The sequence below is a fragment of the Sphingobacterium sp. SGR-19 genome, from assembly GCF_011043555.1.
Taxonomy (GTDB): Bacteria; Bacteroidota; Bacteroidia; order Sphingobacteriales; family Sphingobacteriaceae; genus Sphingobacterium.
The window spans coordinates 288,358-346,028 of sequence record NZ_JAAKGS010000004.1 but is presented as its reverse complement, the minus strand read 5'-3'; the positions used below and the strand labels follow the sequence as shown (position 1 = coordinate 346,028).

Genomic DNA, 57,671 nt, shown 5'->3' with positions numbered 1-57,671 from the left:
GTCAATTTTTATCTGACATTTTTCCTTATTTTTGCAACCATAAATAATTTTTAAAACATTAAACGCCGTTTGCAGCGGTATCAATGAATATGGCAAAATATCAAACATTACTGTACTATTGTTACAGTCCAATCGAACATGCAGAACAATTTGCTGCGGAACATCTCGAATTTTGTAAATCACTTGGTCTCGTAGGACGCATTATTGTCGCCGATGAGGGTTTGAATGGTACCGTTTCCGGAACACCGCAAGCATGTCAAGCCTATATGGATGCAGTACATGCCGATGAACGGTTCCGTAAAACAGACTTTAAGATTGACGATGTAGATGAGCCATCTTTTATCAAGATGCACTGTCGATACAAACCCGAAATCGTGCACTCCGGTTTACGTAATCCAGCGATAATTAACCCCAATAAAGAAACGGGAAAACACTTGGAGCCAAAAGATTTTATGGAAATGAAGGATCAGGATGATGTCGTCATCTTGGACGTACGCTCCAATTACGAGCATGCTGTAGGTCGGTTCAAAAATGCCGTGACGTTGGATATAGAGAATTTCCGTGAATTTCCGGAAAAAATAAAAGAACTGGAACAATATAAAGACAAAAGGATACTGACCTACTGTACGGGCGGGATCAAATGTGAAAAAGCTTCTGCCCTATTACTAAAAGAAGGGTTTAGTGACGTTTACCAACTCCACGGAGGTATCATTAAATACGGCAAGGAAGTCGACGGCAAAGATTTCGAAGGCCAATGCTACGTATTTGATAACCGCGTTACCGTAGATGTCAATAAAGTAAACCCAACAGTTGTTTCCACCTGTAGAAATTGTGGAAAAATCACATCTAAGATGATAAACTGCGCTAATCCAGAATGTAACGAGCACTTCACACAATGCGATGAATGCGGTTGGAAGATGGACGGCTGTTGCACTCCAGCTTGTATGGAACATCCTCGCAAACGACCTTATGATGGTACCGGTTATTATGTAAAAGTACCACAGCCGGTCAACGAAGAAAAAATCAGCAAAAGAAAGCACAAGCGTTTTCCATCAAAGGAGAAAGAACCTCTTTTAGATAATCAGCAATAGCATTTTAAAATGTAACAATGGCAAACAATAGATAATAAAATACGAATAAATATTTATTGTTTGCCATTTTAATTATCTTTGAATCATATTAACTGACTGTTTCCAAGAATTTTAACGGTTAAATTTCAAACTAAATCCAGTAGCCGTGCCAAAAAGTAAGAAAACATTTTTACTACGAAAAGTACTCATCGGTGCGATTATCGCCATTTTTGCATATATAAGTATTGTCTTTATTTACCAGTATATAGCTTACCAAAAAGTAAAAGAGCGATTAGATGCTGTATACGCCTTGGGCTTACAACAGTCGTCTGCATTCTATCGCTTATTCTCCGTCTACGGAGAAGCAGACAATCTTTTTCGGCAATATACGGTAGACTTCGACCAAAACACCTACGAGGAATATCGGATTAAGCTCGACACCATTAAATATTACATAGATTCGCTGTCCACGCTTCCCAACACCAATAGTTTATTACAACAAAGTAATACAGACATGCAAAAAAGGGACTTGTTGGCCGGCGAATTTGCCTCGCTTAAAAAGACGATCGAAGACTTGGTTTTCATGGCGCAGGATTCCCTTCCGATATTGGCATCTTCACAGACCCAGCGAACGGCTACACCGCGCTATATAACTGCCGACTCGGCTATTAGTAACATCTTAAATGACACCGCACTTAACGAAGTCGATACGGTAGTAAGAAAAAAACAGAACCTATTTAACCGTATTTTTAATGCTAAGAATGATACCGTGCTCGCCAATACTACACAACATTTTAACGTGCAGCAGATTGATGTATTACAACGAAACGTCGAGAATCTTATCGTACAGAACGAGACGATATATAATCGGAGCCTAGGCAATTTACGACGAAATTTTACATCATTGAGGCAAAAGGAGCGGGCGCTCATCCAAGCAAACTATTTTCTGCTGAACAATTTAAAAATCGGTGTAGATAATATTAGGGAACTGGAACGGGCAGCGGTCCGTGAAGCGGAGGCAAGAGATTTGAGCATATACAAAGAAAACACCAAACGGCTGGGCAATCAGCTTATCTTTTCCCTATCTGTCATGTTGCTCATGATTCTGTTTATCCTCTACTACCAATCCAGGGCTACCACGTATGAAAAGAGATTACAGGAAGAAAAAGACTACGCAGCAAAAGTTGCAGAAGAAAAAACAAGCGTGTTAGCCAATATAAGCCATGAAGTGCGCTCGCCCATTAACTCACTCATGGGCGTTATCGACATTTTACGTAAGAACGGTAGCAAGAATACGATTCAGCCGGAATACTTGGATTCGGCAGCACATGAGATATCCGTTATCAACAGTACCGTGAACGATATCCTGAATCTTAGTAAGCTCGAAGTAGGAGCATTGGAGGTAAAAAACGAATACTTTTCTCCTTATCGGTTATTATTAGATATCATAAACCTCCACACCTATCAGGCACGAAAAAAAGCTTTATCCTTCACACAACAAATTGACCTTGACCCCAACGTGGAAATTTATAGCAGTTCTTTCCGGGTAAGACAAATCGTCTCCAACTTGATTAGCAATGCTATAAAATATACGCCTAAAGGTACGGTGAGCATAAAAGCTTACGCAAGAAAAGTAAATAGTCAAGATACACTTTTTGTAGAAGTGAAAGATACGGGTTTAGGCATTGCGCCCGAACACCAGTCTCAAATTTTCCGCCAATATTACATGACGGACAACAAAAGCAAAACTAAAGGTTTTGGCCTTGGGCTTTATATTTCCAAATTACTATCGGAACAAATTCAAGGCGATATTACGTTGGATAGTATCGTTGGAAAAGGTTCTACTTTTACGCTGTCGGTACCGATTAAACAAAAACGTTTGGACCCCAACGCCTCCAAGGCTCGTACCTTGGCAGACCTTCCAAAGGATATACAGCTCGTGCTGATAGATGACAACCGTATCAATATTCTCTATTTAAAACATTATTTTAACGATTTCCCAAATGTGTATACGTTTGAGAACGCAGGGGATGCCTTGACGTTTATACAACATAACCCAGTAGATGCTGTTATCACAGACATCTCCATGCCTGAGGTTGATGGTTGGGATGTACTTCGGGAAGTTCGGGAGAATCATGAGAAACAGAGCACTAAAATCTTCGCATTTACGGCAGATACCATGCATCTGGAAGATGAAATAAAGAAAAACCAAACCCATACGTTTGATTGTATTTTAAGCAAACCATTGGATGAGCATCAGTTGGTCGCTTGTATACTATCTCATGATTAGTCACGAAGCTCCAACAATACCGGACAATGGTCGGAATGCATCGCTGAAGGAATAATCTCTGCACTAGCGATTCTATCTTCCAATGGTCTAGATACCATATTATAGTCAATCCGCCAGCCAAGGTTTCTGGCGCGAGCTCCTGCGCGATAGCTCCACCAAGTATAATGATGCGGCTCAGAATTTAAATGCCGGAAAGAGTCTACGTACCCAGAATTGATAAAATTCTCCATCCATTCGCGTTCCGCAGGCAAAAAGCCAGAACTATTGGCATTAGATTTTGGATTATGAATATCAATAGCACGATGACATATATTGTAATCGCCGGAAATCACTAAGTTAGGACGCTCCTGTAAAAGTTTATCACTGTACATTTGAAAATCATCCAGGAAACGGTATTTAAAGTCTTGTCTTATATCACCTGTTGTGCCGGAAGGAAAATATACACTCATAACAGAAACATCGTCGAAATCAGCACGAATAGTACGTCCCTCAAAATCATAATCTTCATGCCCACAGCCGTATTCCACATGATTTGGTGTGATTTTGGTAAAAATAGCCGTGCCACTATATCCTTTCTTTTGTGCCGGATACCAGTAATGCTCGTAACCTAACTGTTCCAGTAAAAGAATTTCTGGGATTTGGTCTTGCGTAGCTTTAATTTCTTGCAAACACACAACATCCGCATTCACTGCCTTCATCCAGCCCAACCAATCTTTTTTGAGTGCAGCCCTTAATCCGTTTACGTTATAAGTGATAATCTTCATTTAGTAATCCCTCGAATAAAAAATATCCAGAATTTTCGTGAAAAAGCCCGTCTTAGGAGGTAACCCTTCCATTTCTCGTTCGAGGTTCAAGGCCTCTCTTCGAGTCAATACCTTCATAGACATCCGTACATCTTCCAAAGGGCGATCCCGTTCATCTGTTTCGACAACCGCAATTTTATCAATGGTTTCTATTCCGTTCAGTAACTCTCCAAAAACCGTATAGTTCCCATCCAGATGCGGAGATCCTCCAATAGTGGTATACACCTCCCTTTGTTGGGCAGTCAGCTTCTTGCCTTTCAATCTAAACTGCTCCAAAGAATCCAATGCCGCCGGTGTGAATACGCGTCCCTGTACGAGATAAAACTGAGAAGCCGAAGATTGCTTGGCAGGATTATCATCGCGTGCCGCGCCGATGGCCCCTTTCTTGTGAACAAGACCTTCTTGAATCTCCGCCGGAATTTTATAATCTGGTCCACCTTCGCCAAGCGCTTGTTTCTGCGCAGCATAACGTGAATTGGGATCACCGCCCTGCACCATGAAATTATGGATAACGCGATGGAACATCAATCCCTCATAATATTCTTCTCTGACCAACTTAACAAAGTTGTCCCGATGCCTGGGTGTTTCGTTATAAAGCTTTAATAGGCAGTCGCCTTTATCCGTTCTTATCGATACGTAGTGATATTTCGGCGTTTTCGCCCAAACCGCGGCAAATAAAAGCGTGCTTAATACAAGCAGACTTAATTTCCTAAAATTTATCCTCATATGTCTATATTACGATAAGGTGTAGGTGTCTTCAAAATAATCAATAATCAATGATTTGAGGATCATCTCTTGCTCTAAAAGTGTATAGTTGGGAATAGCCTTCACTAAATCCCAATGAGGCCACCCTTCCTCATCCAGCCCCTTCAGTTCATAGAAACCCATGGCGCTAAATAAACGGCAAGTAGCAATATGCATAAGTTCTTCTTTTTGTCGTTTAGAAAACTGTTGCGGCCCTTTTCCAAGTTCCTGAACACCAATGAGAAAAAGCATTACCTTAATATCTGGAAGTTCCATATCAAAATGACCTGCAACAATGCGTTGCAGCTCTCCCCATTTCTTATTAATCTCCGACGCTTTCATACTTTTAGAGCCCGTTTAAAATTTACCTAATTATTTTTTATGTCTCTTTTTGGCTGTGACTTCGTTAAATTTTATCGAGATAGTTTCCGACTATCCCAAGAAAATTTGCCTTGTCTCGCTCAAAAATAGCCTATAAAAATTCTGATAATCCAAATTTAAACAGGCTCTGAACAAAAGTAGGGAATTATTTACGCAGTTCAAGAATAAGTTCGCGGCAGCGCTTCTCAATCATATGGTATACCGGCTCAAACTGATCTTCATCGAAATAGGGATCTGGTACAATATCATGTGATAGAAACATACATACTTTCGCTTTATCTTCGTCACGTTTCGCCAGCGCAGTAACGTCTCGGAAGTTGTTGTTATCCATCACATAAATACGGTCGTAACGTTCAAAAAAATCAGCTTGGAAGCATTGAGCCCGCTGATATGTTATATCTACTCCATATTTCTTTGCCACTGCTATCGAACGTCTGTCCGGTTGTTGTCCGACATGCCAATCTCCTGTGCCCGCGGAATCTACTTCCCAATCCAAACCTTCTTGTTCCACTAGATGTTGCATCACCCCATGTGCCAACGGTGACCGGCAGATATTACCTAAACAAACCATTAAAATCTTCATGTTTCTAAAATAACGCTATAATTTTTTATAAAAAACGCGTCATCTGCTAAAATGCAGATGACGCGTTTGAATAATCTATTCATTCAATCAGTATTGGATCGGGAAGTTGAATTCGACCGTTCCACTCTCTGATACGCCGGTAATACGGACGATATTTCTTTTTGTGCTACCTAAAGCAGCTTCCACGTCATCCACATTGTTCACTGGTTTTCCGTTTACATGCGTAACGACCAGACCTTTTTCAACACCGAAGTATTCGAACATACCACCACGGTGTACCTGTGTAATGACAACACCCGAATTTATACCAAATTTTTTCTTCTGTGCATCGGAAGCAGGTGTAAAGCTTGCGCCCAGTTTGTTAAAGATTTCCGTAGCACTGGCACTAACTTCTTCATCGCTCGATGATTTTTTCAGATCTTGAGCTTTCAACGTAATGGCTACATCTCGTTCCTTACCATCACGTTTATAGGTTAACTTCACCTTATCGCCTGGGCTCAACCTTGCCACAAGCTCCTGTAGATCAGAAGAAGAATAGATTGTTCTCCCCTCCACTTTAGTGATAATATCGCCTTTTTGAATACCTGCCGCTGCCGCCGCGCCGTCTTTAACGACATCAAACACATAGAGGCCATGAATATCGTCGATTTTATACTCTTCCCTAATAGCAGCATCAACCTCACGGAAGTTGATACCCACGTAACCGCGCTGTACTGTACCAAACTCTTTAAAGTCATTTACGATTTTCTTTACCAGATTGACTGGGATAGCGAACCCATAACCGGCATAGACACCAGTTGGTGATGCTATAGCCGCATTGATCCCAATCAATTCGCCACGTGTATTCACCAACGCCCCACCGCTGTTACCCTTGTTAATAACAGCATCCGTTTGGATAAACGATTCTACTGCTGTACGCACGATAGGTTCTTGTGGTTGTCCATAACCATAAGGTGACCCCTGCCCTTGCTCGCCTAGGATGCCAATTTGGCGTCCCTTGGCACTTACGATACCGGCCGTTACGGTAGACTGCAAACTTAATGGATAACCGACAGCCAACACCCATTCACCAATTCGAACATGATCCGAATCACCAAATTTAACGAAAGGTAGTTTAGATGCATTCACCTTAAGCAACGCCAAATCGAAGTCGGCATCTCTACCGATAACTTTCGCTTCAAATGTTCGTTGATCGGTCAATTTTACTTCGATTTTATCCGCATCTTCCACCACGTGGTTATTGGTTACAATATATCCATCAGGCGAAATCAATACACCCGATCCAGATGCTCTAGCCTGACGAGGTTGTTGTTGACGGCGTTGTGGCATACCAAAAAATTCCTCGAACATATCAAAAGGAGAACCACCTCCGCCTCTAGAGCCTCGTGCGGTCATGGTCACGTTAATATGTACAACACCAGGCGAGACTGCCGCCGCAGCTTCTGTAAAATCCGGATTACCTGTTGAAGACATTATTGCACTTTCAGGATTATTTGCAAAATAAACCTTTTGCTTTTCTTCAAAGGTCATGTGCTCGTTCTGTTTATTTTCAAAGAGTTTGTACCCCCCTATAGCTACCGCACCTCCAACAGCAGCTATCAATAAACTCATTCCTATTTTCTTCATTGCTGTAATTATCTATTATTTTAAAAATATTTTCTTTTACTTTTGTTTTTCGCTTTGTTCAAATGTAATACCATTAGGAATTGCTTGGGAAGTTTTGACAGTTAAAAAATGTTAATGAAAAGGCTTGGTTGTAGTTTTTAACAAGATTTAACAATAAAACTTAGCTTTGTAACAAGGTTATTAATTTTTCACTAGATAATCAAATAATGGACGAAAAAATAAAATTCTCAAAATACCAAGGCGCGGGCAACGATTTTGTACTGATTGATAATAGAAGTGGTTTTTTTGATCGAGATAATCATGATTTAATCCAGTCATTATGTGACAGGAGGTTCGGGATCGGTGCAGACGGTTTAATGCTTCTTCAAAATAATAAAAATTTTGATTTTGAGATGGTATATTATAATGCGAATGGTGGGGAGGCGAGCATGTGCGGAAATGGCGGAAGGTGTATTGTAGCGTTTGCAAGAGACTTAGGCATCATTACAGACAAGACTGCCTTTTTGGCAGTGGACGGCAAACATGACGCTTATATCCATGATAATCAAGTAGATTTGGGAATGATAGATGTATCCTCCGTGGAACGAGATGAAGAAGCGTATGTATTGAACACGGGCTCTCCCCATTATGTAACTTGGGCAAATGATCTCAAAAATATGGATGTATACCATATTGGATCCGCTATTCGCAATAACGATACATACCAAAAAGAAGGCATTAATGTTAATTTTGTTGAAAGAGAGGGTAACGGATATTTTGTCCGGACGTTTGAACGCGGCGTAGAAGATGAAACATTTGCTTGTGGCACCGGAGCTACTGCCACTGCTATGGCTATCGCTCTGCACGAGAGCTTAGACGGGGAACTCGAAATTCCAATCCGCGTGCTCGGCGGGCAACTGTATATCAGTTTTCACAAACAAGGGCAACATTTTACAAACGTGCGTCTTAAAGGACCAGCTCAATTTGTTTTCAAAGGGACATTTCCTTCCCCTTTTTCTAGATAAAAAGGGGACTAAAAATCACGACTTGTATAGTTCCTCTACCTTTTCTTGCCTATTTCTAAACAAAATAAAACTCACTTCGTTCAAACATTATTTTGTTTTTAACGAAATAGCCTGCGAAAAGTTGGCCGCGGAACAATACGATGTCGATTTAGCCCGCATCACCAGGAAGCCATATTGATCGCTTTCATTTACGCCATGCACCATCCCCTCCTTAACATTCAAGGTGGCATCCGGATATTTGAGGTATGTAGAAATTCATCCTTAGTACTATCCCTTATCTCAAATATCCGAAGCCACGAGTTTTTTGCTTCTTTTTTACGGAAAAAAAGAAGAGAAAAAACCTTATATTAGAGGCTTTTTTGAAAGACTTTAGGATTTTTAATGCAGCAGGTTGATCGTAAATTACCATTCAAGTTAATCTATTCCTTAGGACAACATCCTTATTTAGGATATCTGATTGAACCCCATATTGTCCAACTGAATTCCAACGGTTCTTATTCGCTGAGCTACAAACGTATTTTTACGAATACTATTGGTGATTTCGCACCCGCGTTAGACGAAACCGATTATCATCTTATTAAGTTATTAGATGAAATCGAACAAACACATATTATTAAGGCATTCAACAAAAAGGCCATCCGTCCCGTTGATTTTTTCGGGAAAGTCTTCGATGATAAAATTTACGATAGGATACGTCCCAAAATCGAACAGAAGATGCTCATTGCTTTAAAGCAATTACGGGGCAAGCCTCTATTTTTAATGAGCAAAGACGGTTATCCTGCCGATCAGGAAATACATATTGCTGAGGAACCTACTTCCATCTTATTCCATTTTCGTCGTAACGAAACAGAGACTCGCTATTTCCCAACGTTAAAACACAACGGTCATCGACTGGATTTTATGTATAAAAACGCACAAGTTGTGGTAAACAAGGAGGCTTGGTTATTATTGGAGAATACGCTTTATTATTTTGAACAGGATATAGATGGTAAAAAACTCAGTCCGTTTCTAAACAAACGTTATATCAGCGTAGCGCGTAGTACAGAAAGACGATACTTTGAAACATTTGTAAGCGGGTTAATAGAAAAATATCATGTTTATGCTGAAGGTTTTGACATTAAAACGCATAAAGAAAATGCGACCCCGATTCTTAAGCTATTCTACGCTCCCACTGGGCAATCTTTTTTACAATTGTCTTTTGCTTACAGCTCTTATGAATTTTCGGCGAGTGCGGATCATCCCGTAACCGTACGTTTAGAACATAACGAAGAAAAGGATAACTATGTATTTCATCGAATAAAGCGTTCTCTGACTTGGGAGAAAAATCAGGGTGCTTACCTTGAAGAGTTAGGACTTCGAAAGAAAGATCTGCTATTTGCAAATTATATAGTCAAAACAGAACACGAATCTATTATCGATTGGTTAAATAAAAACCAGTCCGCTCTTTTGCAGAAAGGGTTTTCGATTACCCAGGCAAAAGGCGACCGTCGCATCTTTATCGGGCAAACTTCACTGGAAATGACCATCGAAGAAGGTAACGATTGGTTTGACATACAAGCTGTGGCTCATTTCGGACCCTATGAAATTCCATTTATCGCATTACGGGAGCATATCTTAAATAAGAATAAGGAATTTACATTGCCCAATGGAGAAATCGCCATTATTCCCGAGGAATGGTTCTCTCAATATGAACATTTATTCCTTTTTACAACAAACAAGCAGAGCTTAAAGCTAAACAAAACCCATATCGGATTATTATACGAAATATCGGAACACACCGAACTTTCCTTTCACCGCAAGCTGGAACGATTGCTAGACTTCGAAAGTATCACGGAAGCACCAGTTCCAACAGGGTTTCAAGGTGATCTCAGATCTTATCAACATGCTGGGTATAATTGGTTTCATTTTCTTCAAGAATATAAATTTGGTGGATGCCTCGCTGACGATATGGGGTTGGGAAAAACCGTACAGACGCTCGCGTTGCTACAACAGCAGCGGGAGAATTTAAAGGGAACGGACCAAACCAAAACTTCCCTTCTGATACTGCCTACATCACTCATTTACAACTGGCAGAAAGAAGCAGAGAAATTTACACCTAAGCTTCGTATACACCACCATACGGGTTCGAATCGTCTAAAAGATACATTTGGCTTTTCACACTTCGATTTGATCATAACCACATATGGGATCGTACGTAGCGACGCAGATATGTTGAGTAAGTTTTTCTTCAATTATATCATCTTAGATGAAAGTCAACATATCAAAAATCCTACCTCCAAATCTTTTAAAGCCATTAAAGGTTTAAAAAGTAAGCATAAATTAGCTTTGAGCGGTACCCCAGTTGAGAATTCCGTGGCAGATATATGGTCGCAGATGCATTTTGCGAATCCGGGGTTGCTCGGCTCCTACAGCTATTTCCAAAAGGAATTTGTAATGCCTATCGAGAAAAAGAAAGACGAAGAAAAAGCTGCTCGTTTGCAAGCCATCATCAAGCCCTTCATTCTCCGTCGCACCAAAGATCAAGTAGCCAAAGAACTCCCGCCAAAAACGGAACAAACGATTTACTGTGAAATGGCAGAAGACCAAGCGAGGTTATACGAACGTATAAAGTCGGAATATCGAAATGCCCTCCTTGACAACCAGTTGCAACAAAACGGCCAAGGCAACCAGATTATGCTGTTAAAGGGACTGACAAAGCTTAGACAGGTAGCAAACCACCCTGAAATGACGGAGGAGAACGAGTCTTTTTCATCGGGCAAATTCGACAGGGTTATGGAGATGCTGCAATCCATCATTGCAGAGGGACATAAAGTCCTCATCTTCTCCCAGTTTGTTAAACATTTACAGCTGTTTCGCGATACGTTCGAGCGTGAAAAAACAGCATATGCCTACCTAGACGGAAGCACCAAAAACAGAGCTGAGGCGGTAAATACGTTTAAAGAAAAGGAAAATACACAAATCTTCTTAATCTCCATAAAAGCAGGAGGCGTAGGGCTTAATCTCACCGAAGCCGACTACGTATTCATTTTAGATCCATGGTGGAATCCAGCGGTAGAGCAACAGGCTATCGACCGCTCGCACCGTATCGGTCAAAGAAAGAATGTCTTTATCTATAAGTTCATCAGTAAGGATACGGTAGAGGAAAAGATACTTGCGCTCCAAAGTCAAAAGAAAGCGTTATCCTCTGCACTTATTACCACCGAAGAAAGTTTCATCAAGTCATTATCGACGGACGATATACAGGAATTGTTACGGTAGACTTATCTTTTTTATAGTTTTTGTTTACCCGCCATATTCTTTCTCCCAGTGTTGCATATTTCCGGTATCCATTGCCATATTGGCCATATGCACAGCAATAGCTCCATATTTACCGGTTTTGACGTCAGCGAAGGGCTTTTTATTTTCTCTGATACATGTAGCAAAATCTAATAAAGCATAAGAGGAGGGATCTCTTTTTTCTTCATCCTGATGGATAAATTCCAATTTCATGGCCTCTCCCTGTGTGGCATTTAACAAAGTAGCACCGGTAACACCATCGACTACACCAGTTTGTTTTTTACGGGCTTCTGTATAAATAAATGCTTCGTCTCTTTCTATTTGCAATGTTGCTTTAGATCCTAAAATTCTGATCTCATAGCCATGATAAGCATTAGACAAAATCGAGGACACATTAGCTTTCACACCACCCGGATACTCAAAAATTGCCCTGACGTGGTCATATGTTTCCCTTCCGTCTTTCCAGTAATTAATTCCGCCCATACCCGTCACTCTTTCGGGGTGTGCATTTGTCATCCAATTAACAATATCCAACTGGTGTCCACATAATTCTGCCATTAAACCTCCCGAATATTCTTTATACATTCTCCAGTTCACAATACGTTCCGTTCCTTTCTCCACCACCGGAAATCTCCAGTCAGAATTGCGATGATACTGGCACTCGAAATGGGTCACCTCCCCTAACCAACCTTCATCTATGGTTTGCTTCACACGACGGTATAAACCAAAATACCGGTATTGATGCCCCACTTGAAAAACAAGTTTAGCATTATTTACTCTCCTCTCCAGATCTAACGCTTGTGGGATATCATAAGTCATCGACTTTTCTACATATACATGCTTTCCTGCAGCCACGGCGTCCTTAGCCATTATATAATGCAAATACAAGGGCGTGGCTATAATGACAGCGTCCACCTCTTTATCTTCTAGTAGTTTCCTGTAATCGTTATATTTTTTTGCTTTCGCTGATACATGTTCCGCGATCTTAGCCGCTTGAACAGCTAAAATATCACAATAAGCTGTAACGGTTAAACCTGGTAAATTTTTAATTAAACGGGCCAAACCTGTACCACGTGTACCGGTGCCAATAATTCCAAGCCGGATTACCTCATTTTTCTTGGGAATAAAAGAAGTAAGGCCTGCATAAGATAGAGCTGTTCCGGAAAGTGCTAAAGTCCCAGCGGAAAGAAATTTCCTTCTTGTAAATAACATATTCGACATAGTCATTTCATTTAATTGGGGAAACTCCCCATCATTTTATCAAATATTCAACTAAAGGGCTCTTGATATCCCTTAGGCCCTTTACCGCCAATTCAGCCACTTTTATGGCCCCCGCCTCACAAAGGTGAGTATCATCTTTCTTGCCGTTAGGTAATTTAGCCGTTACCCCAGGGTCTACGTAGATGTATAGTTTTTTAGCTTCTTCAGGCCCTAAATTTTCAACCACCTCAGTCGTCATCTTGTTAAGGTCAATCAGTGGGACGTCCATTTTAGCGGCCAGCTTCCTTACTACGGTAACATACTCGCCATGGGTATCCACAAGTTTCCCATTTTTATCAAATTTCCTCCTGACGATGGAGGTGAACAATATAGGGTTCGCATTTTTCGCTCGCACCTCGTTTACATAATTCTGCATATTTTCCTTAAATGTCGTTTGTGGGTCCGTATGACGAAGAGAATCCTCCTTGGCATCATTGTGTCCAAATTGTATGAAAACATAATCCCCCGCTTTAACCCGGGTAATCACTTTATTCCAATGGCCTTCGTCGCGATAGGATTTAGAACTGCGGCCACTTGCGCCCCGGTTCACCACCTTAACGAACTCATCAAAAAAAGGATCTATCATTTGCATCCATCCCCTACCCGGATAATTATCGGCAGTGTTGGCTTTACTCATGGTGGAATCGCCTATTGAATACACCGTGACATTTTCCTTCGGCCATTTAAACGCACAGCAGACCAGAAAAACAATAAGAAACAAATTTTTAATAGCTTTCGTCATTATTTAACGTATATATTTGGTTATTTTGTTAATTAATCGATTTAAAGATCGGAAACTACCGCCAAAAAAGCGTAAAAACAACGTGTTACATTTCAAAAAAAATGCGATAACGTTACCGAAACCGTTAACGAGAACGCTTCCGCTAATTTTCTAACTCATTTAGATTATTTCTTCATCATAAAGTTGTAATCTTGTTTTGCGCGGAGGGTAAATCACTTCTACAGCTTGCCTTTCGAAGATAGCAAACAAGGAACTACAGTCTCCTTTATAAGGTAAATAAAGGACGACGATCACTATAAACACTAAATATTGCATTATGATAAAACTGCTTAAACTAACAGTTCTAACCTTCGTAAGCAGCATCAGCATTCTCCACGCCCAAACCGTCATTCGGGGAAAAGTACTCGATGAGGAAACGAAGGAACCGCTGATTGGTGCCAGCGTAGGCATTAAAGGCAGCGCCGAAGGAACGTTGACCGATAAGAATGGAAACTATACCTTAAATGTGACGACGTCCCAAAAAACAAATGTCGTACTCAACGCCAAATACATTGGATTTTTGCTTCAAGAAGTAGCGCTAAACAATCAAACGGAAATCAACTTTCTTCTGGCGAAAGATTCGTATCAACTAGAAGAAGTAGTTGCCATTGGCTACGCCACCGTAGAACGTAAAGACCTCACCGGTTCCGTATCCTCCGTCAACGAAAAACAGCTGAAAGACATCCCCGTAAATTCGGCCGCCGAAGCGCTTACAGGTCGCCTCGCGGGCGTACAGGTCACGACCTCAGAAGGAGCACCTGGAGCAGAAGTGCAGATAAAAGTACGGGGTGGCGGGTCAATCACACAAAGTAACGATCCCCTATACATTATCGATGGTGTTCAAGTAGAGGACGGATTATCCAGCTTATCTCCACAGGATATTGCCTCTGTAGATGTGCTGAAGGATGCCTCAGCAACCTCTATTTATGGCGCTAGAGGTGCTAATGGTGTGGTCATCATTACGACCAAGGGTGGTAAAGAGATGAAAACACAAGTGAATTACAACAATATCTTGGGCATGAAAAGCCTCGCGAATAAGTTGGATGTGATGAATCCCTATGATTTTGTGCTCTATCAGTACGAACGGTCCCGGGGACTAACGACCACAGAGACCGCCTTCGAGACTAGATACGGCACATGGGATGATATAACGCAATACCAACAAACACCATTTATCGATTGGCAGGAAAGAACCTTTGGCAACGACGCCTTCATGCAGACGCATAATGCGAGTATAGTGGGCGGTACCAAGGCGACGCAATACAACCTCAGCGTCACCAGTAATAACGAAGACGGGATTATGCTCAACTCTGGTTTCGACAGAAAGTTGGTCAACTTTAGATTCGACAACAGGGTAAGTGATAAATTAAGGGTTGGCTTCAACGTAAGGTACACCAACCAAAGTATTTTAGGTGCAGGTACTTCGGATGCGGGCTCCACCACTTACAATATGCTCCGGCACACGATTAAGTATATGCCTTTGGACATCGGCGGCTTAACAGAAGACGAGATAGATGAAGCCTACTACGAAGACACCAATACCGGCAACGCCATCGGCATTATCAATCCGGTAGCGTTGAGCAATGCGCAGTATAGAGACAGGAAGATGCAGATCGTTAATCTCAATGGCTATTTTAATTACAGCTTTAATAGGATGATTTCGTTTAGGAGCACATTGGGTGTCAACTATAACAGACAATCTACCAAAAGTTTCGAAGACGGTATCACCTCCCGGTCGAGGGTATTGGGAGCCCGCTTGCCAATGGCAGGCGTACTGGATGCTGATCGAAATAACCTCAATTTCTCCAATGTACTGACCATCAACCCGAAAACGACCAACGGCCACAAATTGAATGTATTATTGGGCAACGAGTTTTACAACATCGCGTACAATACTTCCGAGATACAATTAAAAAACTTCCCCGAAGGAATTACGGCGGAAAAAGCATTAGGACAGCTCCATCTCGGGACGATGCTCACAACACCTGAATTATACCCCCTAACTTACCAATCCGAAACAAGAACCCTTTCTTTCTTCAATCGTACGAACTATAGCTATAAAGACAAGTATCTGGCGACCTTCAGCTTCCGAACCGATGGTTCTTCCAGATTTGCCGAGGGAAATCGATGGGGGTACTTCCCTTCCGGATCCGTAGCATGGCGAATCTCGCAAGAGGATTTTCTGAAAGACGTTACGGTGATTTCTGATTTGAAAGTACGTGCGAGTTATGGTTCTTCCGGTAACGACCGTATCCCTGATTACCTATTCATGAATGTATACAATGCCAGTGCAAAATACGCACTCAACGAAGAACTCATTCCAGGATATGCCACGCCAGAATTGGCTAATAAGAATCTTGTTTGGGAGACGACAGTTTCCAAAAATCTCGGCCTGGATCTTTCCTTGCTCGACAACCGCATTCAATTTACTGTGGATGCTTATCAAAATAAGGTACATGATCTACTCATACGCGTTCCTATTCCTTCTACATCCGGCTATACCACACAGCTCCAGAATATCGGCAGAACGGCCAACAAAGGCCTGGAATTCCAACTCACCGCTACCCCGATAAACAACAAGAACTTTAGCTGGAACACCAATTTCAACATCGCTTTCAACAGAAACACCATAGAAAAAATATCCAACAGACAAGATCATTACTTTGCAAACTCGGGCTTTGGAATTTCTGGACAACCCGCAGATTACATCGTACAGGAAGGACAACCTGTTGGCGCTATGTACGGATTTGTTTCGGATGGATTTTATACCACGGACGATTTTAACTACGACCCTGCCACCTCAAGATATACCCTCAAAGAAGGCGTGACAGATGTTTCAGACGTAATAGGCATAGCCCAACCCGGATGGATGCGGTTAAAAGATCTTGATGGGAACCATATTATCGATGAAAACGATAAAACGGTTATCGGAAACGCAAACCCCAAATTTACGGGTGGACTAAACCAGCAGTTTGCCTACAAGAATTTCGACATGAGTGTTTTTGTCAATTTTGTGGTCGGCAACGACATTTACAATGCCAACAAGATAGAATTCACCAACGCCTACAGCGCTTATGCCAATTCGTTGGACATGGTTGCCGGTCGCTGGAAAACCATCGACCAGCATGGCAATAAGATACAGCAGGTAGAGACCATTAGCGGACAACAGTACGTAACAGGTGCAGCCCCCGAAATACTATCCGAGGTTAATAAAGATGCCTCCATGTGGATGCCGATCAGCGGCACAGGCGCGTGGTACCCTACCTCTTGGGCTATGGAAGACGGTTCCTTTTTACGGATAAATAATATCACATTAGGTTATACACTCCCATCCGCTATTACCCGTCGCATAAAAGCAAATAGGTTGAGAGTCTACGCAACGGTAAATAACCTCGCCGTATTTACCAACTATTCCGGATACGATCCCGAAGCCAATACCAGAAGATCGGTCCCGGTTACCCCAGGTGTCGACTATGCAGCCTATCCGAGGAGCAAGACATTCATTTTTGGACTCAATCTATCATTATAAAGCCTCTACATGATGAAAAAAAACACATTAACCCGTTTGACAGTAGTAAGTTTATTACTGCTGAGCACCCTATCCTGTAATAACTACTTAAATCTCGATCCCCCGTCGGCCTTCGATGAAAATTATGTATTCAGTACCGTACCCAATGCCACTAGTGCGGTATTAGGTGCATACGACAGGCTGGCCGGATTACAAGCTTATGGCAGCCGTCTCAGCATGATGTATCCTTATGACAACGATGAGATGGTAGGGGTTTTGAATACCACCGCGCCCGACAACAGTTCGAGGGATCTATCCAGATATAATCTGAATCCTACCAACGCCCAGCTGCGTTTGCCCTTTGAACAATTATATGCAGGTGTGGAAAGGGCCAACATCTGTATAAAAAATATCCCCGCAATGGACCTTTACCAAAATGGTTCAGGGGAAGAAAAAATTCAGCTCCAAAGGCTTCATGGAGAAGCCCTTACCTTAAGAGCACAGTTTTATTTCGAGCTGGTCCGAAACTGGGGTGATATCCCCGCCCCCTTCGAGCCATCCATAGATCAGACCGAGCTGTTTATGGATAAGACAGACCGCGACACAATATACGACAGGCTCATCAGCGATCTAGCACTCGCTTCCGATCTCGTGCCGTGGAGAACAGAAGTCGCATCTGACGAACGGATTACCAAAGGCGCCGTGAAAGCGTTAAGGGCGAGGCTAGCGCTTTACCGTGGTGGATATTCCTTGAGAAGAGTTTCTGGAATCATGGAACGTCGACCAGATTATTTGAAATACTACCAGATCGCAAGAGATGAGTGCTTCGATATCATGCAACACCGCGACCAACACACACTCAACCCAAGTTTTCAAGCAGTGTTTAAAGACGGGATAGACTCTTATAAAATTGACCCTTTTGGTGAAGTTTTATTTGAAGTGGCTATGGGCCGCGAAACCGATAGCAATATCGGCTATTACGATGGACCAAGATTTTATGTTCCGGGAAATACGTCCATGCTGGGCAACGGACAGATAAGAGTTATACCGACTTATTTCTACAGTTTTGACTCCCTGGATATACGAAGAGACGTCACCACGGCCCCTTATTATAATAGCCCCGACTATTTTAAGACCGTCCAGCCATTGCTTAATATGACCAGTGGCAAATTCCGTTCGGACTGGATTAGTCCGAGATTAAGTTCGGCCATACAGGCCACAGGGTTAAACTGGCCTTTGATCCGATTTTCTGACGTTCTATTGATGTTTTCCGAAGCAGAAAACGAACTCCATGACGGACCTACGACAGAAGCCATAGCTGCCTTTGAGGAGGTAAGGACAAGAGGGTTTGGCGGTGACATAGACTTAATCGGGTCAACCCCCACGACGAAAGAAGATTTTTTTGAGGCTATCGTAAAGGAGCGGTCTTTCGAATTTGGCGGAGAAGGTATCCGAAAATACGACCTCATCCGATGGAACCTCCTAGGCACAAAAATCACACAAACGAGGGAAGAACTCACCAAGATGAGAAACAGACAAGCGCCCTATGAAAACCTACCTCAGCATATGTACTATAAACCATCATCGACAGAAGTTATCTGGAGCCATTCGCTATATCAGCCAACACCAAGCCGAGCCCCTTCAGGATTTACGAGGGTAAACTGGATAGTCGCATTAACAGATGTTTGGATAAACAACGTGGCACAACTGTTTCAGCCCAACCATAGCGAATTGATGCCTTTACCGCAATCTGTCACAGATGCTAATCCCAATTTGAAACAGGATTATGGGTATTAAAAAACTCTTGATTGCGTTCATCTACGCCTTCCCCTCCGAGCGTGTCCAACTTCCGGCGGGGTGGTTAAATTTGCACTACCTCATCCTTAACCCTAAAGGTCGCATCCAAATGTTTTACAACTGCACAAACTTATTCTTAGTACTATCCCCAATGTAAAACATTTGAAGCGACGATTTTTTTTGTTTCTTTTTTTGAGGTAAAAAAAGAAAATGCATTACCTCTTATCAATAAACGTAATCGGTTTACGGCTCAGCGGATTAAAGATAATCCGCTGTAGCTCTTCCGATGGTCGCTTTTCTACATGTGGTGCCACACGCAATTTCGCGCGAAAGTGGTCTTTTATCTGTACCATGAATTCTTCGGTTGTCTCCTTTGTACTGATATAAATGACAATTTCATCCGTCCCTATATCATTGTGCGATATTTCGATGACATGATGTTCAATTTCGGGGAAGCCAGCCAGTAGATCATGCATGGCGGGTGGATACAGGGTTGTCCCTTTATATTTCACCATCTGCTGTTTTCTTCCCTCTACCGGGCCAATCCGGTAGGTATTACGCCCACAACTACACGGAGCGATATGTCTGCGGACAATATCGCCGGTTTTAAATCGTAACAACGGAACACCCTGCACGCCTAAGGTCGTGATAACGAGTTCACCTGGCTCACCATCAGGCACGGGCTGCTCTTCCTCATCCAGTACTTCGGTAATAATCAGATCTTCATGAACATGTCCGCCTTGAAAAGCTTCACATTCCGTAAACGCGGCTCCCATTTCTGTAGATGCGTAGGTAGAATACAATTTTAACGGCCACTTTTCGCATATACGCTTTGTCAGCAAAGAATCGTGGAGCGAAGCATCCCGCAGAGACTCTCCGATACACAAAACAGCCTCTATACTGGTCTTCCGGTAATCAATATTCTGCTGTTCGGCGTATTCAATCATCTTTAATAAAAACGAAGGTACGGCAATCAAAAATCGGGGTTTATGCTGTAAAATAACGTCCCACTGCAACTGCGGAATCCCAGAGCCAACGCGCAAAATACCAGCACCGAGCTTCCGCAGGCCAAGAAAATAGGCCAATCCCGCCATAAATCGCCTGTCCATCGTGGTCATCAATTGTACCACGTCACCTGGCTCCACACCGATCGTTTGAAATGACCGCATTTCGTTATAAGCTAAACGCTCCAGATCTTCATCCGTAAGCCCAAAAGTTACAGGCTTCCCCAATGTTCCTGACGTGGAACAATAATCTATAATCTTGTCGCGTTCGACACAAAAGAAATCATCGTTATGCGCTTGGATATCATCTTTACTTGTTGTCGGAATACGCCCTAAATCGGCTATGGTGCGAATCGTATCGATATCCATATGATGTCTTTCAAACAGTTGCTTATAATACGGCGAATGCTCCCGCAGATAAACCAATTGCCTTCGTAAGAGTTCCTCCTGATAAGCCTTAATTTCCTGTGGCGATTGCCTCTCCATAATGATCTGTTGTTTCATGATTTAGTATTCGCTATATCCTGCAAAAGGGGGACTATCTCCTATTTCTCTTTAGCAGTAATCTTCCCCAATAAATACGATCTTCCCAATATTTCGGAACAGGTCGCTATAGCTCCCACTGTCACGCCCAAAATACCGTGCATATATACTCCATGCCCTGTCAAATACAGGTTTTCTATTTTCGTTTTCAGCGCGATAAACGTCTTCAAGGGGTCACGGGCATCTTTTATATGACCATACAGATTCCCTTTATACGTTCCGATATAATCCCGATACGATAAAGGAGTCGATACATACGTCTTGTTGACAGCGTCGAGCAATTCCGGAAAACGATGCTTCAGTTTCTTCAATAACTGTTCCGTTTTATTCCTTTTAAAAATTTCATACGTCTCCCCTCGATCCGTTGGATGAACCACCGTGTTTATCGTATCCGCCCAAGCCTTCACTTCATCAAAATGCATATAGGTCAACGCCGTAAAGGTGTCTGCATAGCCCGGATGTCGAGGATCTTCTGTCATCGATAACATAAACATATTTGCCCACTCATCTTCTTTATAAGTCGTTTCATGCCAAACAGCATGAGCGTTTTGATGGTAATAAACATTATGGGCTTTATATCGAACCTGTCCGGGTAGTAAAACCGCATGTAAACTAAACGAAGACGTCGTAACAGGTAACGCCTGGATACGGTCATAAAAAGCCTTTCGAAAATATTCTTTTCCGACCAGTTGCAACGCCCTTTTCGGATCAACATTCATGATAAACAGATCCCCGTGAACATGGTTTCCGCTGTGTGTTATTGCACGGCAGACCCGTCCATTCTCGATCTCCAGTTTTACAACTTCTTCGCGTTTATAAGCCTCTCCATTTAATTTCCGCAGTTCACGAATCAGTAATTTACTGATTTGACTACCACCAAGTACACATTTATAAGCACTTTGGAGATAAGAATTGACAGCGAGTGCATGCACATAAAAGGGCGTTTTATCGTCCTCGCCCGCATATAGGAAATTATTTCCGACCAATACCGCACGCAAACGTTCATTATCCGTTAATCCTCTAAAATAATCCTTAACACTTAGGCTTATAACTTCCGATGCATAACCCGCTCCATCTTCCGCATCATATAATGGGAACGCTTTGCACGTATATTGTAAATCGGCAACATATCTTAGCAATGCTGACCGCTCGGCCGGAAAGGACGCCGATAAACAATCCACAAATGCATCGTAGCCCTGCGCTATGGGGTAACACTCCTCTTCGTCGCCAAAACAAATCTGGTCAAAAACTTTCGGCATACGCTCCAGTCGAAGATGAGGCATAATCCCCAGATAGGAAAAATAACGATGTAAGTTCTGTCCTTCTGCCAAGCCTCCGATATAGTGCACACCCGTATCGAATACTTTCTTATCGCGGGAAAACGTTTGCAAATTCCCTCCAAATTGGTTATTTTTTTCCAATACACAGACCCGTAACCCTTCCTTTGCCAGTATAACTGCTGACACCAAGCCTCCGAGCCCGCTACCTACGATAACGGCGTCATATTGTTTATGTGTTCCTTCGGTCATGTATAGTAGCGAAACAATGAATCAGACAGCTCATCTTCCTTCCATCTTAAAGCTAGCAATGGATGCGCTGTCCTAAAGGTATAGATTTCTTCAAAGGTCTCCAAAAGCGAAACGGGTAAACTAGCTATCTCGATCAACGGATGGATAACAAGTACGGTATACCCCTCTGCTATATACGGTGCAAAACGAACTTGGCGCTGTTTTATCCAATAAATACTCTCCGCCACTGCACGTTTCTCTTGATCTGCAATGATACCCAGCATTTTCCGATTTCCGCTCTGCAAGGACAACAGATAATCGAATTCGCCATGCGTATCCGAAAGATGGGCTACTCGTACAGTGTCACCCAAGTACCGATGAAGTTCATGATAATGAGCAGCAAATTGTGCTATGTTCTGCGTTACCAACCGTAAAATATCTTCGTCCTTGTAATAATAAGCAAGTTGTATTTTCTTTCGGAAATAGAACACATCTTCTTCTTTTCGGCGCCACGCACTATATTGCTGTCGGAAGTGCCGCATAATACGTTTGGTTCGTTCCAGATAGCCGTTACCGAAGGACCCATCATCCGGGCGTATACGCTCTCCGATCACCGGAGTCATGGTTCCTCCGAAAATAAGCACATCACCTTTAGGCAATACGTCGCCATTCCCCAAAAGATAGATAGGCAGGATATCCAGCTGCAGCTGCTCCGCAAGATAAAAAGCACCTTTGTGAAAACGCTTTACGACATTCTCATAAGAACGGGTGCCTTCCGGAAACACAATCAACGAATAACCTTGTGCTACTTTCTCCCGAAGGACATCCACCCCCTTTTCCAATCCTTGACTCACGGGATAAAACCCTAACGCTTTTACTGCCTTGCCAAAAACAGGAGAATTCCAGACCCAATCGTTTACCAGAAAAATACTCTTCGGAACAAGCATACCAAGGGATAGGGTATCGAGAAATGAACTATGATTGGAAATAATAACAGCGGGTTTATCAAATGTTTCGCCGTACACATTCATCGTCTTATGCTTTGTCTGCGGATGGAGGTATAGCACGGACTTCATAAATGCCGACATCGTTTTTCTAAAAAATGCGTCTTTCTTTTCCTTTGATAATGGTAAAATAAACACGATCACCCGACCAAAAAAGGAAACGACCAAACATCCTATGCCGTAATAAGCAAAAAACAACAAAGACAATAAAAGGATCGTGATCGTAAAGGGAGACTTACCCTGTTTCGCGCGGTTGGAAATAAAGAAATGAAACAAGATAGGGTAGAATACGAAGGTAATCATGACAGCGGCAAACACCCCTATCAAGGAAACAGATGCAATGGACAACAGTGCCGGGTGTTTAGCGAATACCAAGGCGCCAATCGCCAGTACCGTTGTTAATACGGCCAGTAAGATCGAGGTGCGATAGGTTTGCAACGTATCCTTTCCTGTACTGTATTGTTTCTGCAAAGCGGCCGTCATAAATATGCTAAAATCTACGCCATGTCCAAAAACCAACGTACACACGATCGCACTAAATATATTAAATTCCAACCCGAACAACCCCATGAGCCCTGCGGTGACCAATCCGGTGAGACCGATAGGAATTGCGCTCAGCAAAACCAGCTCTAGCCGACGAAAAAACACCCAAAGTATAAAAAGTACCGCAAAGAAAGAATAGCTTACCAAACGGTTGAAATCATCGCGCAATTGCCCTAAAAACGTTTCGTTCATGTTTTGGCGATCAACAACCAAAACATCTGCATTTTTCTCCATAGCGCGAAGAAACGGTTCCCGTTTAGCATCATCCAGCTTCACTAGGGTGGAAATAGTAAAGAAACCATTCCGCTCGGCGACAAAATCCGATAATCCCAACGCGCGTTGCAATTGAAAATCATGCCATCCTAACGCTTTCGGCTGTTCCTTCAATAACGCATAAAAATCGGCGTGCGTTTCCGCTTCAAAACCATATTTTTCGCCTTCTTTTTGTAAACGGGAGATGAGATTACCCGTATGCTGCCTTTCCCAAAACTGATTCCATTTGTTAATCTTCTCCTGCTGTAAAGCAGCGGATAGCGGTGTAATCAAGCCATTATAATCCACAATTTCTTTTCTGGTTTTTGCCGCGTTCAGATTTGACATCAACCGATCGGTCTTTTGCGCCGCATCTTCAAAGGTCTCTCCTGTAGAAACTAAGTATACAGATTTAGAGGACGTATTGGTAAGCTTATCCAATTTATGCTCCATTTGCTGCAACGCTTTTGGCACAAAATTTAAATCAGCCAGATTATTATTATAACCTACCCGGCCGCTGGTGAAGCAACTCAACACGATCAACACCAAACAAACAGCAATCAGCACCTTACTTCGCTCAAAAGGGAATGCCGCCAATTTGTCCAATACCGAATTATGCCGAAGTTCTTGTTTTGGACGATAAAGGTGCGGGACGATGAGCAATGTAAAAACAGCCGACGAAAAAATACATATCGATGCAAAGATGCCCAAATCCACCAACGCTTCCGAATGTACAAATAACAAGCATAGAAATACGACGGCATTCGTCGCTCCGCTCATCAATAGTGGACGCGTCAGTTCACGGTAAAGCGCACGGATATTACCTGATTTTTTATAGTGGGTTAGGATATGTAAAGCATAGTCAATGGTAATTCCAATCAACACGGCAGCTACACTGAGTGATATGGCTGAAATAACAGGCTTGTAAAGATAAAGGCAGGCCATGCCAAATAAGGCTGCAAAAACAGTTGGTATAAAAACAAGTAGCGGAATATAAATTTTTCGATAGAAAAGGATAAGTAGAAGCATTAATACCGACATCGAAATCAGCACTGTCGTTGAAATATCCGTTTTGATCTGTTTGGCGTTCGCTACTGCAATAAAAGCCGTTCCATAATAGGAAATCGTGACTTTTTGCTCCGCTTGCTGCTGCAATACCTCCCGTAAACGATTAAGATGCTCTACGAGAGCTGTATTATGCTCCGTATCTGCACCTTGAAAGGTCGGATCCAGAAAAAGTAACAACTGGCTCGTGTCTTTGGTGGCCACAAAACCATCATACAGCATAAAATTCTCGCCCACCGTATGCTGTTGCATTTTTTTCAACCCCAATAAAGCCAATCCTAATGGATCCTTCTGAATAAAGTTCCGCATGACAAGACCCGTGGGCGAAATCAACGTACGGTAATTTTCCGATATACGTTCTGCGATAGAATCGGGTTGTAATCGCTCTGCTATCGTGCGATAATCCCTTTCATCTAAAAACAGCGGTAGGTTTTGGTACACAAAATCATACGTACCCTCCATCTCTTCTTGCTCAATTCTACCCGTGATCCCACGGATATAGGTACTGTCTGTCTCCATGGAATCTATAAATGCGCCAGCGATTGCCGTCAACACAGTGGGCTCGGACGCTTCGTCCTTTTCCATTAAAACCGTTATTTTATCCGCAAAATTAATTTGCTTTAGTGCCTTCGAGAATTCATCTGTTCGCTCATTTTTCGGGATAATCTGGGTGATATCCTCTTCAAAACGAAGCTTGGAAGCCAGCAGACCGCAGCCCGCTAAAAACAATAACGCAACGAAAGCAGCAAGGAGTTTATTACGTTGTACCCAAGTATAGATATGGTAGAATATATCCTCCATTATGGTGTTGAAACAGCTTTCTGCCGATATAGTTTTATAAAAAAGTAACTGAAAGAGCCAATGAGTATCGCCATTCCGCTAGCGAGAATAAAGCTGCCTATAATATATTGCCAAAGGTGGGATTTAATAGTATCTAAGGATACGCCATCGAGCTTAAACGTGGTGGAAGATGGATAGACCATTCCGCCTACCAGCAAAGAAGCATAAATAACCAATGGGATGAATGGAGCAAAACTGATATTGGAAAAAACGAAAGCAAGTACCTTGTTCAAGCGTAGGAAAACCGCCAATGTGATCGTTATTGCCGTCTGAAATCCCCAAAAGGGCGCTATCCCCATGAAAACGCCTAAACCGATAGACAGCGCTTTCTTTATTGGGGAATCGGTACTGCCCAATATATTTTCTTTAACGAAGTCAGACCATCTTTTTTTTTTGAAACTCCGAAAAAAGTTACGTGGTAGGATATAAAAAAAAGTTAAAAACACCAATACGGTATTCAAGATACTAATACGCGTAAAGTCTTTAAAGGGGCGAAAATGGGAAACACGTTCGCTCGGATCGTACAGCACTTGAACGGGCACATTCTGCACATCAACACCTCGCCAAGCTGCCCGAACGATGATTTCAATCTCAAATTCAAATTTGCGGGTATAGAATTGCTGGGATATAGCTGCTAAAGGATACGCCCGAAACCCCGATTGGGTATCGGTCAGCTTAATGCCGGTTTCAAACCAAAACCAAAAATTGGAGAATTTGTTTCCAAAACTGCTCTTTCGCGGCACCGCATCTTGGTTCATATTCCGACTTCCGATCAATAACACGGGTTGGGTTGCTTTAGCAATAGCGTCAACAAACACCAGCATATCAGATGGGTAATGCTGTCCGTCGGAATCAATGGTTATCGCGTACTGAAAATGTCGGTCTCTGGCCCGCTTTATTCCCTTTCGCAAGGCCATACCTTTCCCTTGATTACGCGTCGACGTGATAACTTCGATTTGTGGATATTGATTCAGGATCGTTGATGTTGTGTCGGTAGATCCATCGTTGATGACAATGACATGAGGGGTGTATAGAAGCACACCATCCAATACGCGTTTTAAGGTTTTTTCATTATTATACGTCGGTATAATAACGACAATGCCCAAACGTTCTATTTCTCTTGTTATCGTCTCGCGTTCAATCATTTTTCCAACATGCGCATTACAATATTCACAAAAATAATCAAATTTTTCCGCCTACACGATCCTATACGTATTCGTCAATTTTAGTGCAATTGTCTCTCCAAAAGTCGTTGTATTCTTTACTTTTATCTGCCCTTCTTCATCATGCGAGATTTCAAAATCAAATTGCAGAACAGCGTTTTCATTAGGATTTATCAAGGCCGTAAATTTCACATTTGATGCATGTGCTAAAAAGAGTGATTTTTGTTCAACTTCTTCTACCAACTCTTTTAATATCTGCATCATACATACCCCCGGAGCGACCGGATTATCTGGAAAATGACCTACAAATATGGGATGGGCGGGGTTCAAGTGCACCGCTGCAACATATGCATTCTTGGATGAAGATAGGATATTCTCCACTCGGTAAAAATCCGGTAATAGGGTCATATCACTTGTTTTATAAAGCAGACTGATCTACATCCAACATAAGATCTATTGTCAATGGGAATTTTTTATGTTCTACCGCTATTTTCGTAGGAACATCTTCCTCATTCCATTCACGATAAACAATCGTTAAGTGCTCTTTAGTGCCTTTGGCCTGCTGGATACGCTCAACCTTACGTTCTTTCAGCACATAATAGCAGTTATCTATTACATATACAGGATAATAATGCTGCTGGTTTGCAAACATTACGGCCGATGTAGCATGGCGTTGTTCTGTCATCGTCCGGAAGATATTGACGATTTCCCTCACCACTATACGTTTATTTAAATCATGCATGGCATAATGCAGTTCATGTCCATCAGGAGAAATACTGACATCAAATAACGTTTGGCCGAAGTCGCTCACCAGGGCAACGCGATGTTCATTTCGTCCCAACGTTTGCACCACTAAATTCCCATTAATATCCTTCTTGAAAGCATGCAGTTTCGCACGATACACAAAAGTGCGAGTGGTATCAAGATAATAATTATTCAACTCCTTTGGCTCTGATTCGCGAATTCCCGAGGCATTTGGATAACGGTAGGTGCCACAGGAAACGAAAAAGAACAACAGGAAAAAACTATAGGTTAAAAATCGATTCATCAATCGTCGTATTTACTTTTCTATTCTTTATAACAAAACGTGTATAGTCATTAGAAGGTTCAACAAGTTTTACCTCCTCTATTTGTTTATCCGACGAAAATAGCAACACGATCTCCTTAATATATTTTTTCGCGCCAGCTAATTTTGGTGTCAAACGCACCATGTCTGCATTACCCTGCTTTAAATAGGAAACCACAAATTCCTTCTCATCATATTTGCCACCGCGCATACTGGACGAAACGAGGGTATTTATTTTTTCAAATTGCTTGCTGTTTCCCACATCAATCGTCTGTTTCTTGCCTTGGTCATCGATAAAAATCTTATGGTCTTTAAAGACCATTTTATATTGAAACGGTGCTGTATATGACCAACTCAGTTTATCGGGATGCTTTAAATACAGTTTCCCTGATGATTCCACCGGCTTTTTCATAAAACTAAGGTGCTTATATTGCACAAAATCTGCCGATATCGTCTTGATTTCCGCAAGCTGCTGTAAAGACTTTTGAAAGCTGGCTCTTTCGCTCGCTGACATTTCCCTTGTTTGTGCCCATCCGCCATAGGGCAGCAACAAAATCATCAAAAAATAAAGCAGTTTAGTCTTCATATCGCTGCAAATTTAACAAATCATCTACAGAAACCGATATATATCCTTGTTTCTGTAAATGAGGCAGCAACCGTTTTAGGACATTGACAGTACGTTGTGAGGTGTCGTGGAAAAGTATAATATCTCCTGATTTCAGCTTCCTAAACACCCGTTGATATATTTTATTCTCTTCCAACGTGACCGCATCCAACGAGCGATTGCTCCACCCGATGATCTGATGTTTCGTATATTGGACTGCCTTGGCTACCGATGGATTAGTTATCCCAAAAGGCGGACGAAAGAATTTAGGCTTTTTTCCTACAGTCTGTTGGATAATGGCATTACATTGTTCCAGCTCTGCAACAACCTCCTTTTCTTTTAAAAAGCCAAAATTCCTGCGATGGGAATAGGTATGATTACCGATGGTATGCCCTTCGTCGATAATCTGCTTCGCCATATCGGGATATGCCAACACCTGCCTCCCGATACAGAAAAAGGTTGCTTTAAACTGATAGGCATTCAATAATTGCAAAACTTCGGCTGTATAGGGAGACGGTCCATCGTCGAAAGACAATGCGATTACCCCTTGCGCATTATATTTCTTGCGGAAAAAAGTGTCTGTAAAATATCCTAGACGTATATCAAATGCGCCCCAAGCAGTCATTCCTACTGCCAATAGCAGCACAACAAAAAACCATACAAACGAACCACCAAAGATTCCGATGAGCAAGGCGATACATCCTGCCACCAGAAAAAACGGATATAATATAGCGTGTTTTAACATGCTCGAACAACAACAAGAGAATGGTCTTTACCTTTATATTGATTATATAACAGGATATTTTTCCACGCTGTTTTAGCTGGATTTTTTTCGTTCCAATACAGAACGGGTGGAACGGTTTGGTATTTTAATATGAAAGCTGCGGCAGCCAATCCAAAAGCCGAACAGCTATCGAACTGACCACTCAGATGTTTATAATATAACGGTGTCGCAGACGGAAGCGTTTGCTGTACAGCCGAATAGAAAAGATCGTCCTGTTCGTCGCCGTTGTAGCCGAGTATGACCGCATCCAAATCGCCTGGACGTAAATCGTTTGTCGTCAGGAAATCTTTCAAAAAGGATGTAGTTTCTGACACTTCCAGCTCGTTTTGCAACGTAATATCTATAATTTCAGCATAAGAAGACGCCGTTTTGCTCGCGCCCACCGAAAAAAAATGAGCGCCTTCTGCGTAATTGACCCCAGGAGAAACACTGTTTTTGACTGTTTCCTGTATACCATCCGCTTTGATATCGCCCGCGGCTTGCAGAAACGTATAGGTCTGTTCCGCGACCTCATCTACCCCACCAAGAAGTACATGCTCTTCTTCGCCCGTCTGTAACAATAAAAGCGTATCCAACAAAGCTGACTCAAAAGAGATTGCCCCGTTTACATGGGTTATGTTATATCCCTTACACTGCCATTGGAGAGCAATCTGCGCAGCAACTGTATTGTGTGTAGACTGAATAAAAGATGTTGGCGTGAGAAATTGCTCCTCATTTTCCCACAAACTACGGAGAAATTTATCGGAATCGGCAGAGCACCCTAACCCGGTTCCCGTAACGATAGCACCGGGTATTGTTACGGAAGCCTCCGCTAACGCTTGTTGTGCCGCATAAATACCCATCTTCATTCCTCTCGACATGCGACGGATCGCTCCCGGAGAAATAAGGCCGTTATAGGAGGGTTGTTCGGCAGAAGTGATCGCATGATCTAATACCCGTGCTTCTGAAAAAAATGCTGCCCGCCATACACCTTGTGTCGTCACCGCACCTATACCGTTTATGAACACATTTTTCTTCACGCTTTTGAAAAAATAAGGGATGAACAATTGCCGCCGAACCCAAAAGAGTTAGAAAGCACGTGTGATAACGACCGGTGTCGTAACGTTGTTTCTGGTATCAAATCGAGTTCTTCCATCGGGGTATTGAAATGAAGGTTAGGCGGTACGACATTTTGTTGCAAAGCCAATATACTATATACGGCTTCCATAGCACCAGCCGCAGCTAATGTATGCCCCGTAAAGGGTTTCGTGGAGCTGAATAGGGGCACATCGTCTTTAAAGAGACGTTGCATGGCCCGCCCTTCTGACAAATCATTGTTTAGTGTTGCCGTTCCATGCACATTGACGTAATCAATGTCTTGCGGTGTTAATTGCGCTATCATCAATGCCTTTTGCATGGCTAAAAAGGCCCCTTCTCCGTTTTCGGAGGACGCCGTTTGGTGAAACGCATCATTTGCATTACCATATCCTGCCAGATAAGCCAAAACATGTTTACCCTGCCGCTGTACGGATTCTTCAGATTCCAATACAAGATACGCCGCGCCCTCTCCTAGATTGAGTCCTTTACGGTGCTTGTCGAAAGGTTGGCAAGGCGCGTCCGATAAAATCATTAAGGTATGAAACCCATTAATGGTAAACTTACTTAACGCATCCGTTCCGCCAACGATCACCCTATCCAAGCGGCCAGAACGAATCAAACGGGCGCCCATCATCATGGCGTTTGCTGCGGAAGAACAAGCCGTGCTTACCGTAGTCACTAAACCTTTTATTCCCAAATGCTGGGCTATTTTATGGGAGGAATCACCTGCTGGATGCGAGGGGATATAACGATGCCATTCAGGAGAATTGAGATAAGTCGGGCCATATCGCTCGGTATAATCCATACCGCCGACGCTAGTCGATGATATAAATCCTGTTTGCAGATCGTGGATTTCTTGCAGCTTTGCTGATTCTACCGCTTGACGGGCGGCATGAGCTCCCAAAAGGGCTGTTCTCGTAAAAGCGTGAGGTAACGATAATCCTAAACTATCCGATAGCTCTTCGTTGGTTCGCTTTATCTCACCTACCCAAATATGCTCTTGTAAACGTGTAGGAAAGTTTGCTATCCGTGAAAGGCCCTGTTTACCCGCTAATAGTGCTTGTAAGTTTTCCTCAACGGTCTCGCCAATCGAAGAAATAATGCCTATCCCCGTAACCGCAACTCCCCTGTCTGTCATTACTTCGTTCTATTCTCCGAAATATAGGTGGCCATCGTTTCTATAGATTGAAAAATGTCCCTTCCTTTTTTTGGATCAGACAGTTTAATGCCATACGTTTTATCCATCAAGACAATCAGTTCCAATGCATCAATAGAGTCTAACCCTAACCCTTCACCAAACAAAGCTTCGTCATCTTGTATATCAGCAGGCGTAATATCTTCCAGATTTAATACTTCAATAATTTGTCTTTTTAACTCTTCTTTTAATGCTGTCATGGCTTTAATCTAACTAAAGACAAACCTAAACAAAATGCGCTGTTTTCACGAATAGAATTTTAAATGCATTCACACGAATGAAAAAATTTGTCATAGAGAACTGAATATAGGATCTTGCCGATTATCCCAAAAACAGACGACAACAACGGTATCTCTTATCACCGTATAGAGGAAATATAGATGTTCCTTTATTAACAATCAACGATCAAGAAGTTTTAGCAACTGCTAGACTAGATACAAAACTGCCCGATACGCCTCTTGAAAGTATTCTACCCATCCGCATAAAACCCGTTTTGCTTTACCGGATTGTAACAGGTAATCGGCATAGGCGAAAATAGTTTCCTCCGGGAACTCTTCTGCAACGAAAAAAGCTTGCTCTGTTTGCAACCCATGCCGGATAGCAATCTCGCCGGCACAGATATTGGATAGTGTGTAGACAAAAGTAGCAGGCCGGGGATAATAATTGTCTGTATTCTGAATGCTTTCCTGGTGTTTTACATCGGTGTCCAGACTACCGGATCTGTTGGCTAAGACAAGCGCCAGTTCATTCTTATCTTCATCTTGCAATATATATTCAGCGGCTAGAAAAGCCAGTTTGCTCAACGCATCCATCTTATAGAACTTCGGATAGTCGATGTCCAGATGATGAAAAGCTCCTTTCGCGAAATCCGAAAAGGGCACATGGGGTCCACTTGACCAAATGAGTTTATCATCGATAACAATCCGATGTTGTTCAATGGTACAGGATTTTCGTATGGTGGGGTTTTCTAGCATACTACCGAACTATCAGACTCACTGCATCACTCCAATCGCCGACGCCATGACGGTTGATTCCACGAACCTTCGCAAAGACTATAGCCCGAGACGGCAAACCTTTAATCAGGTTATTACGGGAACGGGTAGTGAAAAGTGATTTCTCCCATTGGAGTTCGGGAGATTCGGGTTGTACTTCCTCAGCGGATGTCCATATCGCATAGGTATATTCATAGGTCATATCTCTGCCTAAAGAAGCGAAGTCGAACCGAACCTCGCCGCTGACGTGTCCATCCGAAAGCCGACCGCCGATAGGTACGTCCGGAGACTTACCCTTCTTCCTCCCGGTAAATATGGGAAACCCCGACGAGTATAAGATGGACAATTCCCCTTTCGCCACATAGTTGACATAGGCCGCCAACTCGCCTAATAATCCTGCCAACTTTGCTTTGCTTTCGCGTTTTAGCGCCCTATCGACGCGTCCACGTGTCCATTCTGCTCGGGTTAGGTGTGCTAAATATTCATCATAGGAGCTTTCGACCTCTGCTAGCGATGGTATCGGGTCAGGAAACCTGGGATTTCCACTCATGGAACTAAGGATGACCTCCGCTTCCACCATCATCTTACTGTCTTTATGGGTGCCGAAGGAACCTAGCGCACGTATATAGCTCATCATTAAATCTTATTAGACCCCTAATTTAGGATTTAGTTTGTCGAATCACAAATATTAACGTTAACATATTTCATTGTAACGGCAATATATATTAGCATAACGTTAAAACATAAAGTAAATATGTTAATTTTTATGATTATAACGTTATCTTATAATAGACTGACGTTATAATTATAAAAATATACGTTATTATATTATAGACTAGCGTTAGTCAAAAATATTATAACGTTACCACACTAAATAAATACGTTGATATAATATATAAGAGCGTAAGTTGTTAATACTGTAACGTTATAATAATATATAAATACGTTAGCACTTCCTATAGTAACGCTAGTTTGCAATACGCTAACGTTAAAAGTTACATCTTCTCCAGCACCATCGCCGCATTACTCCCCCCAAAGCCGGAAGCAGTTTTCAATAAACGGTTTAGTTTTCCGCGGGATATCTGCCGAATAATATTTAGCGGTTTGGACACACCTAATTTCTCAAACCCGGCAGTCGGAATAAATACGCCAGTTCGCATACATTGCAGGACAATGACCGTCTCCAATAAGCCAGACGCACCCAATGTATGCCCATAATAACCTTTCAGACTATGGATAGGAATATCCTGTAGCCCTAAGCGATGAAAGGCAATCGCTTCCATCTCATCGTTGTACAGCGTTGCGGTTCCGTGGGCCGAGATGAAATCGATATCCGTTATATCCACGCGCGCCTCATTCGCCGCTTGCTGTATACTCTGCAAGAGTCCTTCTCCCGTCCGGGATGGCCCTGAAATATGATTTGCATCGTTTATGGACGCTTCCCCTAAAATCTTAAACTCTCCTTTTTCTTTAGAAACATATACACAGGCAGCCGCTTCGCCTAAGGACACCCCTGCGCGATCGTTGTCAAAAGGTTTACAAGGAAATGGACTCATGGCCTGGAATGCCTGAAAGCCGGACACCACGAATTCACTGACTACATCTCCTGCCAAAACCACGGCATCGTCGTACTGACCGATCTGTATCAGACGTTTGGCAACCGATAAAGCCAATAGGCCCGATACACAGGCTTGCGATACAATAATAGGTTGGGTCTGGAATCCCAGCACCTCTGCCATTTTCTTGGCTAACACCGTGAGTCGAGTATTTACGTTGCCCTTGGTGGTGGATAAGATCAGCGCCGTACGTGACGTAGGTGCGTGTTTTTCCACAATCGGCTTTGCCGCCGTAAATAACATCTGCTCCAATAATGTACTATCTCCCGCAGGTGTTAACAGCGCCAGGACCTCCGCCGGTGCTAACTTTGACGTATAGATATTTTTTATCCGACCGACATCATGTTGTACAAGGCCACTATTTCCCATCAACAACTGGGTCCAGTTCGACGCCAAATCAATTCCCAACGGGGTGACGCAGTTTATGTCGTGGATATAGATAGAATCGAACGCCATTATAGCAAGCCTACCTTCCTTTTCCAATCTACCACAAAATCAGGAACGTTTAGCGCCAAGTTTTGTGTGTCGTCCAAGAAGACCTGGATGGTTTCCCCTTGACAGACCAGTTGGTCTTTACCATTATAAATATTAAATCGGAAAATCATCTTTGCGGCGGGCGTATCGACGTATGTAGTCACGATACGTGCCGTATCTCCGTACCGCAACGGTAACTTATGCTCGCAAGTAGATTTTACAATAGGTGTCGTATATCCCGCTTTCTGTACGGTCATATAATCGATGCCGTAGGTTTTACCAAAAGCTTCCCTCCCCTGTTCGAAATATAGAATATAATGCCCGTCCCATACGATACCTAGTGAGTCCACCTCGCTAAAGCGCACGGGAATGGTCACCGATTCTGTCAGCCCCGATTCCTCATAAAACTCTTCTCTTCTTTTTATCATATTCGTAATGGCCCGTCAAAATAAATATCGGTTCAAAACAATCATTTCTGTATAGCAAACCTAAATAAAATGCGCTGCATTCGCAATACAACTGCATAACCCCTCCCTTAACATTGCTTCTTTTTCACGGGGAAAAAGAAGATCAAAACAATTTTCCCTATTTTTACAGAAAAAAAGCGATGGCATTAGTAAATATTCCCCGATTGGATTTGCTTCAATATACGCAGGGTAGTGCGGAAGAACGAAAACAATTTGTACAAGATATAGGAACGGCATTTAACGAGACGGGATTCGTAACCATCGCAAATCATGGGTTGAGTCAAGAACTCATTGATGAACTCTATGCAGTTGTGCAAGCTTTTTTTGACCTTCCCGATGCCGTTAAACGGAAGTACGAATTTCCGGAATTAGCCGGACAACGTGGGTATACGACCAAAGGAAAAGAGAAAGCAAAAGATGCCCATACACCAGATTTAAAAGAATTCTGGCAACGTGGACAAACTATCGTGGGTGAGGATTATTCTAAAACTGATTTTCCAGATAACATTATCGTGGAAGAATTGCCCAGATTCAATGAAGTAACGGGAGAAGTCTATAAAAAGTTAGAGGATGCGGGGCGCGAACTGCTCAAAGCTATTGCTTCTTATTTAGATTTGGAAGAAGACTATTTTGAAAAGTTTGTCATCAACGGCAATTCTATTCTGCGGGCGATCCATTATTTTCCTATTGAAAATCCGGACGCTATCCCAGCTGATGCTGTTCGAGCTGGTGCCCATGAAGATATCAATCTCATTACCCTACTTATCGGAGCGAGCGCTGACGGTTTGGAAGTGTGGACAAAAGACGGCGAATGGTTCCCCATCAAAGCTAAAGGAGAGGATATTGTGGTGAACGTTGGTGATATGTTGCAACGGTTAACGAACAATAAACTTAAATCTACCACCCACCGCGTGGTAAACCCACCGCGAGAACTCATGAAAACATCACGGTATTCCGTGCCGTTCTTCTTACATCCAAAAGCGTCCATGAGCCTGGCCTGTTTGGATTCTTGTATTTCCGAAAATTATCCGAAAACGTATAAAGATTATACCGCGGGACAGTATCTGGACGAACGATTGCGTGAGATTGGGTTGAAAATGTAATAAAAAAACAATGATATTATCAGATAAAAGAATTCTAGAAGAAATAGATAACGGCAGCATCGTTATCGAACCATTTGACCGAAAATGTCTGGGAACGAACTCTTACGATGTCCATTTGGGCAAGTATCTCGCCACCTATAAAGACGGCGTATTAGATGCAAAAAAACACAACGAAATAGAACATTTCGAAATACCGGAAGAAGGATTTATTCTCCAGCCAGGCAAGCTCTATCTGGGCGTTACGTTAGAATATACAGAAACACACGGGCACGTTCCTTTTCTGGAAGGGAAGTCCAGTACCGGTCGTTTGGGGATCGACATTCACGCAACCGCGGGTAAAGGAGATGTCGGCTTTTGCAATACATGGACGTTGGAAATTTCCGTAGCACAGCCTGTACGGGTTTACGCCGGCATGCCTGTTGGGCAGCTAATTTATTTCGTTGTAGACGGTGATATCGAAACCTTTTATAATACAAAAGGAAACGCTAAATACAACAACAAGACCATCCGCCCTGTAGAGAGCATGATGTGGAAAAATGCATTTTAATAGAGAAGTTGTATACAACTTCCCTATTAAAATTCCATTAAGTAAGCTTTCAAAAACGCATCGAGTTCGCCATCCAGCACGGCTTGCGTATTGGATGTTTCTACATTTGTTCGTAGGTCTTTGATCAATTTATAGGGATGCAGCACGTAGTTACGAATCTGCGAACCCCATTCTATCTTTTTCTTGGAGCCTTCAATGGCTGCGGTTGCTTCCTGTCGTTTACGCATCTCTATCTCATAAAGTTGAGATTTCAATAAACGCAGCGCATTTTCCTTATTTTGGAGCTGTGAGCGCGATTCCTGGTTTTTAATGATAATTCCCGTCGGCTTATGGTGTAGACGGACAGCTGTCTCGACCTTGTTCACGTTTTGTCCTCCCGCCCCGCCAGCACGAAAAGTATCCCATTCGATATCGGCATCCTTTATCTCTATTTCGATATTATCATCCACCAATGGATAAACATATACCGAAGCAAAAGATGTATGCCGTTTTGCATTGGAATCAAATGGCGAGATCCGAACTAGACGGTGTACCCCATTCTCTCCTTTCAGATAGCCGTAAGCAAAATTTCCAGAAAATTGTAACGTCACGGTTTTGATCCCCGCTACATCACCTTCCTGATAATCCTGTTCCACTACCTTGCACCCATGTTTTTCACCCCACATGATATACATTCGCATCAACATGGAAGCCCAGTCGCAAGATTCAGTCCCGCCTGCTCCTGCCGTAATCTGCAAAATAGCGTCAAGCTGGTCTTCTTCAGAGCTCAGCATGTTTTTAAACTCCAATTCCTCTACTTGCGAAAGAGCCAATTCATATTGTTCATTTGCGTCTTGCTCACTCGCGTCACCGGATTGAAAAAACTCGTACATGACACCGACATCCTCCACCGCAGCAGCCACTTCGTCAAAATGTTCGGTCCATAGTTTCAACCCTTTAATTTCCTGCAACACTTTCTCTGCCGCCTTAGGATCATCCCAAAAATCCGGACGCAGCGTGATTTCTGTCCTTTCTGTTATCTCTGATTTCTTCGCATCAATGTCAAAGATGCCTCCTTAGGGACGTTACTCTATCCCTCAAGTCTTGAATTTGTTCCTTGGTCATGCTCAAAATTAAAATAAAACCTCCATGAATCCTAATCGGTAATTATTAAAGTTCATGGAGGTTCTTGATGGCCTATTGCAACAAACAAATTCAGAAAAAAAGTCAAAAAAAGCTATCTTTGGTCTCGATAAAAAATAAACTATTATATATATGTTTCCAAACGTAGATTTTACAACGACCGAAGCTTACAAATACTTAGCAGACCATCATATCTCCATTAACGAGAAATCCTTAAAGCAATTATTTGCCGAAGATCCAAAACGATTCGAGAAATTCTCCTTACAATTAGGGGATATCCTGTTTGACTTTTCAAAGAACAGGATAGATGATGAGACCCTAGCACTTCTCGTGCAACTGGCAAAAGAATGCCAACTGAGAGAAGCTATTGACGCCATGTTCGCTGCAGAGAAGATCAACCAAACGGAAGGGCGGCAAGTGTTGCACACTGCACTACGCAACCAATCCACTAATCCTGTAGTGGTTGAGGGTGAAGACGTTATGCCGAAAGTAAGAGCCGTGCAGACACAAATGAAAGACTTCACCAACCGGATCCTTTCAGGTGAGTGGAAAGGCTATACGGGCAAAGAAATAACGGACGTGGTCAATATCGGCATCGGTGGTTCAGATTTGGGACCCGTGATGGTCACGCAGGCTCTGAAAGCTTACAAAACACGGTTAGACATGCACTTTGTGTCCAATGTCGACGGAACACATATGGCGGAAACGTTAAAAGGTCTAAACCCCGAAACGACATTATTTCTTATTGCCTCCAAAACTTTTACGACACAGGAAACGATGGCAAATGCCAAATCTGCAAAAGGTTGGTTCTTAAAATCGGGCGCGGAAGAAACCGATGTAGCCAAACATTTTGCGGCATTAAGCACAAATGAACAAGGTGTAGCCGCTTTTGGTATTGACACCAAAAATATGTTTGAATTTTGGGACTGGGTAGGCGGTCGGTATTCGTTGTGGTCCGCCATAGGGCTATCCATCGCCTTAGGTATTGGTTATGATAATTTTGAGCAACTTCTGGAAGGTGCATATGCGGCCGATGAACACTTTAAAGAAACAGAGTTTGAACAGAATATTCCTGTTGTACTTGCTTTATTGGGTATTTGGTACAACAATTTCTTTGATGCTGAAAGCCACGCCATTTTGCCTTATGATCAATATATGCACCGCTTTGCTGCCTATTTCCAACAAGGAGATATGGAAAGCAACGGAAAATATATAGATAGGAATGGCAACCGGGTGGATTATCAAACAGGCCCAATTATTTGGGGAGAGCCGGGCACGAACGGACAACATGCTTTCTATCAGCTCATCCATCAAGGTACAAAATTAATTCCGTGTGATTTTATTGCACCAGCTGTCTCCCAAAACCCCATCGGCAACCACCATCAACTATTGCTATCCAACTTTTTCGCTCAAACCGAGGCGCTCATGAACGGAAAGACCGAAGAAGAAGTGGTAAGTGAGTTGCAGAAAGCCGGTAAAACGGAAAAGGAAATCGCGTCTTTGAAAAATTTCAAGGTATTTGAAGGCAATCGTCCGACCAACTCGTTTCTTATTAAGAAAATCACACCGTATACACTAGGGTGCTTGATAGCCCTTTATGAGCACAAGATTTTTGTTCAAGGTGTAATCTGGAATATATTCAGTTTTGACCAATGGGGCGTAGAGCTAGGCAAACAATTAGCGAATAACATTCTTCCTGAATTGGACAATGACGAACCCGTGAAAGCGCACGATGCGTCTACAAATGGTTTAATCAACCAGTATAAAGCTTGGAGATAAAACAAATAGGAGCGAATTCGCTCCTATTTGTTTTTTAATTCAAGACCTCTTTTAGCTTTTCTTCCAATGCAGGACCTCTTAGATTCGAAGCGATAATTTTTCCTTCGGGATCAAGTAAATAATTTTGGGGAATACCTCGAATGGAATATAATTTCACTACCGGCGAATTCCAAAATTGTAGATCGGATACGTGTGGCCATTGTTCCAACTTGTCATCGTGAATAGCTTTCATCCAGTCTTCTTTTTTTCCCGGTCGATCTAGCGACACACCTAAAACAGTAAAGTTTTTATCTTTAAATTTCTCAAAAGCTGCAACTACTGTAGGATTCTCGTGACGGCAGGGACCGCACCAACTCGCCCAGAAGTCCACTAACACATACTTACCTCGCAAAGAAGAAAGCGCTAATTCATTGCCGGCTGTATCAGGCAGTGTAAAATCGGGAGCCAACGCGCCGACCGCGAGTTTTTCCATGCTGGCAATCTTCTCGCCTAGACTTTTACCCAGGTCTGTCATCTTTAAGCTATTTGACATCCGTTTATACGCTGGTTTTACAAAACTGACTACGTTTTCTGTCGAAACTATTTCGTTCAAAACAGTCAGCGATATATAACTCTTGGGATTATCTCTTACAAATCCTTCAGTCAGGGTCTTCTGCTTTTTATAAAGCGCCTCCGCTTTTGTATCTAATTCTTGGAGAAAAGCTTCATCTTGCTTTTTTTTATCTGGAGCGGCTTCATATTCCGCATCCAAAGCTGCAAAACCCTCATAAATCTCGTCCGACAGCTTTTTATATTTTGCGTAATCTTTATTGATCCTATTTCCTCTTCCCTTGGCTGTTGCGAAATCATCACCTTCCAGCTTAATTACACCCTTAGATAAATAGACGGAATTAATAGGTGGTTGTTCCTCTTTTCCACGCAGTTCGGACATGGTCTGTCCAGTGTCTGCTAAAATTAACGTTGCGGGAGTTGGTTGTGTTACCGATCCTTGGTACTTGAATCTGCCCCTCTTAACCGTTGTGGAATCTAAAATAGTCTCTCCATTATCTCTATATTGGAAAAAAACTTTCGCTCCGTTCTGTAGTCCCTTTATTTTTCCCTTTAAGGTAAAATCCTCTTGCGAAAATACGAACAAGGGAATCAGCCCTAAAATTGTTAATAACCTTTTTCTCATGCTTATGCTCATCCTATGATAACGTGGATAGGAACAATTTGTTACAACGTATAAGAATTGTTACCATCGTCCACTAGCGCCGCCGCCGCCAAAGCCGCCTCCGCCGAACCCGCCAAAACCTCCTCCTCCACCGAAGCCACCACTGTCTCCGAAGCCGCCACTTCCGCCGCCACCACTTCTTCCCATACCACTAAGCAGTGTCCACCAGAAAATATCCGAAGCTCCCCTACCGGTCATCACGCGTCCACCACGTCCGCCGCCGCCACCTTTAGAGAACAGGGATATGATAACGATCACGATAATAACGATTAGGATAACCGGTACGCCATCACCTCTTTCCCGCCGATCACGGGGATCAGCTTTGTATTCACCTTTTGTATACGCAATAATTGCGTTTGTTGCAGCATCAAGCCCTTGATAATATTGCTGCCGACTAAAATTCGGTCTTATTTCATTTTGGATAATCCGATGAGCTATGATATCGGGTAAGGCGCCCTCCATCCCGTAACCTGTTTGGATCGTAACTGTTCGGTCTTCCAATGCAGCTAATAAAATAACCCCATTGTTGTATTTTTTACCTCCGACACCCCACTTCTGACCTAACCGTACGGCATAATCGGCAACATCATAACCCTCGGTCGTGCGAATCAACACGACCGCAATCTGCGTTGATGTAGAGTCCTCGAATGCGAGTAGTTTTCTTTCCAATGCCTGAACTTCCGTGTCAGTCAATGTTCCCGTATAATCGGTAACCAAATGGTTCGGCGCTTCCGGTAAATTTTGTGCATAAAGCGAAAAAATCGAACTCAATAACACAAAAAACATCACTCCAATCCATTTCAAGGTCGGTTTAGTCAACATATATACTCGCATTGGATTTTTAATTTGTTCCAAAATGGATATCATTTGGAAGTTCATTTACATCATCAACACCACGGGGAAAATACTTCTGTAGCTGTTCTCCCACATCGTGTATCCCTTCAATTAGTCCTTGCACGATATCACTGCGGCGAAAGAAAGAGATCATTAGTTCTTTCGTCTCATCCCAAAAATTGGCTTCTACTTTTGTATCTAGGCCACGGTCGCCTATTATAGCAAATTCGTGATCATCGATGGCCATATAAATAAGAACGCCATTGCGGAGTCCTGTTTTATGCATTTCCAGCTCCTCGAAATAGGAAACGGCTGCATCCATCGCAGAAGTTGTCTTTAATTTTTTATCGATTACGAGTCGAATCTCGCCCGACGTTTTTGCTTCTGCCACACTAATGGCCTGAACAATACGATCTTGTTCTTCTGTTGAAAATATGTCCATATCAAGCCCTCCTGTTCATCTTTCCGTTATTATAATATAATAATCCTAAAACTCAACCGTAGGCGCTTTGTCAGCTCCCTCTGCCGCTTTAAAGGTTCCTTTCGGTTTAAAGCCAAAAATTCCAGCCATCATATTATTTGGAAAACTCCTTACCGTGGTATTATAATCCTGAACGGCTTCATTGTATGAACGGCGTTCGACAGAAATACGATTTTCCGTACCTTCAAGTTGTACCTGCAATTCTTGGAAGTTCGAATTTGCTTTCAAATCAGGATAAGCTTCCACACTTACTAACAACCTCCCGATTGACTGTGACAATGCGTCTTGGGTCTGCTGATAATTCGCAATAGCCTCTTCTGATAAATTAGACGGATCAACGGTAACCGAAGTAGCTTTTGCACGTGCTTCTACAACCGCAGTCAACGTACCCTCTTCGTGTTCGGCCGCACCCTTTACAGTTGCTACCAAATTCGGAATCAAGTCCGCACGGCGTTGATAGGCATTTTCTACCTGTGCCCATTTTCCTTTAACGTTCTCATCTTTGGAGACCATGGTGTTATACCCACAGGAGCTGAATGACAGCGCTGTAAACAAACCGACGATTGCAATAACTAATCTTTTCATCTGTGAAGTTTTATTCAAATTTTTATAAAAATACCATTTCTTTTTTTCCCCCAAAAAAAGAAACAAAAAAAATCGTCACTTCAAATGTTTTACATACGGGATAGTGCAGGAATAAGTTTGTACAGTTGTAAAACATTTGGATGTGACCTTTTATGTTAATTGGGGATGGTGCAAATGCATATATAAAAGCGCTCAAGAACGCCTCGCGATGATGTGGGTTAAATCGACATCGTATCGTTCTGCGTCGATTTTTACGAAGACTATTCTGTTAAAAACAAAATAAAAATACCATTTCTTTTTTCCCCAAAAAAAAGAAACAAAAAAAATCGTCACTTCAAATGTTTTACATATGGGATAGTGCAGGAATAAGTTTGTACAGTTGTAAAACATTTGGATGTGACCTTTTATGGTAATGATGGATGGTGCAAAATGCGTAAATAAAAGCGCTCAAGAACGCCTCGCTGTGATGCGGGTTAAAAACGGCCTTATATTGTTTTGCGACCATTTTTCTACAAGATATTCCGTCAAAAACAGCATGTTGTTTGAGCGCAGCGAGTTTCATGCTGTTTAGGAATAGCCAAAGAAAAATAGCAAAACCATATTCAGCCTTGACTTTTTTGTTTCTTTTTTCGTCAAGGAAAAAAGAAAAGAAACTACCTTTGTGGTGTTTTTGGGATAAAAACCCAACCATTAGATATGCAGAAAGAAATTGAAATCGCGGTATTTCCCGATCAAATCCATGACACCGACACTCTTATCGCCCTCGGCGCGGAACAATTAAAGGTAGATCGCTCGCGCATACAGGGGCACCACATCCGCAAGCGCTCCATTGACGCCAGAGGCCGCAAAGCCGTGTATCGTCTTCGCGTCGTTTTCTATATCGACGAGCCTCGTCTTCCCGAAGTATTTACTTCCTCCATTAATGACGTGCATCATGCTGCACCTGTCATTATCATCGGAGCTGGACCGGCAGGTCTGTTTGCCGCGTACCGATGTTTGGAGCGCGGATTTAAACCTATTGTATTGGAACGTGGAAAACCCGTAAAGGATAGACGACGGGATTTAGCAAAGATAAATCGGGAGGGTGTAGTAAATCCCGAATCCAATTACTGTTTTGGCGAAGGTGGGGCGGGCACGTATTCGGATGGCAAGCTGTATACACGTTCCAACAAGCGCGGCGATGTGGATAAAGTGCTGCAGATTTTTGTACAGCATGGTGCTCCACATGATATTTTGGTCGACGCCCGACCCCATATAGGCACTAACAAGCTCCCCCATATTATCGAAGATATGCGCAACACCATCTTGGAACATGGAGGAGAAATAAGATTCGATTGCCGAGTAGATGATATTCTTGCCGATTTTGGAAAGATAAAAGGAGTACGCACGTCGTCAGGAGACGCGATACATGCGCATCACGTCATCGTAGCTACGGGTCATTCCGCCCGTGACATCTTCCATCTTTTTCAGCGGAAAGGCTGGTTGATAGAAGCTAAACCTTTTGCATTAGGCGTGCGAATCGAACACCCACAGGAAATCATCGATCAAGCACAATATCATTGCACGATACGTCCGGAAAATCTGCCACCTGCTTACTATAGTCTGGTGGAACAGGTCAATAAGCGCGGTGTGTTTTCATTTTGTATGTGCCCGGGTGGAATTATTGCCCCTTGTGCTACAGAAGATAGGGAGATCGTCGTCAATGGTTGGTCTCCGTCAAAACGGAATAATCCACACGCCAATTCAGGTACCGTTATCCAAATCAATTTAGAAGATGTACCAAATTCATTATCTGATCCATTCGCATTGCTACGATTTCAACAAGAAGTAGAACAACAGTCATTTCGGTTAGGGGGTGGCAACTTGGTCGCTCCGGCGCAACGTATGGTTGATTTTGTACAGCAAAAAATATCGACAACCCTTCCCGAAAACTCCTATAAGCCGGGGACAAAAAGCGTCGACCTTAATGAAGTGTTACCGCCTTTTGTGCACCAAGCATTACGTGGAGCGCTTCCTCTCTTTGGCAAGAAGATGAAAGGATACTATACCAATGATGCCGTTTTAGTGGGTGTCGAGTCCCGTACCTCCTCCCCTATTCGTATTCCTCGTGATAAGGAGACTTTGCAACATCCGGAAGTTTCCGGACTTTATCCTTGTGGGGAGGGTGCAGGTTATGCCGGTGGAATTGTATCAGCCGCAATCGACGGGATTAATTGTGTGGATGCGATTTAAAATAAAAGAAGCGGGGATAAATCATAACTAGTAAAATTCAAAAAAGCTATTGACAGATATATACCGAATCGCTATCTTTGTACCACAATCAGCGAAAGTAGCTCAGTTGGTAGAGCACAACCTTGCCAAGGTTGGGGTCGCGAGTTCGAATCTCGTCTTTCGCTCAAAACAAAAGCTCCTGAAAAATTCAGGGGCTTTTTATGTTGCACACAAATCCGAAAAATAAATAAAGGCGTCAGAGTTCGATTCTGACGCCTTTATTTTATCATATGGAAAACTACTTGCTCTTCTCTAAACCCTTTTCAACGAGATGCTCTATATATTGACGAACATTTTCGTTAGAGAAACGGGAAGTAACATCGAATGCAAAGGCATGTACTAATAATACACGGGCAGCCTCCTCCCCGATACCACGCGCGCGTAAATAAAACAATGCATCATCGTCAAACTGCCCCATCGTACAACCATGCGAACATTTCACATCATCTGCAAAGATTTCTAGCTGCGGCTTTGTGTATACCGTAGACTTATCCCCGATAAGCATATTATTATTTTGCTGGAAGGCATTTGTTTTTTGTGCGTCCTCACGAACAAAGATCTTACCATTGAATACCGCTGTAGACTCGTCTTGCGGGATATTTTTATACCACTCGTAAGATTCACAATGCGGTTTTATATGATCGACAATAGTGTGGTTATCTACAAACTGTTGGCCTGCTGTTAGGTTAATACCGTATAGATGTGATTCCACCTGTTCTGCATCCAAGCGCACATTGATGTTATGCCGCACGAAAGATGCTCCCGGCAAATTACAATTATAGTTATTATATAGACTATGTTGTTCTTGATAAACTTCCGTATGCATGATGTAATGGCTCGTTGCATCAGCTACTTGCAGATAGTAATGCTGTACTTTTGCATTCTCCTGTACCACAATTTCCGTCACCTTATTATGTACATTCTTTGCTGCGCCATCTACCGTTATAAAAGATTCTATAATCTCTACCTCTGCATGGGATTCTACCACAATCAGGTTACGTGTTTGGGCAAAAAATGCATCTTTTCCCGTCGCGACATGCACGATATGAATCGGTTTGGAAATGACCTTGTTTTTAGCAACCGATAAATACACGCCCGCTGTGTTTAGCGCCGTATTTAATTGCACCATCACATTATCCGATTTATCTGCATGCTGCGCGTAATGCTTTTCAAAGTTAGCTTCCCTATAGGCTTCATTGATGGGTTTTACCACCAAACCTATTTCGTCTTCGAGTGAAGAGAATGCCAAAACATACTCACCGTTAACCAACACAATCCGATGGGCATCCAAGCCTGGGATATCCGCTTTGCTCGTATCCACATTGTCCACATCTACCGATGCATTCAATGCATAGGTTCCATTGATTAAAGGGTGTATATTGGTATATTTCCACTCCTCGTTCTTGACAGTCGGAAAACCCTCCTGTTGAAAACGTTCAAAAGCTTGTTGACGCAAAGTCGTCAAATAGGACCGTTCTTGCGTATCTAACTCTTGGAAGGTCGAAACCAACTGTTGATATAATGAATCTGCAACTATTGTACTCATGTTCTTTTTTATCAATCCGCTGTTTAAATTATCCATGGATAAATTTTATTAAGCGGTTTGCGTGTCGTATTCTTTTAGCCAATCGTAACCTTTTTCTTCCAATTCCAAAGCCAATTCCTTTGGTCCTGTTTTCACAATTCGTCCGTTATATAGTACGTGAACAAAGTCAGGCACAATATAATCTAATAAACGTTGGTAATGTGTAATGACGACGAATGCGTTGTTTTCGGAACGTAGTTGGTTTACACCGTTTGCTACAACGCGTAATGCATCGATATCAAGTCCTGAATCTGTCTCATCAAGGATGGCCAACTTGGGGTTTAACATCGCCAGCTGGAATATCTCGTTACGCTTCTTCTCACCTCCTGAAAAGCCTTCGTTCAACGAACGATTGGCGAGGTTTGCTGAAAAATCCACCAGTTTTTGTTTTTCTTTTACCAATTGCAAAAACTCTTTTGCTTCCATTGGCGGCAAACCTTTATACTCCCGAATGTCGTTTACCGCTGTTTTCAAGAAATTGATATTGGACACACCGGGGATTTCTACCGGATATTGAAAAGCTAGAAAAAGACCCTCCCGAGCACGATCTTCAGGAGCTAAATCCAATAAGTCAACGCCCTCCAACAATGCGGAGCCTTCGGTGACCTCGTAAGCGTCACGACCAGCCAATACATTGCCTAACGTGCTTTTTCCGGCACCATTGGGTCCCATAATGGCATGAATCTCTCCCGCTTTGACTTCTAAATCTAATCCTTTTAATATTTGTTTGCCTTCAACAGACGCGTGTAAATTCTTAACTGATAACATTTTTCTTAATTTGGAAATTTTAAATTACTACCCGACCGATCCTTCCAAAGAAATCGCCAATAGTTTTTGCGCTTCTACTGCAAACTCCATCGGTAGTTGGTTTAGCACCTCTTTGGCGTAGCCATTAACGATCAAACCAACGGCTTTCTCCGGATCAATCCCTCTTTGGTTCAGGTAAAAAACCTGATCCTCACCGATCTTTGATGTCGTCGCCTCGTGCTCCAACATTGCTGTACGGTTTCTATTCTCTATATAAGGGAATGTATGTGCTCCACAGCGATCCCCAATCAATAAAGAGTCGCATTGTGTAAAGTTTCTCGCTTTATCGGCATTCGGACCAATTTTTACCAGTCCTCTGTAACTGTTGTGGCTCAGACCTGCAGAAATACCTTTCGACACAATTTTAGAACGGGTATTTTTCCCAAGGTGCACCATTTTCGTCCCTGTGTCAGCAATCTGTTTATTACGCGTCATTGCCACGGAATAAAATTCCCCTACAGAATGATCGCCTTTCAGAATAACGCCAGGGTATTTCCATGTGATGGCAGAACCTGTTTCCACTTGTGTCCACGAAATTTTAGCATGATCACCTTTACAAATACCACGTTTCGTTACGAAATTGTATATACCGCCCTTGCCATCTTTATCTCCTGGATACCAATTCTGCACCGTCGAATATTTAATTTCCGCATCCCGCTCGGCAATCAGTTCAACCACCGCAGCATGTAGTTGGTTTTCATCACGCATTGGCGCTGTACAGCCTTCCAGATAGGATACATAGGAGCCTTCTTCCGCGACAATCAAGGTACGTTCAAACTGTCCGGTGTTCTGTGCATTTATACGGAAATACGTGGAAAGCTCCATTGGACACCTTACGCCTTTCGGAACGTACACGAAAGAGCCATCCGAAAACACCGCTGAATTCAGTGCCGCATAAATGTTATCTGTTTGTGGCACTACGGTGCCTAGATATTTTTTCACCAAATCCGGATATTCTTGCACAGCTTCGCCAAAAGAACAAAAAATAACTCCCTGCTCTTTCAACTTCTCCCGAAATGTAGTCTTTACGGAGACGGAATCAAACACCGCATCAACGGCTACCACGCCAGCCAAAACTTTCTGTTCGTCTAATGGAATGCCCAATTTTTCGAATGTCGAAAGCAGCTCCGGATCCACCTCATCAAGACTTTCTAATTGCTTTTTGGGTTTAGGTGCTGCGTAATACGAAATATCCTGAAAATCCACCTCCGGACTTTCAAAATTTTGCCATGTAGGCATCTTCATGGTCAGAAAATGGCGCAATGCCTTTAACCGCCATTCTAACAACCATTCGGGCTCGTTTTTCTTTGCAGATATGAAACGAACAGTATCTTCACTTAGCCCCTTAGCGGCTATTTCCATCTCAATATCTGTGGTGAACCCGTATTTATATTCTTCGAGCTCCAGCTCTTTTAGTAATTCATCGTCTTTGGTACTCATTTCTCTACCCCTTTTTTAATTCGGCGATTCCTACCTTATTTTGGACTACAAAGATACGATTAAAAGACGACATACCCTAAGCTAACACGTATTCTAACCCACATTTCAGTAAAAAAAATGACAAATGTCATTTCTGCGCTTTTAAATGCACCCCACGTCTTCAATTTTGACATTACCATGATTCGTAATAATATTTAACAATATCAGCATAGCTATTAAATAAATTTTATCTATATAAAACATGAGGTTAGGAAGTTTTTTGTTCACCAAACATTATTCCGTATATTTACATTTTGTAAAATATAATATTCACGTTAGCTGATTATAGAAATGCCATATCAACCAGATAAGACGGATTTGAAAATTCTGAAGCTTTTACAAGAGAACGGGAGAATAACAAACCTGCAGTTAGCTTCAAATATCGGGCTTTCGCCGGCCCCTACATTGGAGCGGGTACGTAAGTTAGAAAACTCGGGATTTATCAAGAGTTATCACGCATTCGTAGATGAGGAAAAGTTGGGGTTGGGTATTAAATCATTCATCCAAATATCGTTGGACTTTCATACCCACAACGCCATCCCAGAGTTTGTGGAAGCCGTCAAGACCATCCCGGAGGTAACCGAATGCCACCACGTTACCGGCAATTGTGACTTTATGTTAAAAGTCTATGTAAAGGACATTAAAGCGTATGAAGCAGTGATTATGGAAAAAATATCGAAAATTCCATTTGTTAAAACCTTTCAGACTATGATGATCATGTCAACTAGCAAAAAAGAGCCCATAATCCCTTTGGAATACTAATTAAAAAAGGAGTTTCATGCAGTCAAATACAACGTATAATGACGTAGCCCTTATTCTGACATGGCCTGATGCCACCATCAGAGGGGACGAAAAATGGATGATGTTTTTTAAGAAAATCGGTATCGTAAAAAACTTGAATTTCAAAGTAGGCCACACGGGTATTGTAATAATTAAACGGGAAACGGGCGAGATGCTCTTCTATGATTTCGGACGTTATATTACGCCTCGAGGATATGGTCGCGCACGTTCTAAATTTTCAGATCCACGTTTGGAGATAAAACTGAAGGCGAAGTTTGAAAATAACAATATTACTAATCTTGAAGAAATTGTAGAGCAGTTTGAGGCACTAAAACCGGCTATGTATGGAGAGGGCATCCTTTATTTCTCTATCGCCCGTGATATCAATTTTGAATTTGCAAAAGCTTATGGAGACGATTGTGTACACCAAGGCACTTATCCTTACGGTGCGGTGGCGCGTAACAACAATAATTGCTCGCGCTTCATCACACGCATGTTGATACGCTCGTCCAAACGGTATAATTGGCGTCACAGTATCAACTTCCCCGAAACGATTAAGGCAAGCCCCATCAGTAATGTAGTAAACGCTGTTTCCGATCGAATGGTGTACTCCTTTACACCTCAACACGGGCTAAAGTATTTTAAAATGAATCGTTGGCAATCTTTCGGTTTCCTATTGAAAAAACTGGGAGACAATGTAACGCAAAAGAAAGCAGACCTTTTACCTGACGACTTGATTATTGGTTGTATGAGCTTCGCTTCCAAACCGATTTCGGTACCGAAGGATGCACAATATCTCGGTGGCGTTGGGGATGGTGCATGGTTCTGTATTCAACCTGCTACAGAGGATAGAGTAATTATCAGACGGTTTACCTCAAAAGGGGAACTAGAGTATGTTATTCTGGGTGAAACAATGGAACCTATCAATCTTTCACAGCCTTTTGAAGTTACATATGATAGCCATCTGCTCTTTACACACATTAAGCAGCGGGGTAGAAAGATACGTATCAACCATATAGAGCGGCTTTCAAATGCAGATTACCAGTTCAAACATTTAAAAGAGTTATTCGCTTAGTAAGTTGTTATAGCCCTCCCAAAAGCTGGGTTCGGCAATCTGAGGAACTCAAATTTGCCAATCAATCGGTTTTCGCCCTTTGGACTGCAAATAAGCATTCGCTTGAGAGAAATGTTTACAACCAAAGAACCCCCGGTGTGCCGATAGCGGCGAGGGGTGGACAGCTTTTAGTATCAAATGTTTCTGTGTATCGATTAGCAGCGACTTCTTTTGCGCGTAACTCCCCCATAACATAAAAACTACATTTTCCAGTTTCTGGGATACTAAGTGGATAATCTGGTCGGTAAACTCTTCCCAGCCTCTCTTTTGATGGGAAGCTGCTTGATGTGCCCGTACAGTAAGTGTTGCATTCAGCAATAACACGCCTTGTTTAGCCCATTTAGTCAAGTCTCCCGAAGTGGGGTATTGAAATTCCGGAATGTCGGATCTCAACTCTGTATAAATATTTTTTAGTGATGGTGGCAGCGCTATCCCCTTCGGCACAGAAAAGGATAACCCATGTGCTTGTCCGTCATTGTGATAGGGATCTTGTCCCAATATCACCACTTTAATATTTTCAAATGGTGTCAATCTAAAAGCGTTTAGTACAAGGTTTTCCGGAGGAAAGACCAGTGTCTGTTTTCGCTCGTGCTGCACAAACGCGGAAAGGCTACGCATGTTGTCCTGTTTAAACAAAGGTCTTAAAATGGATTCCCAGCTGGGGTCATAACGTTCTGCCATAATACAAAAATACAATTTTACAATTTTATCACGCAAACAAGTTGGATAAGCTCCAAAATAACCGGATATTTGTCATTAGTTTTAATTTACGCAATAAATATATGTCAAATATAGTTCGTATTATTCTGAGTAGCCTTCTTTTAATAGGAACGGTAATGCTATTTTGGTTCGGTCATTGGGGATGGGGTATTTTAGGAATTTTTGTTACCATCCTGGCTTGGGTTACGGTGTTCTTCAATGAGAATATGCTCATCGCGCAATGGTATCTTAGAAAAGAAAACATGGCTAAAGCAGAACAATGGTTAAGGAACATCAAGAATTACGATAAACAGCTCATTAGCGCACAACACGGGTATTACCACATGCTCTTAGGTATCTTGGAATCACAACGCGCACCGTTACAATCAGAAAAATACTTTAAGAAAGCATTGTCTTTAGGCTTGCATATGAGTCATAATATTGCCTTGGCAAAATTGAGCCTAGCAGGTGTAGCCATGGCAAAACGCAATAAACGCGAGGCCGAGAAACTTTTGGCTGAAGCGAAAAAAGCAGATAAAAATAAACTACTTGCCGATCAGATTAAAATGATGAAAAATCAGATGGGTCTGATGGATAAACAGCAATTTAGGTATTCCAGATAAGAACGAGGTTGACTATAAGTCAACCTCTTGTGTTATAAACCGCCCCTCTTCAGCGCTGTCTTCGAATACTAATAATACTTTCGACGCTTTCTTTCCTTTCCAATCTCCTACTTGTATAGTTAAGGGCACAGGTACATTTTCTTCCAATAAATAATGCAGATAATTTTGTCTATCTGTTAATTGCAACAAAACGCGTCCCATCTTCATCGTTGCAAACAGATGCTTATTGCCTTCACCATCCACAATTTGCGTAGCAAAAGTATTTAATTTAAATTCCCGAGGATCCATTTGATAGGAAATGAGAAACAACTCGATGGAAAGTGTGTCTCCTCCAGCATTTATCGTCGTTGATTTTACATCAACCTGGATATCATCCTTTATATTTTTTTCCGGTTCCTGCTCTTGCGCTGAAAGCTCGTTGGAAGACAGCCAGCACAGCGGCAAAAACAGAGAAAATAGCAGTTTCTTCATCGCAAACGGTCCGCTGATTTTATCAATTTTTCATCCTTACGGATCCCGCCGATAGCCATTCCTAGAAAAATTATAGCAACCGGCAAAAGGAAAAAACCGACACCTATATTACCTGTTTGCAATCTTTGGCTAATGACATCCAAGGTGGTATGTGCTGTACTCCACATCCATATCCCTAGCAAAACAACTAGTACAATTTCCACCATAATGAAAAGCACCTGCCTTTTTCTATTTTTGTACTGAAAAACAATCAATAGTGGTATAATAGTCACAATCCCTGCATAAATTGCCAATGCGATCGAAGTAGATTCGCGGACAGATTCATTGTTGTTCGAAGAATATATCCCCGTAACATATATTTGCTTACCAAGCCCTACCAAGTCAATAAAGCTTACAAAAGGAAAAACAAAAAGGCCTAATAAAATAACAGCGGCTGCTAACAGCCATAATGTTTGAATACGTTGGATCATAATTAAACTTTCTTCTTGTTTAACAAAGATAGTTTTATCTTCTTTTTTCCCGTAAAAAAGAAGCAAAAAACTCGTCACTTCAGATATTTGACATATTAGAAAGTGCTAAAAATAAATTTCTACAGTCGTCAAATCTCTGGATGTGACCTTTAGTGCCAAGGGGGGGTAGTGCATTGCGTGAATAAAATAATCCATATCACTTTGCGATTACGCGTGTTAAAACCGAGCCAAATATCATTCTGTTTTTAACGGAATATCCTGCGTAAAGCTGGTCGCGGAACAGTACTAGGCCGATTTAACCCCGCGTACCCACAGACGGTATTGTCCGTTGTCATATACGCATTTGTACTATCCCCTAATTAACATAAAAGGTCGCATCCGAATGTTTGAGGTATGTAGAAACTCATCCTTAGTAATGCCCCTTTCCTCAAAGATTCGAAGCGACGATTTTTTTTGTTACTTTTTTTGAGGGAAAAAAAGTAAAAAGAAAACCATTAACTTTGTATGGTGGAAGATACATTACAACGTTTTTTTCTGGAAATTGCGTATGACGGCACGGCTTATCATGGCTGGCAAGTGCAGGACAATGCGCTTTCGGTACAGCAAAAACTGAACGAAGCTCTTCATAAAATCTTGCGCTGTGCGATAGAAACCATCGGCGCGGGCAGGACAGACACTGGGGTGCACGCGAAACAATTGTTTGTTCATTTAGATGCACCAACAGACAGGATACCACATGAAAGTCGTTTTCTGCATTCGCTAAATGCGCTGCTTCCTCACGATATCGCAGTATACCGCATCCTTCCCGTAGACCAAGATGCACATGCCCGGTTCGATGCAACGGAAAGAGCTTACGAATATCACGTCCATTTTCGCAAAAACCCCTTTTTATTAAACAAATCCTGGCAATTACGAGACGCTCCTGATGTAGCCCTGATGAACGAAGCCGCTCAGTTTCTGATTGGCACACAGGATTTTGGATGTTTCTCGAAAAGCCATACGCAAGTGTACACCAATCTATGCTCCGTAACAAGGGCATATTGGCAAGAAACGGATGAGGGCCTTGTTTTTCATATCTCCGCAAATCGATTTTTACGGAACATGGTTCGGGCGATTGTGGGCACCTTATTGGATATCGGTCTGAAGACGAAAGCACCAGAATCTATACTGGATATCATTGACAGCAAAGACCGGGCAATGGCTGGCACCTCTGTACCAGCACACGGTTTATATTTAACAAAAGTTGTTTATCCTTATATTGACACAACATTTTGAGCGAACAAAAAATAACAGGTAAAACCTACGACTCCAAGCTCCTTCGGAGAATGGCTCGCTATATGGAGCCCTACAAAGGTATATTTTGGGCTTCCGTCATATTAACCATTCTATTGGCTGCGGTAGCCCCTGCGCTTCCCATGCTCGTGGAGTACACGCTGGACAAATATATCCTAAAGGCTGATGCTTCCGGGCTTACCTGGATGCTCATTGCCATGATAGCACTGCTCATCATACAGACGATCATCCGATACTACCATACATTGACAACGAACGTGCTTGGACAGCACGTTATACGTGATATTCGAATACAAGTATTTAACCACATCATCAATCTACGGTTAAAATATTTTGATAACACGGCTATTGGTAAACTGATTACACGTACGATTTCCGATTTAGAGACGATATCCAATATCTTTTCCCAAGGACTGATCCAAATCATTGGTGACTTGCTGCAGCTTTTCGTCATCTTCGGGGTTATGTTTTATACGGATTGGCAATTGACCCTTATCGTGCTGATTCCTATGCCCGTCTTAATATGGGCTACCTATATATTTAAGGAATCAATGAAATCAGCTTTCGTAGATGTACGTACTTGGGTGTCCAATCTCAATACTTTCCTACAGGAGCATATCAGCGGCATGGCTATTATTCAGTATTTCGCACGAGAGAAACAGGAGATGGAGAAGTTTAAGAAAGCCAATAGCAAACATCGGGATGCACATATCCGTGCAAATTGGTATTTCTCTATCTTTTTTCCCGTTCTGGAAATTATCCTCGCCATTGCTATCGGTCTTTTGGTGTGGTATGGATCGAAACAGATTCTTGCCAACGCTATCTCTCCAGGGGTGGTGGTCGCGTTTTTAATGTATATCAACATGATCTTCCGCCCCATTCGCGAGTTAATAGATAAATTTAACACCCTACAAATGGGAATGGTTTCCGCAGAGCGTGTATTTGACGTGTTGGACACGAAAGAATTTACGCCGGACAACGGAAGGCTCTCACCGGATAGCATGGTAGGGGAAATCGAATTTGAGCATGTGTGGTTTGCTTATAACGAAGAAAGGTGGGTATTGAAAGACGTCAGCTTTCACGTCCAGCCCGGAGAAACACTAGCTCTAGTAGGTGCCACAGGAGCGGGAAAATCATCTACTATCAATATACTTAGTCGTTTTTATGAAATACAACAAGGTCGTATTTTATTGGATGGTAAAGATATACGACAATATAAACTTAGCTCTCTCCGGCAACATATAGCCACCGTATTACAAGATGTATTCCTATTTTCCGACACCATTTTCAATAATATTACCCTTTATAACACTGACATTACCGAGGAAGAAGTTATAGAAGCTGCCAAAAAAGTTGGAGCGTACGAATTCATCATGCGCCTGCCGGGCGGGTTCGATTATCAGGTACAGGAACGGGGGGCAACACTGTCGTCTGGTCAAGCGCAATTAATTTCCTTTATCCGAGCATTGGTACATGACCCCGCCATTTTGATATTGGACGAAGCAACATCGTCTATCGATACAGAAACCGAATTACTCATTCAAACGGCTATCGAAAATATGATGGTAGGCAGAACGGCTATCGTTATTGCACACCGCCTATCTACGATTCAAAAAGCAGATAAAATTATCGTATTCGATAAAGGAGAAATCAAGGAAATAGGTACGCACAGACAGCTCCTCGCTATCGAGGACGGCTATTACAAAAAACTGTATGACTTGCAGTTTAATTCTTTAGGAATATAATCAGAAAATATTCCATCTCAAACCGACTTGATATTGCTGAATCGCAGTGGTCCAACTACGGTGCACATTGGTTGACCGTTCAAATCCGCGATAGCGGAAATAGAATTTACCCAGTTCCAACCCGACAGTATACCCCAGCCGAGTTCCGTCTTTAAAAGCCTGGTCACCATTGTTCAGACGGTACTTGTCTTCATTTAAAAGCGAGTTGAGCTCGACACCTCCCAGTAACGCGAACCGAGGTGTAATATCCAACCTATACAATACCGGCAAATCAAAGAAACGAAGTGCTTTGTTTCCCTTACCAATACCTTTGGTTTCATAGACGGTTTCTGAGTTCGCCCGCACGCGGGTTAGGTTGAATGTCGGTTCCGTTTGAATGGCCATATTGGGACGAAAATGATAGCTTACTACCGCCCCCACCTGAAAGCCTAGACGTTTCGAGGAACGAAAAGAAGGTGCTTCAGCGCCAGATAAATTACCGCCCAGTTTAATGCCAAGACCTACCTGCGAAAATCCCTGATAGACAACCGCTAAATACAGAAACGTAATCAGTATACCACGGAATATGTAAGAAAAAGGTCCAAACATTGTCTTTATCGGTGCAGTATCAGTTCTCATCTTTAAATACATGTGCGTTCATTACAAAGGTAAATAAATACAGTATACCTACCATCTGACTAATATAAGCAAATAGTCAACAAACTAACAAAACTATTATGCGCGGCATCCGTACCCGCTAATGACAAAGAGCCGCCACCCAATTCGGTAGCGGCTCGAAGAAACTATATTTTTTTATAAACTAGATGGATATATACGTCAACTAGTTCAATCCACGTTTTTTCATCAAGTGAACCGGATCTGGGTCTTTACCTCTAAACTGCCTGTACATTTCGGCTGGGTTACCGGTACCACCTTTTTCTAAGATATTCTCACGGAAAGAAGTCGCTGTAGCTTGATCAAAAAGACCATTTTCCTTAAACGCTGCAAAAGCATCGGAATCCAATACTTCTGCCCAGATATACGCATAGTAACCTGCAGAATATCCGCCAGAGAAAATATGTTGAAAATAAGTGCTTCTATAACGCGGAATAATAGCATCAATTAATCCGATTTTTTGCATACCGTCCGCCTCAAATGCATCTACATCACCCTCAATAGGTTTCGTTGTCGCATGATAATCCAAATCCAACAAAGAAGCTGCAACGTACTCCACGGTTGCAAATCCTTGGTCGAACGTTCCTGCCTGTTCCATTTTTTCAATCAGCGAATCTGGAATAGCTTCGCCTGTTTGATAATGTTTGGCATACGTTTTCAATACCGCCGGATCAGCTGCCCAATTTTCCATAACCT

Annotated in this window: 50 protein-coding genes and 1 tRNA gene (1 of these 51 running past the window's edge); 16 read left to right on the top strand and 35 right to left on the bottom strand. The window is 42.3% G+C overall.

Annotated elements, in window-relative coordinates:
• Positions 1-89 precede the first annotated feature (89 nt).
• Both G5B43_RS10740 and G5B43_RS19610 read left to right on the top strand, forming a co-directional pair.
• Entirely contained in the window at positions 90-1,091 is a 1,002-nt protein-coding gene (locus G5B43_RS10740) for a rhodanese-related sulfurtransferase (RefSeq protein WP_165294731.1), read from the top strand.
• Between the two features lie 145 nt (positions 1,092-1,236).
• The gene (locus tag G5B43_RS19610; RefSeq protein WP_165294730.1) at positions 1,237-3,360 is read left to right on the top strand and encodes a hybrid sensor histidine kinase/response regulator; all 2,124 of its coding nucleotides are present in this window, start codon (positions 1,237-1,239) and stop codon (positions 3,358-3,360) included.
• On the opposite strand, the gene G5B43_RS10730 is transcribed toward G5B43_RS19610, so the two are convergent.
• From G5B43_RS10730 to G5B43_RS10710, 5 genes are all read right to left on the bottom strand, one after another.
• On the bottom strand, positions 3,357-4,124 hold the full coding sequence (locus G5B43_RS10730; protein WP_165294729.1) for an exodeoxyribonuclease III: 768 nt from the start codon (positions 4,122-4,124) through the stop codon (positions 3,357-3,359). The two genes, G5B43_RS19610 and G5B43_RS10730, sit on opposite strands and share 4 nt — an antisense overlap.
• Positions 4,125-4,889, bottom strand: a complete 765-nt coding sequence (locus G5B43_RS10725) for a peptidylprolyl isomerase (protein WP_165294728.1) — start codon at positions 4,887-4,889, stop codon at positions 4,125-4,127.
• A 9-nt stretch (positions 4,890-4,898) separates the two neighbouring features.
• Positions 4,899-5,249 (bottom strand): hypothetical protein, encoded by a 351-nt coding sequence (locus G5B43_RS10720; RefSeq protein ID WP_165294727.1) that lies wholly within the window; start codon positions 5,247-5,249, stop codon positions 4,899-4,901.
• 184 nt (positions 5,250-5,433) lie between these two features.
• Entirely contained in the window at positions 5,434-5,871 is a 438-nt protein-coding gene (locus tag G5B43_RS10715) for a low molecular weight protein-tyrosine-phosphatase (RefSeq protein ID WP_165294726.1), read from the bottom strand.
• Positions 5,872-5,958: 87 nt separating this feature from the next.
• Entirely contained in the window at positions 5,959-7,497 is a 1,539-nt protein-coding gene (locus tag G5B43_RS10710) for a Do family serine endopeptidase (RefSeq protein ID WP_206367319.1), read from the bottom strand.
• Positions 7,498-7,703: 206 nt separating this feature from the next.
• Here G5B43_RS10710 and dapF point away from each other — a divergent pair, with 206 nt between their 5' ends.
• Together dapF and G5B43_RS10700 are read left to right on the top strand one after the other, a co-directional pair.
• Positions 7,704-8,501, top strand: coding sequence for a diaminopimelate epimerase (dapF, locus tag G5B43_RS10705; RefSeq protein WP_165294725.1), 798 nt, complete (start codon positions 7,704-7,706; stop codon positions 8,499-8,501).
• 381 nt (positions 8,502-8,882) lie between these two features.
• Positions 8,883-11,759: a DEAD/DEAH box helicase gene (locus G5B43_RS10700; RefSeq protein WP_165294724.1), complete on the top strand. Its 2,877-nt coding sequence runs from the start codon at positions 8,883-8,885 to the stop codon at positions 11,757-11,759.
• A gap of 24 nt (positions 11,760-11,783) precedes the next feature.
• Here the strand turns inward: G5B43_RS10700 and G5B43_RS10695 are convergent, their stop codons facing one another.
• The gene (locus tag G5B43_RS10695) at positions 11,784-12,989 is read right to left on the bottom strand and encodes a Gfo/Idh/MocA family protein (protein ID WP_240904843.1); all 1,206 of its coding nucleotides are present in this window, start codon (positions 12,987-12,989) and stop codon (positions 11,784-11,786) included.
• A gap of 40 nt (positions 12,990-13,029) precedes the next feature.
• Complete coding sequence (locus G5B43_RS10690) at positions 13,030-13,779, bottom strand: rhamnogalacturonan acetylesterase (protein ID WP_165294722.1); 750 nt, start codon at positions 13,777-13,779, stop codon at positions 13,030-13,032.
• Between the two features lie 316 nt (positions 13,780-14,095).
• On the opposite strand from G5B43_RS10690, the gene G5B43_RS10685 reads away from it, so the two are divergent.
• Entirely contained in the window at positions 14,096-17,347 is a 3,252-nt protein-coding gene (locus G5B43_RS10685) for a SusC/RagA family TonB-linked outer membrane protein (RefSeq protein WP_206367318.1), read from the top strand.
• A 9-nt stretch (positions 17,348-17,356) separates the two neighbouring features.
• A complete protein-coding gene (locus G5B43_RS10680; protein ID WP_165294721.1) occupies positions 17,357-19,123 on the top strand; it encodes a RagB/SusD family nutrient uptake outer membrane protein in 1,767 nt (588 codons plus the stop codon).
• A 215-nt stretch (positions 19,124-19,338) separates the two neighbouring features.
• Here the strand turns inward: G5B43_RS10680 and G5B43_RS10675 are convergent, their stop codons facing one another.
• From G5B43_RS10675 to G5B43_RS10605, 15 genes are all read right to left on the bottom strand, one after another.
• A complete protein-coding gene (locus G5B43_RS10675; protein ID WP_165294720.1) occupies positions 19,339-20,631 on the bottom strand; it encodes a phenylacetate--CoA ligase family protein in 1,293 nt (430 codons plus the stop codon).
• Positions 20,632-20,672: 41 nt separating this feature from the next.
• Positions 20,673-22,199, bottom strand: coding sequence for a phytoene desaturase family protein (locus G5B43_RS10670; RefSeq protein ID WP_165294719.1), 1,527 nt, complete (start codon positions 22,197-22,199; stop codon positions 20,673-20,675).
• Positions 22,196-25,843, bottom strand: a complete 3,648-nt coding sequence (locus G5B43_RS10665; RefSeq protein ID WP_165294718.1) for a 1-acyl-sn-glycerol-3-phosphate acyltransferase — start codon at positions 25,841-25,843, stop codon at positions 22,196-22,198. The genes G5B43_RS10670 and G5B43_RS10665 overlap by 4 nt, the downstream gene beginning before the upstream one ends.
• Positions 25,843-27,027 carry a DUF2062 domain-containing protein gene (locus tag G5B43_RS10660; protein WP_165294717.1) on the bottom strand — a complete coding sequence of 395 codons (1,185 nt, stop codon included), beginning with the start codon at positions 27,025-27,027 and terminating at the stop codon, positions 25,843-25,845. The genes G5B43_RS10665 and G5B43_RS10660 overlap by 1 nt, the downstream gene beginning before the upstream one ends.
• A gap of 51 nt (positions 27,028-27,078) precedes the next feature.
• Complete coding sequence (locus G5B43_RS10655) at positions 27,079-27,453, bottom strand: 3-hydroxyacyl-ACP dehydratase (protein ID WP_165294716.1); 375 nt, start codon at positions 27,451-27,453, stop codon at positions 27,079-27,081.
• 10 nt (positions 27,454-27,463) lie between these two features.
• Positions 27,464-28,093: a hypothetical protein gene (locus G5B43_RS10650; RefSeq protein WP_165294715.1), complete on the bottom strand. Its 630-nt coding sequence runs from the start codon at positions 28,091-28,093 to the stop codon at positions 27,464-27,466.
• The gene (locus tag G5B43_RS10645) at positions 28,071-28,697 is read right to left on the bottom strand and encodes an outer membrane lipoprotein carrier protein LolA (protein ID WP_165294714.1); all 627 of its coding nucleotides are present in this window, start codon (positions 28,695-28,697) and stop codon (positions 28,071-28,073) included. Before G5B43_RS10645 ends, G5B43_RS10650 begins: the two co-directional genes overlap by 23 nt.
• Positions 28,687-29,460, bottom strand: coding sequence for a polysaccharide deacetylase family protein (locus G5B43_RS10640; RefSeq protein ID WP_165294713.1), 774 nt, complete (start codon positions 29,458-29,460; stop codon positions 28,687-28,689). The genes G5B43_RS10645 and G5B43_RS10640 overlap by 11 nt, the downstream gene beginning before the upstream one ends.
• Positions 29,454-30,518, bottom strand: a complete 1,065-nt coding sequence (locus G5B43_RS10635) for a beta-ketoacyl synthase chain length factor (RefSeq protein ID WP_165294712.1) — start codon at positions 30,516-30,518, stop codon at positions 29,454-29,456. The genes G5B43_RS10640 and G5B43_RS10635 overlap by 7 nt, the downstream gene beginning before the upstream one ends.
• Positions 30,515-31,714 carry a beta-ketoacyl-[acyl-carrier-protein] synthase family protein gene (locus G5B43_RS10630; RefSeq protein WP_165294711.1) on the bottom strand — a complete coding sequence of 400 codons (1,200 nt, stop codon included), beginning with the start codon at positions 31,712-31,714 and terminating at the stop codon, positions 30,515-30,517. Before G5B43_RS10630 ends, G5B43_RS10635 begins: the two co-directional genes overlap by 4 nt.
• Positions 31,714-31,971, bottom strand: a complete 258-nt coding sequence (locus tag G5B43_RS10625) for a phosphopantetheine-binding protein (protein ID WP_165294710.1) — start codon at positions 31,969-31,971, stop codon at positions 31,714-31,716. Before G5B43_RS10625 ends, G5B43_RS10630 begins: the two co-directional genes overlap by 1 nt.
• A 225-nt stretch (positions 31,972-32,196) precedes the next feature.
• Positions 32,197-32,745: a 3-oxoacyl-ACP synthase gene (locus G5B43_RS10620; RefSeq protein ID WP_165294709.1), complete on the bottom strand. Its 549-nt coding sequence runs from the start codon at positions 32,743-32,745 to the stop codon at positions 32,197-32,199.
• Position 32,746: 1 nt separating this feature from the next.
• The gene (locus tag G5B43_RS10615; RefSeq protein WP_165294708.1) at positions 32,747-33,400 is read right to left on the bottom strand and encodes a hypothetical protein; all 654 of its coding nucleotides are present in this window, start codon (positions 33,398-33,400) and stop codon (positions 32,747-32,749) included.
• Between the two features lie 358 nt (positions 33,401-33,758).
• Positions 33,759-34,835: a beta-ketoacyl synthase N-terminal-like domain-containing protein gene (locus G5B43_RS10610; RefSeq protein ID WP_165294707.1), complete on the bottom strand. Its 1,077-nt coding sequence runs from the start codon at positions 34,833-34,835 to the stop codon at positions 33,759-33,761.
• A complete protein-coding gene (locus tag G5B43_RS10605) occupies positions 34,835-35,281 on the bottom strand; it encodes an acyl-CoA thioesterase (protein ID WP_165294706.1) in 447 nt (148 codons plus the stop codon). The genes G5B43_RS10610 and G5B43_RS10605 overlap by 1 nt, the downstream gene beginning before the upstream one ends.
• A 179-nt stretch (positions 35,282-35,460) precedes the next feature.
• On the opposite strand from G5B43_RS10605, the gene G5B43_RS10600 reads away from it, so the two are divergent.
• On the top strand, positions 35,461-36,423 hold the full coding sequence (locus G5B43_RS10600) for an isopenicillin N synthase family dioxygenase (protein WP_165294705.1): 963 nt from the start codon (positions 35,461-35,463) through the stop codon (positions 36,421-36,423).
• Between the two features lie 10 nt (positions 36,424-36,433).
• The gene (gene dcd, locus G5B43_RS10595) at positions 36,434-36,970 is read left to right on the top strand and encodes a dCTP deaminase (protein WP_165294704.1); all 537 of its coding nucleotides are present in this window, start codon (positions 36,434-36,436) and stop codon (positions 36,968-36,970) included.
• A gap of 26 nt (positions 36,971-36,996) precedes the next feature.
• Here the strand turns inward: dcd and prfB are convergent.
• A protein-coding gene (gene prfB / locus G5B43_RS10590) for a peptide chain release factor 2 (RefSeq protein WP_165294703.1) occupies positions 36,997-38,074 on the bottom strand; the annotation gives its coding sequence in 2 pieces (ribosomal slippage) (positions 36,997-38,013 and positions 38,015-38,074; 1,077 coding nt in all).
• A 150-nt stretch (positions 38,075-38,224) separates the two neighbouring features.
• On the opposite strand from prfB, the gene pgi reads away from it, so the two are divergent.
• Positions 38,225-39,871 (top strand): glucose-6-phosphate isomerase, encoded by a 1,647-nt coding sequence (gene pgi / locus G5B43_RS10585; protein ID WP_165294702.1) that lies wholly within the window; start codon positions 38,225-38,227, stop codon positions 39,869-39,871.
• A 34-nt stretch (positions 39,872-39,905) separates the two neighbouring features.
• Here the strand turns inward: pgi and G5B43_RS10580 are convergent, their stop codons facing one another.
• The 4 genes from G5B43_RS10580 to G5B43_RS10565 are packed head-to-tail and all read right to left on the bottom strand — an operon-like array spanning position 39,906 to position 42,984.
• Entirely contained in the window at positions 39,906-41,045 is a 1,140-nt protein-coding gene (locus tag G5B43_RS10580; RefSeq protein WP_165294701.1) for a TlpA disulfide reductase family protein, read from the bottom strand.
• A 60-nt stretch (positions 41,046-41,105) separates the two neighbouring features.
• Positions 41,106-41,906: a TPM domain-containing protein gene (locus tag G5B43_RS10575; protein ID WP_240904842.1), complete on the bottom strand. Its 801-nt coding sequence runs from the start codon at positions 41,904-41,906 to the stop codon at positions 41,106-41,108.
• Between the two features lie 19 nt (positions 41,907-41,925).
• Complete coding sequence (locus tag G5B43_RS10570; protein ID WP_165294700.1) at positions 41,926-42,360, bottom strand: TPM domain-containing protein; 435 nt, start codon at positions 42,358-42,360, stop codon at positions 41,926-41,928.
• A gap of 45 nt (positions 42,361-42,405) precedes the next feature.
• The gene (locus G5B43_RS10565; RefSeq protein ID WP_165294699.1) at positions 42,406-42,984 is read right to left on the bottom strand and encodes a LemA family protein; all 579 of its coding nucleotides are present in this window, start codon (positions 42,982-42,984) and stop codon (positions 42,406-42,408) included.
• A gap of 696 nt (positions 42,985-43,680) precedes the next feature.
• Between G5B43_RS10565 and G5B43_RS10560 the strand changes: the two genes are divergently transcribed.
• Positions 43,681-45,216, top strand: coding sequence for an NAD(P)/FAD-dependent oxidoreductase (locus tag G5B43_RS10560; RefSeq protein ID WP_165294698.1), 1,536 nt, complete (start codon positions 43,681-43,683; stop codon positions 45,214-45,216).
• A gap of 91 nt (positions 45,217-45,307) precedes the next feature.
• A tRNA-Gly gene (locus G5B43_RS10555) sits at positions 45,308-45,380 on the top strand.
• Between the two features lie 113 nt (positions 45,381-45,493).
• On the opposite strand, the gene sufD is transcribed toward G5B43_RS10555, so the two are convergent.
• Genes sufD through sufB form a run of 3 tightly spaced genes read right to left on the bottom strand, consistent with a single transcriptional unit; the run spans position 45,494 to position 49,087 of the window.
• Positions 45,494-46,801 (bottom strand): Fe-S cluster assembly protein SufD, encoded by a 1,308-nt coding sequence (gene sufD / locus G5B43_RS10550; RefSeq protein ID WP_240904841.1) that lies wholly within the window; start codon positions 46,799-46,801, stop codon positions 45,494-45,496.
• 48 nt (positions 46,802-46,849) lie between these two features.
• Complete coding sequence (sufC, locus tag G5B43_RS10545; RefSeq protein WP_165294696.1) at positions 46,850-47,608, bottom strand: Fe-S cluster assembly ATPase SufC; 759 nt, start codon at positions 47,606-47,608, stop codon at positions 46,850-46,852.
• A 27-nt stretch (positions 47,609-47,635) separates the two neighbouring features.
• Positions 47,636-49,087, bottom strand: a complete 1,452-nt coding sequence (sufB, locus tag G5B43_RS10540) for a Fe-S cluster assembly protein SufB (protein WP_165294695.1) — start codon at positions 49,085-49,087, stop codon at positions 47,636-47,638.
• A gap of 330 nt (positions 49,088-49,417) precedes the next feature.
• Between sufB and G5B43_RS10535 the strand changes: the two genes are divergently transcribed.
• Positions 49,418-49,888, top strand: a complete 471-nt coding sequence (locus G5B43_RS10535; protein WP_105715438.1) for an Lrp/AsnC family transcriptional regulator — start codon at positions 49,418-49,420, stop codon at positions 49,886-49,888.
• Positions 49,889-49,904: 16 nt separating this feature from the next.
• Positions 49,905-50,981 carry a DUF6695 family protein gene (locus G5B43_RS10530; protein WP_165294694.1) on the top strand — a complete coding sequence of 359 codons (1,077 nt, stop codon included), beginning with the start codon at positions 49,905-49,907 and terminating at the stop codon, positions 50,979-50,981.
• A gap of 48 nt (positions 50,982-51,029) precedes the next feature.
• Here the strand turns inward: G5B43_RS10530 and ung are convergent, their stop codons facing one another.
• Positions 51,030-51,701, bottom strand: a complete 672-nt coding sequence (gene ung, locus G5B43_RS10525; protein ID WP_165294693.1) for a uracil-DNA glycosylase — start codon at positions 51,699-51,701, stop codon at positions 51,030-51,032.
• A 101-nt stretch (positions 51,702-51,802) separates the two neighbouring features.
• Between ung and G5B43_RS10520 the strand changes: the two genes are divergently transcribed.
• Complete coding sequence (locus G5B43_RS10520) at positions 51,803-52,342, top strand: DUF2892 domain-containing protein (protein WP_165294692.1); 540 nt, start codon at positions 51,803-51,805, stop codon at positions 52,340-52,342.
• Positions 52,343-52,354: 12 nt separating this feature from the next.
• On the opposite strand, the gene G5B43_RS10515 is transcribed toward G5B43_RS10520, so the two are convergent.
• Together G5B43_RS10515 and G5B43_RS10510 are read right to left on the bottom strand one after the other, a co-directional pair.
• Positions 52,355-52,813, bottom strand: coding sequence for a hypothetical protein (locus tag G5B43_RS10515; protein WP_165294691.1), 459 nt, complete (start codon positions 52,811-52,813; stop codon positions 52,355-52,357).
• Entirely contained in the window at positions 52,810-53,283 is a 474-nt protein-coding gene (locus G5B43_RS10510; RefSeq protein ID WP_165294690.1) for a DUF4293 domain-containing protein, read from the bottom strand. The genes G5B43_RS10515 and G5B43_RS10510 overlap by 4 nt, the downstream gene beginning before the upstream one ends.
• 504 nt (positions 53,284-53,787) lie before the next feature.
• Here G5B43_RS10510 and truA point away from each other — a divergent pair.
• Positions 53,788-54,558, top strand: a complete 771-nt coding sequence (gene truA / locus G5B43_RS10505) for a tRNA pseudouridine(38-40) synthase TruA (protein WP_206367317.1) — start codon at positions 53,788-53,790, stop codon at positions 54,556-54,558.
• On the top strand, positions 54,555-56,321 hold the full coding sequence (locus G5B43_RS10500) for an ABC transporter ATP-binding protein (protein WP_165294689.1): 1,767 nt from the start codon (positions 54,555-54,557) through the stop codon (positions 56,319-56,321). Before truA ends, G5B43_RS10500 begins: the two co-directional genes overlap by 4 nt.
• On the opposite strand, the gene G5B43_RS10495 is transcribed toward G5B43_RS10500, so the two are convergent.
• The gene (locus G5B43_RS10495; protein WP_165294688.1) at positions 56,322-56,939 is read right to left on the bottom strand and encodes an outer membrane beta-barrel protein; all 618 of its coding nucleotides are present in this window, start codon (positions 56,937-56,939) and stop codon (positions 56,322-56,324) included. It lies immediately after the preceding gene.
• A gap of 202 nt (positions 56,940-57,141) precedes the next feature.
• On the bottom strand, positions 57,142-57,671 hold the end of the coding sequence (locus G5B43_RS10490) for a M3 family metallopeptidase (RefSeq protein WP_165294687.1). 1,588 nt of this gene lie beyond the right edge of the window; only the last 530 of its 2,118 coding nucleotides appear in the window; its start codon lies beyond the right edge, outside the window — the gene reads right to left on this strand; its stop codon occupies positions 57,142-57,144.

Excerpts from the sequence above, each read along its gene's own strand:
- G5B43_RS10740 (WP_165294731.1), top strand. The coding sequence starts at position 90 with ATGGCAAAATATCAAACATTACTGTACTATTGTTACAGTCCAATCGAA.
- G5B43_RS10730 (WP_165294729.1), bottom strand. The coding sequence starts at position 4,124 with ATGAAGATTATCACTTATAACGTAAACGGATTAAGGGCTGCACTCAAA.
- G5B43_RS10725 (WP_165294728.1), bottom strand. The coding sequence starts at position 4,889 with ATGAGGATAAATTTTAGGAAATTAAGTCTGCTTGTATTAAGCACGCTT.
- G5B43_RS10720 (WP_165294727.1), bottom strand. The coding sequence starts at position 5,249 with ATGAAAGCGTCGGAGATTAATAAGAAATGGGGAGAGCTGCAACGCATT.
- G5B43_RS10715 (WP_165294726.1), bottom strand. The coding sequence starts at position 5,871 with ATGAAGATTTTAATGGTTTGTTTAGGTAATATCTGCCGGTCACCGTTG.
- G5B43_RS10710 (WP_206367319.1), bottom strand. The coding sequence starts at position 7,497 with ATGAAGAAAATAGGAATGAGTTTATTGATAGCTGCTGTTGGAGGTGCG.
- dapF (WP_165294725.1), top strand. The coding sequence starts at position 7,704 with ATGGACGAAAAAATAAAATTCTCAAAATACCAAGGCGCGGGCAACGAT.
- G5B43_RS10700 (WP_165294724.1), top strand. The coding sequence starts at position 8,883 with ATGCAGCAGGTTGATCGTAAATTACCATTCAAGTTAATCTATTCCTTA.
- G5B43_RS10695 (WP_240904843.1), bottom strand. The coding sequence starts at position 12,989 with ATGTTATTTACAAGAAGGAAATTTCTTTCCGCTGGGACTTTAGCACTT.
- G5B43_RS10690 (WP_165294722.1), bottom strand. The coding sequence starts at position 13,779 with ATGACGAAAGCTATTAAAAATTTGTTTCTTATTGTTTTTCTGGTCTGC.
- G5B43_RS10685 (WP_206367318.1), top strand. The coding sequence starts at position 14,096 with ATGATAAAACTGCTTAAACTAACAGTTCTAACCTTCGTAAGCAGCATC.
- G5B43_RS10680 (WP_165294721.1), top strand. The coding sequence starts at position 17,357 with ATGATGAAAAAAAACACATTAACCCGTTTGACAGTAGTAAGTTTATTA.
- G5B43_RS10675 (WP_165294720.1), bottom strand. The coding sequence starts at position 20,631 with ATGAAACAACAGATCATTATGGAGAGGCAATCGCCACAGGAAATTAAG.
- G5B43_RS10670 (WP_165294719.1), bottom strand. The coding sequence starts at position 22,199 with ATGACCGAAGGAACACATAAACAATATGACGCCGTTATCGTAGGTAGC.
- G5B43_RS10665 (WP_165294718.1), bottom strand. The coding sequence starts at position 25,843 with ATGGAGGATATATTCTACCATATCTATACTTGGGTACAACGTAATAAA.
- G5B43_RS10660 (WP_165294717.1), bottom strand. The coding sequence starts at position 27,027 with ATGATTGAACGCGAGACGATAACAAGAGAAATAGAACGTTTGGGCATT.
- G5B43_RS10655 (WP_165294716.1), bottom strand. The coding sequence starts at position 27,453 with ATGACCCTATTACCGGATTTTTACCGAGTGGAGAATATCCTATCTTCA.
- G5B43_RS10650 (WP_165294715.1), bottom strand. The coding sequence starts at position 28,093 with ATGAATCGATTTTTAACCTATAGTTTTTTCCTGTTGTTCTTTTTCGTT.
- G5B43_RS10645 (WP_165294714.1), bottom strand. The coding sequence starts at position 28,697 with ATGAAGACTAAACTGCTTTATTTTTTGATGATTTTGTTGCTGCCCTAT.
- G5B43_RS10640 (WP_165294713.1), bottom strand. The coding sequence starts at position 29,460 with ATGTTAAAACACGCTATATTATATCCGTTTTTTCTGGTGGCAGGATGT.
- G5B43_RS10630 (WP_165294711.1), bottom strand. The coding sequence starts at position 31,714 with ATGACAGACAGGGGAGTTGCGGTTACGGGGATAGGCATTATTTCTTCG.
- G5B43_RS10625 (WP_165294710.1), bottom strand. The coding sequence starts at position 31,971 with ATGACAGCATTAAAAGAAGAGTTAAAAAGACAAATTATTGAAGTATTA.
- G5B43_RS10620 (WP_165294709.1), bottom strand. The coding sequence starts at position 32,745 with ATGCTAGAAAACCCCACCATACGAAAATCCTGTACCATTGAACAACAT.
- G5B43_RS10615 (WP_165294708.1), bottom strand. The coding sequence starts at position 33,400 with ATGATGAGCTATATACGTGCGCTAGGTTCCTTCGGCACCCATAAAGAC.
- G5B43_RS10610 (WP_165294707.1), bottom strand. The coding sequence starts at position 34,835 with ATGGCGTTCGATTCTATCTATATCCACGACATAAACTGCGTCACCCCG.
- G5B43_RS10605 (WP_165294706.1), bottom strand. The coding sequence starts at position 35,281 with ATGATAAAAAGAAGAGAAGAGTTTTATGAGGAATCGGGGCTGACAGAA.
- G5B43_RS10600 (WP_165294705.1), top strand. The coding sequence starts at position 35,461 with ATGGCATTAGTAAATATTCCCCGATTGGATTTGCTTCAATATACGCAG.
- dcd (WP_165294704.1), top strand. The coding sequence starts at position 36,434 with ATGATATTATCAGATAAAAGAATTCTAGAAGAAATAGATAACGGCAGC.
- pgi (WP_165294702.1), top strand. The coding sequence starts at position 38,225 with ATGTTTCCAAACGTAGATTTTACAACGACCGAAGCTTACAAATACTTA.
- G5B43_RS10580 (WP_165294701.1), bottom strand. The coding sequence starts at position 41,045 with ATGAGAAAAAGGTTATTAACAATTTTAGGGCTGATTCCCTTGTTCGTA.
- G5B43_RS10575 (WP_240904842.1), bottom strand. The coding sequence starts at position 41,906 with ATGTTGACTAAACCGACCTTGAAATGGATTGGAGTGATGTTTTTTGTG.
- G5B43_RS10570 (WP_165294700.1), bottom strand. The coding sequence starts at position 42,360 with ATGGACATATTTTCAACAGAAGAACAAGATCGTATTGTTCAGGCCATT.
- G5B43_RS10565 (WP_165294699.1), bottom strand. The coding sequence starts at position 42,984 with ATGAAAAGATTAGTTATTGCAATCGTCGGTTTGTTTACAGCGCTGTCA.
- G5B43_RS10560 (WP_165294698.1), top strand. The coding sequence starts at position 43,681 with ATGCAGAAAGAAATTGAAATCGCGGTATTTCCCGATCAAATCCATGAC.
- sufD (WP_240904841.1), bottom strand. The coding sequence starts at position 46,801 with ATGAGTACAATAGTTGCAGATTCATTATATCAACAGTTGGTTTCGACC.
- sufC (WP_165294696.1), bottom strand. The coding sequence starts at position 47,608 with ATGTTATCAGTTAAGAATTTACACGCGTCTGTTGAAGGCAAACAAATA.
- sufB (WP_165294695.1), bottom strand. The coding sequence starts at position 49,087 with ATGAGTACCAAAGACGATGAATTACTAAAAGAGCTGGAGCTCGAAGAA.
- G5B43_RS10535 (WP_105715438.1), top strand. The coding sequence starts at position 49,418 with ATGCCATATCAACCAGATAAGACGGATTTGAAAATTCTGAAGCTTTTA.
- G5B43_RS10530 (WP_165294694.1), top strand. The coding sequence starts at position 49,905 with ATGCAGTCAAATACAACGTATAATGACGTAGCCCTTATTCTGACATGG.
- ung (WP_165294693.1), bottom strand. The coding sequence starts at position 51,701 with ATGGCAGAACGTTATGACCCCAGCTGGGAATCCATTTTAAGACCTTTG.
- G5B43_RS10520 (WP_165294692.1), top strand. The coding sequence starts at position 51,803 with ATGTCAAATATAGTTCGTATTATTCTGAGTAGCCTTCTTTTAATAGGA.
- G5B43_RS10515 (WP_165294691.1), bottom strand. The coding sequence starts at position 52,813 with ATGAAGAAACTGCTATTTTCTCTGTTTTTGCCGCTGTGCTGGCTGTCT.
- G5B43_RS10510 (WP_165294690.1), bottom strand. The coding sequence starts at position 53,283 with ATGATCCAACGTATTCAAACATTATGGCTGTTAGCAGCCGCTGTTATT.
- truA (WP_206367317.1), top strand. The coding sequence starts at position 53,788 with ATGGTGGAAGATACATTACAACGTTTTTTTCTGGAAATTGCGTATGAC.
- G5B43_RS10495 (WP_165294688.1), bottom strand. The coding sequence starts at position 56,939 with ATGAGAACTGATACTGCACCGATAAAGACAATGTTTGGACCTTTTTCT.